Below are 46,736 nucleotides of genomic sequence, written 5' to 3' on the forward strand. Positions count from 1 at the left end.
AGACACTTGATATAGGGCGCAATGGGCGATGCTGGGTTGGCGAATTGGGGGCGGTTAGTGACGCTTAACATATTGTTTTTATTACCCAAGTTTCCGCAGAAAATTGGATATTTTTTGTGGTTAAAATGTGGGGCAGGAAATCGCGGTGATTTTCCTGCCCCAAAGCATTATCCAGCGCGTTTAATCATACCGAACAAATCGCGGGGGTCATCAGGGTCGGCGATCAGGTCGATATCGACATAAAATGGCGTGTCTTTGATCTGCTTGTGGACATAGCGAAGGGCGCTAAAGTCCTCGATTGCAAAGCCGACACCGTCGAACAGGGTAACCTCTGATGCGGATGTGCGGCCCGGCGTTGCGCCTGTGATAACCTGCCAAAGCTCTGTGACCGGGTGGTCTTCGGGCATTTGCTGAATTTCGCCTTCGATACGGGTCTGCGGTGGGTACTCAACGAACACGGTTGATCGGGCAACAATATCACGGTGAAGTTCTGTCTTGCCGGGGCAGTCGCCGCCGATTGCGTTGATGTGGACGCCCGCGCCAACCATGTTGTCGGTCAGGATCGTTTGCATATCCTTATCGGCAGTGGCCACTGTGATGACGTCAGCGCCTTCAATGGCTTCTTCTGGCGTCGTGCAGGTCGTAATCGTGAACCCAAGATCAGCTAAGTTGGCAGCGCATTTTTTTGTCGCTTCTGGGTCAATATCGTACAAGCGGATATCATTGATGCCACAGACCGCCTTGATCGCGAGGCATTGGAATTCTGACTGCGCGCCATTGCCAATCATGGCCATGGTTTTCGCGTCAGGCGATGCAAGGTGCTTGGTCGCTACAGCAGACATGGCGCCTGTGCGCAGGGCCGTAAGTACTGTCATCTCTGAAAACAGGATCGGATAGCCTGTGTAAACATCAGCCAAGACGCCGAACGCTGTTACAGTCTGTAGGCCTTCCTTCATGTTTTTCGGATGACCGTTCACATACTTGAAACCGTAAAGCTCACCATCAGATGTCGGCATCAGTTCGATCACACCAACGTCTGAATGGCTACCTAGGCGTGGCGTTTTGTCGAACAATTCCCAACGGGCAAAATCGTGTTCAATTTCACGCGCCAGATCAGCCATAAAGGTTTCGATACCGATGCTGTGGATCAGTCGCATCATGTTGTCGACGCTTACGAATGGAACCATCGCGAGAGGTGAGGCTTTGAGTGTCATTGGTGGCTCCGGGTTGGTCGATCAAATACGCGGCGACCCAGCAGGGATGCTGTCAGGTCGACCATGAGGTTTGCGGTCTGGCCGCGGTCATCAAGAAACGGGTTAAGTTCAACAAGATCGAGAGAGGTCACGAGACCCGAATCCGACAGCATTTCCATGACTAGGTGGCCTTCGCGCACCGTGGCGCCACCCGGAACGGTTGTTCCAACTGCAGGTGCAACAGATGGGTCTAAGAAATCCACATCTAGGGAAACATGCAACATACCGTTGACGGCATGGACCTTGTCCAAGAACGCCTGCAGCGGGGCGCTGATCCCTTGTTCGTCGATTGTCCGCATATCCACGAGCATCACATCGCCATCGTCAAGGACGGCATGTTCAGCGGCATCAACCGACCGCAAGCCAATCATGCAGATGTTCGCGGGTTCGACGCGCACGGGCAGGGGTGGATAGGCGTCAAAGCCGTCGCGCCCAGTGACATAGCCCACTGGCGTGCCGTGCAGGTTTCCGCTGTCGGTCGTATCAGGCGTATGGATGTCGCTGTGCGCATCCAGCCAAAGCGCAAAAAACGGTCGGTTCTGTTTGGCCGCGTGGGCGGCCATACCTGCAACAGTCCCAGCCGCAAGCGCATGGTCACCACCCATAAAGATGGGCATGCCGCGAGGCGCTGCTTCTTCAGCGGCGGCCATGAGGGTTTGTGTCCAGCCGACATTTTCGGCCAGCTTATAGACTTGCGGGTTTCGGGCAGGCGCCACCTCAACGGATGCGGGGCGCAGGTTGCCGATGTCTTCGACTGTGTGTCCAAGTTCAGTGATCGCCTCTGAGATGCCAGCGGTTCGGTATGCGTCGGGGCCCATGAGGCAACCACGAACGCGTTTTCCGCAGTCCACCGGTGCCCCAATTAAGATGCAGTGTTTTTGTGTCATTCCAAAATTATTGTTCAAAACAACGGGTGGTGGTAGCGCACAAAACGTGCAAAATGCATCTAAATTGTACAAAGTGGATGGTTGAATTGGACAAACTGGATACACGGCTTGTCGGGGCGTTGCGTCGAAATGGGCGCGCATCGCTGTCAGAGCTGGCAGCAGAACTGAACGTGACTCGCAGCACCATTCGGACGCGACTTGATCGGCTGGTAGAAGGTGGTGAAATCGTTGGGTTTTCGGTGGTCACCCGTTCAGACGTGCGGCCAGATCCAGTACGCGGCTTCATGAGCTTGGAAATCGCGGGGCGCGGTGCCGAGAAGATATCAAAAAGCCTAACGCGTATGCCCCAAGTGCAGATGGTTCATTCAACCAATGGCACTTGGGATTTGATCGCAGAAATCGGAACGGCGACGCTCGAAGAATTCGATCAGGTGCTATCCGCTATTCGCCGCCTAGAGGGTGTCACGCGGAGCGAGACGAGCCTTCTTTTGTCGACGCGCCGCTAAGGACAACAGCCGCGACCCAGAAGCCAACCAAAACGAAAGAAAAGATACCGTTCCATGTTGGCATCGAAAGCGTCAGGAACTCCCATGACACTTGATCGCACATGATGACTTTTGGGCCCTCAATAGCGAGTAGGCCTGCGCCATCTAGGCCATTCAGCAGGCCGTTGCCTGTGCAGCTACTTGGGCCTTCCCACCAGTCACGTTCAACGCCCATATGGAAAAAGCCGATTGAACCAGTCGTTGCCGCGGCCAATGCGCCAAGGATCGGCAAAAGCCGCCCTCGGATTTTACATGCCAATAGCCCGATCACAATCGCGGCCACATGTGGCCAGCGTTGCCAAAGACACATTGCGCAAGGCGGATATCCCAAAAACTGAAATGTAAATGCGCCAGCCATCAATGCAGCCGATCCACCTGCCGCGATAAGAACCATTAAATTACGTGTCATAGTAGCCCCACAACGGCGAACCCGCCAAGCAGCAGAACGCAAAACGCGATGAAAACAAGCCCAAGTCGGCGTTCGATAAAGTCACGGATAGGTTCCCCAAATTTCCACAAAAGTACTGCGACCAAGAAGAACCGCAGCGCACGCGCGATAATGGCGGAAATAACAAATACAGGGAATGATAGTTGCGTCACGCCTGACGCGATCGTGATGACTTTGAACGGGAAGGGCGTGACGCCAGCAGTCAAGACAGCCCACGCGCCCCATTCATTGTACTTTGCTGCGAATTCTTCAAACGCATGACCTTTACCATAAAAGTCTAGGATGGGTTGGCCGACAGTCTCCATCAATGCAAAGCCGATGTAGTAGCCAAACATCCCACCTAACACTGACGCAACTGTTGCAACGGCCGCAATGAGGAACGCGCGTGATGGGCGCGCAATGATCATCGGGATCATCAAAACGTCCGGCGGGATTGGAAAAAACGAAGATTCGACGAAGGCAACCACTGCAAGTGCCCAAAGCGCATAGCGTGATTGGGCCAATGACAATGTCCAATTGTAGAGACTACGCAACATTCTAGAACCTTCCAGTATTTTATGCGTTAGGCCACGCTGGCACAGCGGGGTCAAGCTTGTGCCGTTACTCGATGCAGTTAAAATGGTTCATAGGCAACGGGAGAGACTAGGCGATGAAATGGCAGGGACGACGCGGTAGCGGCAAAATCGAGGATCGACGACGCGCTGGTGGCGCACGGAGCGCGGGCGGAATTGGTGGTATTGGTGCTGTCGTTGTTTTGCTGATCGGCTGGTATTTTGGCGTTGATGTTAGCCAATTTGTAAACCTTGATGGGGCCGGGCAGGGCAGTGCGCAATCGGCTGAACTGACGCCTGCTGATGAACGTGCCGCTGAATTTGTATCTGTAACATTGGCCGATACAGAGGATGTCTGGACAGATATTTTCCGTCACCAACTAGGGCAGGTCTATAACGCACCAACCTTAGTGCTGTTTAAGGGGCAGACCCAATCAGCATGTGGCGGCGCGTCCGCTGCAACTGGACCGTTCTATTGCCCACCCGAGAAGAAAGCATTTCTTGATACGGCGTTCTTTACCACACTCGAAGATCGTTTGGGCGCGGGTGGCGATTTTGCGGCAGCCTATGTCGTTGCACATGAGATTGCGCACCACGTGCAAAATGAATTGGGTATCCTAGGGCAAGCAAATCAAATTCGAGCGCGGTCTTCTGAGGCGGAATCAAATGCGATTTCCGTGCGGATTGAATTACAGGCTGACTGTTTTTCTGGTATTTGGGCACGTGCAGCACAGCAAAAGTTCAATAGCCTCGAGCAAGGCGACATTGCAGAAGCAATGAACGCGGCCGCGCAAATCGGCGACGATACACTGCAACGCAATGCTGGGCAGCGCGTGCAACCACACACATTTACGCATGGAACAAGCGCGCAACGTCAGCGCTGGTTTGCGCGTGGTTTCGAGACTGGTAACTTAAGCGATTGCGATACTTTCGGTGCTACGCGACTTTAATACAAGAAATTGCATTCGACTGATTGACGTTGCGCGCGCACCGCATTAGGAGGTCCGCACTGGCCGATGTGGCGGAATGGTAGACGCAGGGGATTCAAAATCCCCCGATAGTAATATCGTGAGAGTTCGAGTCTCTCCATCGGCACCAGTATTACCTTGTTAAGGTGTAAGGCTTGCAAAATTAAGTCAGGACCGTGGTTGCAATATGTCGCCATCGCGCCCAAAGCATGTCTTAACTAGGGTAATTACTTGCAAACATGAACTTTTTGCGAGGCTACTCCGAGAATAGGTTGCTTGTCTGCGCTAGTGGCGGGTAATTTAACGGTGTTTCCGTTCAGAACAGAGCGGCTTTGTGAGTAATGTGTTTGAACAGGGGATTTTCGCAATGACAGTCGTGAACACATGTCCTGATAGCACTGCTCTTTGGTGCGTAAATAAGCCTGCCAATTCGGCTGCTGGAACTGATCCATCATTACCTCAAAAGATCGTACCTTGCTTTACTCCGGGCACTGCAATCGCCACCCCGCGTGGTGAAATTCTTGTCGAAGATTTGAAGGTTGGTGCGCGGGTGCTCACGCGTGATAACGGAATCAGACACATCAATTGGGTCGGACATAAGTCAGTCACGACAGATGACCTAAAGACGACACCGGGCATTCGCCCAATTTTCATCAAAGCTGGGGCATTGGGTGATGGTCTGCCTGAACGTGATATGCTGGTATCTCCGTACCACCGGGTATTGATCGTTTCTGAAATGGCGCAGATGTATTTTGAACAAAACGAAGTACTGGTTTACGCAAAAGACCTTACGAAGATTGATGGTGTGAAAATCGGTGCGCCGCAGGATCTTACCTATGTGCATTTCATGTGTGAACATCACGAGGTGGTCTTGTCCAACGGAACATGGACCGAGACATTCCAACCCGGTGATTATTCACTTCGCGGCGTGGACGAAGATCAACGCGAAGAGTTGTTTCAACTATTCCCTCAGCTTGCCACAATGGAAGGCTTAAAGCAGTATCGTGCGGCTCGTAAGACATTGCAGAGAAAAGAAACTAAAGTCCTTTTTAAGTCTTAGTGCCGGCGCGCCAGTCTGCCCAATCTTTGGGAGTGTCTAAGTCCAGAAGTGCTTGTTTGCCAAGTGGCACAAGCCGCATTTGATCACGGTGTTTTTTGATAATCGGGGCAGCCCCATTATCGCCTGACAAATGTAAGAATTCCGAACGTAGCGCGTTATCAAAAACAACGGGATGGCCGGGGTTTCCCTCGTGTGTCGCACCACGCCAAATAAGGTGGTTTGGGTGCTCTTCAACTGCGCAAAGCATGTGAACCAGATCAGATGTTTGCAAAGATACAAGGTCAGCGAGAATTATCATAAACTTAGAACATGGTGCTAGCCTTGCGACCGATTCCCGTAATGTCGCTCCGATCCCTTCAGTTGCCTGTGGTATCGCCAAAAGAGTAACATCTAACCCTGAAAGTAGTGCTGCTCTTGGGTGATCGGCCGAGGGCAGCGCCACATAGACATGTTGTTGTGTTGCGATTGCTTTTTTGCATTGGGTCCGAAGAAGAGGTTCCCCATCGACCACTTCGTTTAATTTGTCACGACCATTCATACGGCTTGAGCTGCCCGCAGCCAAAATGAGGGTCGGGCAGTCAATGTTGTTTATGATCATAAATGCCCCATTGGCATTACAAGCCCCTTAAGGGATGATACGAGTGTATTTAGTACCTTCGAGCGTCGCGCCGAGGCGTAATCCTGTTTGTGCGAATACGACAGCAATCACGGGCGACAGTGACGTAGTTGTCTCTGCGCGCAGCATTTCGCTCTGTGCGCTGATTGCATATTCGATATCGGCACCAGCCGCCCAGCCCGGAGATTGACGGAAATCCATTAGTGCATCTTGGGTCATGAAAAACAAAACATGGCTGTATTGCTGTGCACCAATTTGCAGACCAGCGCTGCCCGACGCGGATGAATAATAGTCGACTGTTGAATCGCCGATGCGTAGGGCGCCACGCCCAAAGGAACCGCCAAGACCAAGACCAACTTCGGTGATCAACGGCATCACGAGCATACCGCTGGCGCGGCCGGCAAGTTGCTGAGTGCCAGGAAACTGTGAATACATTGCGTTCAGTGTGCTATCGACCCGAGCATCAATTGTTGCTGGTCCGCTTCCGCCGATACCATTACTACATGCGCCCAATGTGGTTGTCGCCAAAGCGCCAAGCGCAAAGCTACGCCTTGTGTAAGTGCTCATTTTTATCGCCTTATCTGCCATATCTGAAACGTTTATCGTCTCTTATTTCGGGAAGTATAAGTAAATTCTAAGAAGCTGTCACCTGTTGGTTTGTTTGCCGTACGCCAAGAGTGGCCCAACAGCTGATCGACACTATTGATAAATTGTAAAATGTGCTACCTTGTCGTCCTATGGTTGAATTTTGAAGTAGTGAGGGTGGTTTGTAGATACCGTTAGAGCCAGGAGGTATTCTTTTCGTCGGTTGGGATAGCGATAACGATGATATCGCGTTTATCGCAACCACCGATCTTTCCGCCGGAGAAGTTATCTATTTCACCGACGATGAGCGCGACGAGACCGGTTTCTTTGGTAGTGAACAGATGATCGAATGGACTGTCCCAGCCGGTGGCGTGCCTGCTGGAACGGTTGTGACAATCGATATGGATCCTGCCGCTGATACATCAATTTCGATTCTGGAGGCGACGTCGATTATATTAAGGGCGGCTATGATATCGCTGGCCGCAATGAAATGTTTTGGGCGTTCCAAGGAACACGTGACGGAAACGCAATTACCCCAACAAACTATGTTGCGGTTATCGGGAACGAGGCTGACGGCAGTAATACGCAAACGCCAAACCTTACTGGGACCGGGCTTACGACAAGCAACGGGGCGGTCATTATTGATGGTGACGAAGATTATATGGAGTGGACCGCAGACGGTACGCTACCAATTCAACAAGAGGATTTGATTGCATCCATACTTGATCTGGATAATTGGACCACGGCCGATGGAACGGGGGTCCAAAACACCGGTGGTGGGTTTAATGTGGAAACCCAAAACATTGTTTGTTTCGCCCGTGGGACAAAAATCTCTAGTTGTGAGGGCGCTATCGAGATCGAAAAACTTCGGGTTGGCCAGAAAATCGTGACGCTTGCAGCGGGAGCAGCAAAAATTCGCTGGATTGGTGTGATTAAGCTCTCTCGCGCGGACCTAGCAGCGAATCCAAAGCTGCGACCGGTACGCATTCGTGCCGGCGCATTAGGCAAAGAATTACCCAAGCAAGACCTATTGGTGTCGCGCCAGCACCGGATACTTTTTTCGTCAAAAGTAGCAGAGCGCATGTTTGGCCTAAGGGATGTGCTTATCCCGGCGGTGCGGCTTACAAACCTCCCAGATATATTTATTGACGAAACGATCGATAGCATAAGCTATTACCATATTTTATGTGATGATCATCAGGTTGTATTCGCTGAAGGTGCACCTGCTGAGACCCTATTCTTGGGAAAAGAAGCAGCGCATTCACTTTCTATTGACGCACAGGAAGAGATCGAGACCCTGTTCCCCGGCCTCGTTGGTCAACAATGCCCGACAAGCGCCGCGCAAATGATCGTCGATTTACCTCGGCAAAATCGCTTGATTGCACGACATATAAAGAACAACAAACCTTTGCTGGAAACCTATCGTAACTAACTGTCTATAGTGTGTTAGCGATTCAGAATTTTTGCGGCTGCTGGCGCGAAATAGGTTAGCACCCCATCGCAGCCAGCGCGTTTGAACGCCAAAAGGCTTTCCATCATGACTTGTTCGTCGTTCAACCAACCATTTTGCACGGCGGCTTGAAGCATCGCATATTCTCCACTGACTTGATAAGCAAAGGTAGGAACACCAAACGCATCTTTCACGCGACGACAAACATCGAGATATGGCATCCCGGGTTTCACCATGATCATATCGGCACCTTCGGAAAGGTCGCGTTCGACAAGGCGCAGTGCTTCGTCTGAATTTCCCGGGTCCATTTGATATGTGTTCTTGTCACCAGTCAGCGCGGATGACGCCCCAACCGCATCGCGAAACGGTCCGTAGAACGCAGATGCGTATTTTGCGGTGTAGCTAAGGATCGTAACGTTTTGATGCTTTTCTGTCTCAAGGGCGTGCCGGATCGCGGCGATGCGACCATCCATCATGTCAGAGGGGCCCAAAATGTCAGCCCCGGCATCCGCCTGCGCCAGCGCCATTTTAACAAGCGCTTCGACGGTACGATCATTCACGATTTCGCCATTTTCGACAAATCCATCGTGCCCGTTAATATTGTACGGATCTAGCGCGATATCTGTCATAATCGCGATGTCGGGTGCTGCATCTTTAATCGCACGGATCGCTTGGTTCGTGAGGTTGTTAGGATCCCACGCCATGGCACAATCTTCGGTACGGGCCTCCATACCGGTGTAAGGGAAAAGACAAATAGCAGGGATGCCCAATGTTTGGGCTTCGATCGCTGCTTTGGCAACGCGATCCACCGTCTTGCGGGTTACGCCCGGCATTGATGCAACGGGCGTTTCGTCGTCCGTCCCATCCATTACAAAAACAGGCCAAATCAGATCATCCACGCTGAATGAATGCTGACGCGTAAGCGCCCGCAGGCTTGCAGATTGGCGGTTCCGACGCAGGCGCGTGGCTGGAAAAGGAGCAACAGTGGGTTTCATGACATTATCTTTCGCAATTGACGCCTTGGTCGCACGGATTTTTACCTATCACAAGTATGGGCATCTTTCGTTTGTAACGCTAACGTCGCGCAAAACCATTTAGTTCAACGGGATACGACTTTGGATTGGAACAGCCTCTTTTCGCGTGTGCTTGATGTGCACACATTTTCCAACCTTTGGTACTGGATTATGGTTTGCATGTGTTGGATGATTGCAAGTCATTGGATCATAGGTGTGCCGTTTGATATGATTTTGCGCGCGCGACGCTTTGGCGCGCAGGCCGGAAGTGATTTAGAAACATTGGTCGATATCAACGTGCGACGCATTCAGGCGCTGACGCAAGAAAGTGGCGGTTTAGTGATTGGTTTACTTGCGTTTATTCTGACTTCTGTCGTCGTTTCCGCACTGTATTACCGAATGGAAGTCGCCCAAGGTGTCATGCTTTTGATACTTCCAATCACCTGTGTTGGAGGCATAAATGTTGTTGCTTCTCAGAGATTATTACGAAATCCGCTGCACGGGGCCGATCTTTCTAAATACCTGATACGGCTCCGACTGTTGATTCAGGTCATCGCGATGGTATCTGTATTTATTTCGGCGGCCTACGGGATGCTTTTTCGTCTTATGCAGCCGTTTGGGTACTGAACGGTTGACACCAAAGCCCGGCGGAGTAGTTCATCCTGCATGTCCGATCTAAAACACATCACCGTAAGCGGTGCACCCGAAGGCTATGATGCGCAGCTTATTCTGGCTGAACTATCTAAAGGCCAGCCAGTTCTTCACGTTGCATCTGATGATAAGCGCCTTGCAGCGATGCAGGCAGCGCTTTCGTTTTTTGCACCAGATGTTCCTGTGTTCGTTTTCCCCGCTTGGGACTGCCTACCGTATGACAGGATTTCCCCGAACGCGGATGTTTCTGCCGCACGCATGGCAACTCTTGCTGGGCTTGTGCATGGAATGCCAGAAAAGTTTATACTGCTGACTTCGCTTGCGGCTGCAACCCAACGCGTACCTGCCCGCAGTATCCTGCGTGAGGCGGCTTTTAAGGCCACAGTTGGTAATCGGATTGATGAATCTGCGCTACGTAACTTCTTGGTTCGTATGGGGTTTACTCAAAGTCCCACAGTGATGGAGCCGGGGGATTATGCCGTGCGGGGTGGCATAATCGATATCTTCCCACCGGGGCAATCCGGACCTGTCCGGCTGGATCTTTTTGGTGATGTTTTAGATGGCGCGCGGCGTTTCGATCCAGCCACTCAAAGGACCACTGAAAAACTAACCGAAGTCGAACTCGCGCCCGTATCCGAGGTCATTTTAGACGATCCAGCAATTACACGGTTCCGGCAAAACTACCGCATTGAATTTGGCGCGGCGGGCACCGATGATCCGCTTTACGAAGCCGTCAGTGCCGGGCGCAAACATGCTGGGATCGAACACTGGCTCGGCTTTTTTCAAGAAGAGCTTGAAACGTTGTTCGACTATCTGCCGCGCGCGACAGTTACCTTGGATGATCAAATGGGGCCAATGCGGTTGGCGCGTTGGGAAAGCATCGAAGACCAATATGGCACGCGTATGCACGCGCTGACTCAAAAAGGTCGGATGGATAGCGTCTATAAACCGGCTCCGCCTGCATTGTTGTATATGGATGACAACGCGTGGGATGCGGCGATTTCCGACAGACGGGTGATGCAGTTTTCGCCTTTGAAGCAGGCAACAGGTATGGGCGTTATTGATGCTGGCGGGCGTATCGGGCGCAATTTTTCACCTGAACGCCAACAAGAACAAATAAGCCTTTTCAGATCATTAGTAGACCATGTGAAAGTTAAACTTAATGACGGACCTGTTGTCATTGCGTCCTATTCCGAGGGCGCACGAGAGCGACTTGAAGGGCTGATCGAAGACGAAGGCATTTCTGAAACTATCCCGATTAAAGATTTCAGTCGGGTTGGGAAGTCTGGGGTGCATCTTGCTGTTTGGCCACTTGATCATGGTTTTGAAGCGCCTGGACTAACTGTCATTTCAGAGCAAGACGTTCTGGGTGATAGGCTAATTCGTCAAAGCAAACGTAAACGTCGCGCCGAGAATTTCTTAAGCGAGGCGAACAGCCTGAACCCCGGCGATCTTGTGGTTCATGTCGATCACGGCGTCGGTCGGTTTAAAGGAATGGAGGTCGTGACCGCATTGGGTGCGGCACATGAATGCCTGCTGCTGGAATATGCTGAGGATTCCAAGCTCTATCTGCCGGTGGAAAACATCGAACTCTTGTCTAAATACGGCCATGATACTGGGCTTTTGGATAAACTTGGGGGCGGTGCATGGCAGGCAAAGAAAGCCAAGCTCAAAGAGCGCATCCGGCAAATCGCTGAACGGCTTATTCGAGTCGCAGCCGAGCGCGAATTGCGCACGGCACCCGCGATGGACCCGCCTGACGGCCTGTGGGATCAATTCCTAGCGCGGTTTCCGTACGTTGAAACCGATGACCAGTTGGCTGCGATAGCTGATGTGTTGGATGACTTGGCCGCTGGCAAACCTATGGATCGCCTCATTTGTGGTGATGTCGGTTTCGGCAAGACCGAAGTTGCCATTCGCGCAGCATTTGTCGCCGCGCTTTCCGGTATTCAAGTGGCAATTATTGCACCAACAACACTGTTGGCACGTCAGCATTATCAGAACTTTGCAGAACGGTTCCGGGGATTTCCCGTGAATGTCCGACCGCTGTCGCGTTTCGTGTCAGCCAAGGATGCAGCATTGACGCGTGACGGGATTACGAAAGGAACCGTTGATATTGTTGTTGGCACGCATGCATTGCTGGCAAAGGGTGTGCGATTTAAGAACCTTGGATTGTTAGTCATTGATGAAGAACAGAAATTTGGTGTTCAGCACAAAGAGCGCCTAAAACAACTGCGGACCGATGTGCATGTATTAACGCTGACCGCTACACCTATTCCACGGACCTTGCAGCTCTCGTTGTCTGGTGTGCGCGACCTGTCAATTATTGGCACACCGCCCATTGATCGGCTTGCTATACGAACCTACGTGAGCGAATTCGATACGGTCACGGTGCGCGAGGCATTGTTGCGCGAGCACTACCGCGGCGGACAGTCGTTTATTGTTGTTCCACGTATCGCCGATATGCCCGAAATGGAGGAATTCCTGAAAACGGAGATGCCTGAAGTGTCCTATATCACAGCGACAGGCCAGATGGCCGCCGGTGAATTGGACGATAGGATGAACGCGTTTTATGATGGGAAATACGATGTCTTGTTGGCGACAACAATTGTTGAATCCGGCCTTGATATTCCGACTGCAAATACGATGATTGTTTGGCGTTCTGACATGTTTGGCCTGTCACAGCTCTATCAAATTCGTGGACGTGTTGGCAGGTCTAAGACCCGTGCTTATGCTTATTTAACAACCAAACCGCGTCAAAAGCTGACCGATACTGCACAAAAGCGTTTGCGTGTATTGGGATCCATCGACAGCCTTGGGGCTGGCTTTACGCTCGCGAGCCAAGATTTAGATATTCGCGGGGCAGGGAACCTGCTTGGTGAAGAGCAATCAGGGCAGATGCGCGAAGTTGGTTATGAGCTGTACCAGCAGATGCTCGAAGATCAGATTGCCGCGATTAAATCTGGTGACGCCGAGGGCATCATCGATGACGGTCAATGGGCGCCGCAGATCAACCTTGGTGTGCCTGTGCTGATCCCAGAGGACTATGTGCCTGATCTTGATGTTCGGCTTGGCCTGTATCGCCGCCTGTCGGAGTTAACGACCAAGGTCGAGTTGGAAGGCTTTGCGGCAGAGTTGATTGATCGGTTTGGTAAGCTTCCGCGTGAGGTGAACACATTGATGTTGGTCGTACGTATCAAAGCCATGTGTAAACGTGCGGGTATTTCAAAACTGGATGCAGGGCCAAAAGGCGCGACGATTCAGTTTCACAATGATAAATTCGCGTCTCCGCAGGGATTGGTTGAGTTTGTGCATGCACAAGAAGGTCAAGCCAAGGTCAAGGATAACAAGATCGTCGTGCTACGTGACTGGGCTAAGGAGCGCGATAAAATCCAAGGTGCGTTTAATATCGCACGTGAATTGGCGCAAAAGCTTGCCGACGAGAAAAAGAAAAAGGCCGGGTAAACCCCAGCCCTTTGCAGTAAATGATGCAAATTAAAATTTCGGTTGGCCAGTTTCTGGCCAATCTACTCCCACAATAATAAGAAAAAACCGGAACAATCGGGAGAAAATCAGTGGGAAGCCTCTCGAAAAATTCTTCGGGTGAGCCTCGCCGAAGATTGCCTTTGCCATCCTTCGGCATCGACATCAACTTCTGCAGGAATCCTCAGTGCAGTCTCTTCAGAGAGCCGCCGGATCCTTATGATAACCGAGGGAAAAACGGCACCAAAGTCAAACCAAACTTTCCACGCGGCAAGGTCAGCGGCTCAGGCGACGAAAAGACATACATCTGCGGGGCATGCGGAAAATCCTCAATCCTGAAAAGCAATAGGGCCATAGTCGAAGAATATCGCCGCCTGCGGGCGAAGTTTCGCCCCGAGCCCCCGCGGGATGCATGCACAAATGGCGAATGCACGAACCGTGGCAAGTCAACAGCAGAACATCCAAAGCTCTATCGCAAGTCTGGCGGATATCATCGTGGTGCGTTTCGACAAGAATAAGTCAAACGACCAGCGAAACAGCCTCGTCGCGGAAGGTAAGACGGCCCTGGAGTTGGCATCAGGCATCAAGTCCAGCACCTGGGCGGCAATGACGGCCTCAGAAGCGGAAGAACAAACCGATCTGGTGATTTAGGGGCTGTTGGGGGCCTATCCGGTGGGAATGCCTTTTGAGTGGCCATTCCCACCAAATCCGAACCAGGAAGAGAGATCCGGATCCTCACAGACCGTCCGAGCATGCCAAATGACCGCCGCGCTCGCCTGATGCGCCTGGCGACGCTCCGAAGTGTCGACTCATATTTCCATAAAGTGAGATCCAACCTTCGCTTTGCCGCACGACCCGGACACACGCCAAGTGGCAACGGCCAGACTTGGGATCGCCATTACCTGTATAATCCCGAGACAATGGCAAAGATCGTTGAGATCTACCGCTTCAAGTACAACTGGATCGGAAGCAGCTCAACGAAAACAACCCCAGCAATGAAGCTGGGGTTGGCGAAGGGTAAGATCTACCCGAAGGGTTTGCTTGGGTAGATCTTACCAACACTATGCCTAAACCACCAAGGTTTCTTGGGTGGAGCTTGCCCAAGGCCACTTTTTGAAGTCAGATATCCATTTCTTTTGCTTCAGGCATTCCGGCAGCCACTCCACGAGTGTCGGAACTGACACAACCCGGTATTCCCGCAAAATTTCAAGGCCGCGATTGCGAGCTACATCAGCGGGTTGGCGAAATGTCATTTCATCAAAAAACCACTGCTGATCCGTGAAATGCACTGCGCGATTAGGATCGTCCTGGGTAGGCGCGCAGTCCTCTTTGATCTTCCAAAGCGGGCAGTAGTCTCTCGAAAACAAGACCTTCGATCCATCCTTCTCCGTCCAAACACCATACGGCATCCAGAAACGCATGGGGATGAAGAAATTCCCTTTGCGATGCTGAGCAAGCTCAAAACCTACACAGGTAGCAATCCCATGATCAGTCATTGCCTCGCTGAGGCTGTTCCGATCTCCTCCCCGTGAGATGAGCAATGCTCGCCTGGCTGGGCGTCCCTCTTCCTTGATTCTGCAGGGCGACCCAAGAGCTTGTCGGTTTGTCGCGGGAAACTCCTTTGAAAATAGATCAGCCCGGACATTGAGCGCTTCTTCGGGATCCGCTTTTGGGCCAAAAAAGCGCGCCCTCTGCAATGCATTGAGTATCGGGCCGACCTTGCCTTCCGTGGCTTTCTCCAGGGAAGTAATGATTTCGACCTGTGTCGCGGTTGGAGCTGCAATTGGGGCATTCGCACGCCGCGCCTGAAGGGCTTGCGCATGATGCAGATCACGATGTCCTGTAGCCTTCGCAAGGATGGTTTGGCAGGCGTTAAGCGAGCCAGTCCCGGGCAATTTGGACAAGTTTTGTGCGGCGCGTTTGAACGCCTGCTGGTCAGAAACGAATGAGTTCATGTGTTGATCCTTCAACATATGCCGTATGGGGTGCCCACTAAGCCGACGGCAGTGCGTCGAAGAAAATTAGGTTCAGCAAGGTTGCTTACTTAAAGAGTGCGCGCGGACGCTTTTCCACTGTGGGCGGAACGGATCACTTGAGCCGTGATCATCATATGGGAACGCACACCAAAAATGCCAAGGGAAAATTATGCATTTGTGGTTTTTCTTGCTCCACCCTCCACGAAGGGAGGATGGAGCGATAGCAATAGTGAAAAGCCCATCTGCAACAGATTTCAAATTGCATCATTTATTGCAAATGGCTGGGGTAAACCCGGCCTTTGTTTTGAGTATTTGGTACAAAGCGAGGACGGTGGTTATTCTTCGCCGGGACGTTTGATCATGGTCGTGAGCCATAGCGCCAAGCTTGCGCATACCAATGTGCCGTAGGCCATTGGCATCGGCGTTCCATCAAACATAAGCGCGACTGGCGCAGCGATGATCACAGCACCCACGGTCGCCACTGCGGCAATGACGGATGCGGCTAGCCCTGCAATATGCCCCATTTCTTCCATCGCGAGCGCATTTAGGTTCCCGATTGTTAGGCCCGCTTGGAAAAAATTACCTGTGACCCAAATAAGATAGGCGCCAAAGCTAAGCCAATAGGGCCCATTGAATAGTGTCACGGCGACAAGCATTACAGTGATAGCAATTTGTACTGTGTACATAGATTTAATAATCGCGCGCATCCCCAGTCGAACGACCAGTCGTGCGTTCAGCACGCTTGCCGATGAGGCGAAAATTGCGATTGCGCCAAACCAGAGGTGGAAAACATCGCCTTGCGCAAAAGTTTGGTCAAAGACCTGCTGTGTTGACGAAATCAACATAAACAGCATGCCGAAGGTCAAGGTTTGCACAAGAATCGATAATCGTGCTGTCCGGTGAACGAACATTTCGCGCGTTGCACTGACAAGAGCCCTTACGCTGAGTGGGCGTCGTTTTTCGGGTGTCAGTGTTTCAGGCTGTCTTATGACCAACCATGTCATCACAATGGATGCAAAGACGACAAAGGCTGCGAAAATTCCGCGCCAACCAAAACCAATAATGATGTAGTGACCAATGGTGGGTGCCAAGGCCGGTACAATTGAAAACACGATCATAACAAAAGACATAATCCGCGCCATTTCGCGGCCGCTGTATAGATCACGTACCAAGGCCATCGCGACAACGCGCGGGCCTGCAGCACCTAATCCTTGCAGCACACGAGCGGCCAGCATGACTTCAAGGCTTTGCGCCTGCCACGCGATGACACATGCAACAATATAAAGCAGCGCACCACCGACCATGACCGGTTTACGCCCGAAAGCATCCGAAAGCGGGCCGGTAAATAACGTGCCAATGCCCATGCCCAGTACAAAGCTGGTCACGATCAGCTGGGCACGGTTCAGATCAAGTGGCGTTAGTTCCGCGCCGATCTGCGGTAAAGCGGGGAGCATTGCGTCGATTGAAAATGCGACTGTTGCCGCTACCATTGCCATAAGGGCAATGAATTCTGTTTGTGGAAGGCGTTTCATGAAGGGGGTCCAGCGAAAGGGCAGCAATACAGTGCGACAGATTACGATTAGTTTGTTCGCATCCTGACTTAGGGGGCCAAAGCAACCTGATGCCTGTCGTTATTGTGCCAAGCTGGACGAGGAGCGTTCATGCGTCTTCTTCTAGCTTATCCATGATTTCGGTAATCACGCTGACCCAGGTTTCAGGCGGCTGCGCACCGGGGACCGCATGTTGCTGCGCCACGATAAATGTCGGTACAGAGTTCACACCCATCTTGCGGCTATGAGCATCGCGCGCGCGGATATCTTCGATGTCAGCATCAGAGCCAAGTAGCTTTGTGATTGTGGCAGCGTCCATTTCGGCTGTGTCCGCGATGTCCGCGAGGACTTCGTGGTTGCTGATATCGCGCCCATCAACGAAGTAGGCTTTGAACAACAAATCAACGACAAAGGTTTGTCGCTGCTCGATCCCCGCCCAGTGGATGAGGCGATGTGCGTCAATCGTGTTTGGGGTTGTTTTGATGGCGTCAAAATTGATCACAGCGCCGGTCTTTTCGGCATGTTCAACTACAGGTGCATATGCCTGTACGGCAGCATCTTTGCCGCCGAACTTTGCCTCAAGGTAAGCACGTCTGTCCATACCTTCGGCGGGCATGTCAGGGTTCAGCTGAAACGGGTGCCATTCCATGACAAATGGGTGATCCGGAAACTGAAGCAACGCCTTATCCAAGTTGGTCTTACCAATATAGCACCACGGGCAAATTGGATCGGAAATAATATCAAGTTTGACCATCTGGTTCTCCTGTCGCGTCGCAACGGTTAGCGGGGTGTCGACGGCTGAGCATTCCGTACGCTTCACACGTACCATTGTGTTTGTGATAGCACGTCAGTGAACAGGGGCCAGAGCCAATGCACATAAAGCACTGTGCAAAATAGCACATATTCACGTCGGACCTGTGCGTATGGTGCATCGAGGTAATCCTCGCAGTTGCAACAATTGCGCCCTCTGATTAAGACAGGCGTCATGACAGAACACGATCCACAAAGCCTTATCCGCGTTGCTCATGAAAACGGCGACAGCACAATTGCCCAGCCTCTTGATTTAGGGGCGCGTGTACGTGAATTGCGCAAGGCACGTGATTGGACATTGGAGCAGGCTGCCCAGCAAGCTGGCCTTGCGCGTTCGACGCTTTCCAAAATTGAAAATGGTCAGATGTCGCCAACCTATGATGCGCTGAAAAAGTTAGCTGTCGGGTTGGAAATATCGGTACCTCAATTGTTTACACCACCGTCAAAAGGACAAGTAAACGGCCGTATGGCTGTCACAAGGAACGGTGACGAAGGTACAAAGATCACAACCACCTACGAGCATGCGTTGCTGGCCGAAACTTTGACGACCAAAAAAATGTTGCCTTATCGCGCCCGTGTGCGGGCCCGTTCGATGGATGATTTCGACGGCTGGGTGCGCCATGACGGCGAGGAGTTTCTATACGTGCTAACGGGGCAAATTCGGCTTTACACTGAATTTTATGAGCCAATTGAACTTAGCCGTGGCGACAACGCGTACTACGATGCGTCGATGGGGCATAACGTCGTGTCGCTAAGCCAAGAAGACGCGACCATTTTATGGGTCACGTCCTTAAGTTAACCCCCCCCAGCCGCTTGGGCTGAGGGGAACGCTCTAGTCTTCAGAGTACCACCAAACGTCTGGCTGCCAGCCTGGCCAATCGCCAAAAATTGGCATTGCGTCGGGGAAATGAAGGTTTTTTGAATGCGCGATGCGGCTGATGTTCCACTGGTAGATAGGGATAACATAGCGCCCCGCGGTCAGTGACCGATCCAAGGCTTTCACAGCAGCGACAAAATCATCTTGGCTATCCGAGGTAAGAAGCCGACCAATCATCGCGTCCACTGCGGGTGATTTGACCCCCATCAGGTTACGGCCTCCGGTTTGATCGGCGTCTTCGGAACCGAAATAGTTAAACTGCTCGTTGCCGGGTGAGAGCGATACACCCCGACGATAGTAAACCATGTCGAATTGATAGGCGTCGGTGCGTTCTTTGAATTGCGCACTGTCGGCAACAGTTACTGTCGGGGTGACCCCAATACGTGACAGCGATTCAACATACATATCAATGATCGTCTGATTTTCAGTTGCTCCTTGATCAAGAAGGATATCGAATGTGAAGTCTTCACCGGCTTCGTTTTTCATGACGCCGTCTTGCACAGTCCAGCCGGCCGCTTCCATTTGATCCAACGCTGCTCGCGTCCCAGCGCGGTTCCGTTCGCTGCCATCTGCGACGGGTAGGCTGTAGCCTTCTAATGTGCCGGGGATCAGTTCATCGGCGAACGGTTCCAGAAATTCGCGCACACGCCCCTCGGCAGGACCATGCGACATGCTAAGCGGTGAGTTAGACCAGTATGAGGTGATCCGCGGCTGGACTGAGCCTGTTAGGGCTTGGTTGATGAATTCAAAATTAAACGCATGCAGCATTGCATCGCGCACGCGCCAATCAGCAAATATGGCTTTGCGGGTGTTCATCGCAAATCCTGTCATGCCAGAGGGGCGTTCATGGCCGAGAACCGATTTAATCACATCGCCATTTTGCACCGCCGGGAAATTGTACCACGTATCCCAACGCGCAACGTTGAATTCACGGTTTGAATTCACCTCACCAACCTTAAACGCCTCAAACGCGGCTGTTTCGTCACCAAAAAACTCAAGGCGTACTTCGTCGATATTGTTCGTGCCTACGCGGAAAGGCACATCAGCGCCCCAATAGTCTGGGTTGCGTTTTAGTGAAACAAAACGCCCCGGTTCAAAATCGTCGATGATGTAGGGGGCCGATGTGATTGGGACGATGTCTGTTGTGCTCTCGGCGAAATCAACGCCTTCCCATTGTGCCTTTTTCAAAATCGGACGCATCCCAGCAAGCAACGCCAGTTCGCGATCTTCGACGTTGAAGGTAAAGCGGACGGACCGGTCACCAGTTTGTTCCATGCTTTCGACCTTGGACCAGAACCCCAAATAGCGTGGGTGCCCAATCGTGCCCAGCGTTTCATAAGACCACATCACATCTTCGATTGTGAGAGGGCTACCATCGGAAAACGCCGTTCCTTCGCGCAGCGTGAATTCAACCCACTCGCGATTCGGTCCGGTTTCAACCGATTCGGCCAAAACACCATATAGAGAGAACGGTTCATCCAAGCTTCTACCCATAAAGCTTTCACCCATAAAGAAGCGTAATTGCCAAGGAACTGACCCTTTCCGGATGAATGGATTTAGGCTGTCAAAACTGCCGACTTCGGCGGTGACAATATGGCCGCCCGTCGGGGCATTTGCATTTGCATAGGGCAGGGACACAAAATCCGGTGGAAGGGCAGGATCGCCATACATAGCTATGCCATGTTGGGGTTCGGCGACCGCTGATGTGCCAGAGGCGATCAGCATTAAGGATGCTGTCAAACCTCGCCAGCTGCGATGAAAATGCGATGTCATAATTGTGATGCCCCGTTGGTTTGATTTGCTTATTAAAAATGATCGTAAAGCGGCTTTTGTGCGTTTTCAAACTTTTAGCTTGGAGCCGCGCAAGTGATTGCTTATAAAGGTGTCACTGCTCGATAGGTTTCTTGCCTGTATGAAACCTGCCTCAATAACTTTACGCCCGCCTTGTGCGGGCGTTTTTTTATTGGCTATTCTAACAATCGGTGGCCTTTGCAGTTGCAGCATGTAGACTGAGTCGTAACGCAACATGACGGAGCAGATTCCATGTCACTTTCAGGCAAAACCGCGATTATTACAGGGTCAAATTCGGGTATCGGACTGGGTGTTGCCCGCGAATTGGCTAAGGCAGGCATCAATGTGGTGCTAAATTCCTACACTGATACGGCCGAAGATCATGCTCTTGCTGCTGAAATCGCCCAAGAAACCGGGGTGAGTGCGCGTTACATTCAGGCCGACATGTCGAAGGGCGACGAATGTCGTCGGTTGATAGCGGATGCAGGCGGCTGTGATATTTTGGTGAATAATGCTGGTATTCAGCATGTCGCACCGGTCGAAGAATTTCCAGCGGGTAAGTGGGACGCGATCATCGCGATTAACCTTAGCTCTGCGTTTCATACAACTGCAGCGGCAATCACTGGTATGCGTGAAAAGGGCTGGGGGCGGATTATCAACATTGCATCCGCTCATGGACTGACGGCCTCACCGTATAAATCGGCCTATGTTGCAGCTAAACACGGGATTGTCGGTTTCACGAAAACAATAGGCCTTGAAACCGCGCAAGAACCCATCACATGCAACGCGATTTGTCCGGGTTATGTTCTGACCCCTTTGGTCGAGGCGCAGATCCCTGACACGATGAAGGAATACGACATGTCGCGTGAAGACGTGATCAAAAATGTCATGCTTGAACGGCAACCATCAAAAGAGTTTGCAACGACCGAACAGTTGGGCGGTACGGCTTTGTATCTTTGTTCGGATGCCGCGGCGCAAGTCACAGGCACCACTATTAGCGTTGATGGCGGTTGGACCGCACTGTGAAACGTATCAACCTTGCGCTTCAGGGCGGTGGTGCGCATGGCGCGTTCACTTGGGGGGTTTTATCGCGTCTTCTTGCGGAAGAAGATATTGAAATTGCGGCTATTTCGGGTACGTCGGCTGGTGCTTTGAATGCTGTTGCGTTGAAATCTGGTTGGGTCGATGGCGGCCGGCAGGGCGCGATTGATAACCTCGAATGGCTTTGGGGGCAGGTGGGTGCCGTTACGGACCCAAGCCTTTCTGACTGGATCGCGTCGCTTGCTCCTACCGCACATGTTTGGGCTAAGACACTAAAATACTCGCCGGCTTATGCGGCCTTTGATTTTACGACGCGTATGATGTCGCCCTACATTTACGGCCCGGCGCTTCGTAACCCATTAGAGGCGATCGTAAACAAATTCCATTACGATAAAATTTGCGGCGATGAAGGACCCGAGCTTTATATTTGCGCGACGAATGTTAGGTCTGGAAAAATACGTGTTTTCAATGACGTGGAAATCTGTCCTAATGTGATCATGGCATCTGCCTGCTTACCCACGATGTTTCAGGCAGTCGAATTTACAGATCCGAAAACAGGTAAAACAGAAGCATTCTGGGATGGTGGATACACTGGTAACCCAGCGTTATTCCCATTGTTTGAAAAACATCTGCCTAGCGACGTTTTAGTTGTGAACATCAACCCGCTTTACCGTGAAGATGTTCCAGAAGACGTACAGGGCATTCATAATCGGATAAACGAGATCAGTTTTAACAGTTCTTTACTACGTGAACTTCGCGCGATTGCGTTTGTGCAACGTCTGATCCGTGAAGGGTCCGTCCCCAAAGGTGCGATGAAAAGCGTCTTGGTGCATATGATCGCGGATGATGGTTTGATGAACGAACTCAACGTTGCAACCAAAACCATACCAACACCTGTCGTGCTGAGCCGCCTGCGGGAAGCGGGCGAAGCGGCGGCACATGCGTTTTTAGCGCAGCACAAGGGCGATTTGAACAATCACAGCACCGTGGATTTGGCCGACATGTTTAGCTAAGCAGCTTAAACGCCAAAAGCCACATTACGACACCGATGAGCACATCCAAGATTTGCCATGCTTTCGCGGATTGCATTACCGGCGCCAACAGTCGTGCACCGTAACCTAAGCTAAAGAAAAAGACAAAAGACGCCGTGATTGCGCCAATCCCAAAAACGGTTTTCTGGGCAACATCACCGTATTGGACCGATATCGCACCAATTAAACCGAGTGTGTCCAAATACACATGTGGGTTAAGCCACGTCAGCGCAGCAGCTGTGCCTAACGTTGCCCATAACCCCGCGGATTGCCCGGCGATTTGCATGGCGTATTCACCTTTGTAGGCCGCCCAAAGACGTATCGCACCATAAACGATCAGGAATGCGGCACCGCCCCATGTCATGATTTGCGGCAGAAGGGGGTACAGTTCAACGATCACGCCAAATCCTAGAACCCCAGCCGCTATTAAAAGCGCATCAGAACCCGCACATAAAAGGCAAAGTAGGAATACATGATTACGCGCTAAGCCTTGCCGCAATACAAATGCGTTCTGTGCGCCGATCGCTAAAATCAGGCTAAAGCCCGTGATAAATCCAGTAATTGAAGCGCTGAACACTTAGGCGTCACTTTCCACAACTTCGGGCGTTTGTTTTTTGTTGGGGTAGACAAGACCCGCCGAAATCACAAGCTTCGCGGCATCCTCGACAGTCATATCCAAAAACTTAACCTCGCTTTGAGGTAAGAACAGCAAAAATCCTGATGTCGGGTTAGGTGTCGTGGGGAGAAAAACGGTCACAACAGGTTCACCGTTTGATAGCTTGGCGTCGATCTCGCCTTTGGCATTAGTTGATACAAACGCAATTGCCCAAATACCCTTGCGTGGGTATTCGACCATACAAGCCTTATCAAACGACGTATCGCGTTGTGAAAACACGGTTTCGGCCAGCTGTTTTGCAGCGTTATAGATAGAGCGCACGACGGGCATGCGGTCAACAAACCGTTCACCGATGCGTATAAACGAACGCCCGATCAGCCCCTTGCCCGTCCAACCAACCATCACCGTGAAGATCAAAAAGATGAACACGCCAATGCCGCGTACGTTTACGGTAATTTCGTCACCCGGACCCCGATTTAGCAGTCGGTTAACAAGCTCTTCGGGGTGGTAAGCATCAGGAACAAAGGGCCAAACCCAGCTATCGATCCACCCGACAACAGTCCAAATCAGCCATAGGGTCAGCCCGATAGGCGCGACGATGATCAGCCCCGCTAAAAAATTACTGCGTAGGCCAGAAAATATCCGCAACTTGCCACGGCGCTTAGGGTCGTCAGGAGTCGCGTTGGTCATTTTACTATCTCAAATGTCTTTGATGCCACATCTATGTATTACCGGACCCAGCCACAACCTTATGGTGTGTGATGTTAGCCCAGTTTTACCATTTCGATGGCTATTTGTGCAGCTAGCCGCGCATTGTTTCGAACGAGCGCAATATTTGCAGTGAGTGACCGTCCTTCGGTCAGTTCGAAAATGCGTCCTAACAGGAATGGTGTGACAGCTTTTGCGCTGACACCCTGTTCATCCGCTTCTGCCAAGGCTTGCGCGATGATCGGGGCAAGCGTTTCTGCGGTAATCTGATCCGCTTGCGAAATAGGGTTGGCAACTAACTGTCCCCCCTTAAGCCCCATTGCCGTGCGCGTAGTTTGCGCGCGCGCGATGTCTTCGGCAGTGTCCATCCGCAATGGCGACGCAAGATCAGACGTGGCAGACCAAAAGGCGGGCAGCACATCTTGCCCATATGCGATGACAGGAACACCCAGCGTTTCGAGGACTTCAAATGTTTTTGGTAGATCAAGAATTGCCTTCGCCCCAGCGCCGACGACTGTGACAGGTGTTTGGGCCAGTTCTTGTAGGTCTGCCGAAATATCAAAGCTGAGTTCAGCGCCCCGATGAACGCCGCCAATTCCGCCTGTAGCAAATACATGAATATCCGCCAAATGCGCAGCGATCATGGTCGCCGCAACCGTTGTGGCACCCGTACCACCTGTTGCGATACAGGCAGCCATATCGGCACGCGATAGCTTTGCGACGTTTTCGGCTTGCCCAAGACTGTCCAATTGTTCAGGCTCAAGCCCAACATGAAGTAATCCGTCAATCACAGCAATCGTGGCGGGAACGGCGCCAGCCTTTCGTACATCGTCTTCTACAATACGGGCGGTTTCGACATTCTGTGGAAATGGCATTCCGTGAGTAATGATCGTGCTTTCGAGTGCAACAATCGGACGACCGTCCGCGCGCGCATGTGCAACTTCGGCGCTGTAATGAATTGGAATGGTCATAGTGGTGTTTCTCCGGATACGTATGTCGCTGCCGCGTTTAGTGCACGTGTCAAGGCCGCAGAGCGGTTCATGCCCTCGGACTCTGACGCTATATGTGCCGCCATAAATGTGTCGCCTGCGCCGGTCACACGCGTGACCATGACTGCAGGTGGGGTTTGTGTGATGATGTCGCCTTGTGTACCTTCTGATGCGGATTTGCCGCCATCTGTGACAAGCACGCGGTGCGCACCACGTTGAATCAACGCAGCGGCGGCGCTCGCGCTGTCGTCAAATTGCGTGTGGCACAGCAGCCCTGCCTCTTCGAGATTGACGTATAATGTTGCAGATGGATGGCCAAGAAGCGCCAATAACCGTTCCGCTTTGCCGGGTGATGCTGGCGCAACGCGTAGGTCTGCATGTTGGAACAAATTTGATCCTGCGATATCTTGCAAGAGCTCTTCGGTCAGATTGCCATCCAGTGCTACGGTGCCGCTATACGGCGCGTCAGCCGTACCAAGTGCACCGTTTGCCATAGCGCGCAAAATCTTATCGCCAGCGGCTTCTAGCGAATGCGCGTCAGCGATTGCGGCAATCAAACCATTTGCGCCTTCAACCGCCATATACACATCCGTGGGTAGATCTTCGGAGCGATAAATATGATCACAAACCATCCCCATGCGGGTGGCTTCTGCAACCAGTTCATCGCCCTCAGAATCGCGCCCAATTGCGGTAAGTAAGGCAGGGGTCATACCAAAACGCCGTAGAGTCATCGCAATGTTCATCGCAACGCCGCCCGGAAGCCGCGTAATGCGCCCCGGAACATCAGAACCTACACGCATTGAACTTGCCGTGCGTCCAATCACGTCCCAAAGGACCGAACCAATACAAAGAATGTCAGCTTGTTGTGTCATGCGCCCGTTCTGACCGAGCCGGGAGCGATGCGCAAGCGTCCGTCACAACCCATCCTGTACCATTTGACGGATTTTGACCGCCTTTTCAAAATGGTCTAATTTGTGGGTTTCGATCCACCAAGTTGCGGCCTCCATTAGCAATGCAGGATCATCGTTACGGTTCGCAAAGAATGCATAAAACGAAAGCCCAACACCTTCGCCCTTTTGTGCGATTTTTTGGTTGCAAACTGTGGTGACTTTTTGACGAAGGCGAGTTCTCATTCGGGGGTACCAAATGTCAGGTTTGCCCACAGCGTTTCCCAAACGGCACCAGTTTGTTCTTGCAATTCATCTGACGGTTCGCGCAACATAACTGCATCGACCATGTAGCTATTACCGCCCGTTATTGGAAAGGTTGCAATACCCTCATCATTCGTCTGAAAATACGAAACCTCAACAGTCCCATCGGGCGCTTTGTCAAAGACTTCGATCTGCACGTTTGCCCGCACGTCCTGATGATAAAACAACTGAACTGTGAAACCATTGTCCAAATCATCTGTATAGGGGTTCGTCAGAGCAACCAGTTCAGTTTCCAACCCTACACGGTGGTCTGTACCCGCAGCGCTTCCGACACCAATTAATGTCTTTGAATAACGTGAATATACCTCTTTGAAATTAGATTCGGGTAACTCACGTTCTCTTTGGCGGGTCAACACATCGCCAAAGTCTTTATGATCAACAAAGTTTTGAAATTTTTCCCAAGTCGCATAGTCGACGGTTGCATTACGCGCTTGGTAGGCAATGACGTTTAGCCCTTGCGCAACAGGTGCTTGGTTGAGTGCTGGTCGATCTCCGGCACGTCCACGAACACTCGCGCCAGTCCCGCCAGCGATGATTGCAAAATGTTCAAAACGTTGTGGAAAAAACACCTGATTGGTTCCCGCGAAATTCTGCCCATTGACAATATGTGCCTCAAGCGTACCGTCCGCAGCTATCTGATAAGCCGTTGGTTCAAGCCAGAACTCATGAGCGGTTGCAGGAACGGCCAACAATGAAAAGAGAAGAGCTAATATGCGCATAGGTGTTTCCTTATCCAACTTTGCAAGGGTTGTCTTTCATTCGCTGATGTCAAGCATGATCACAGTGATTGTGATGACTGGCACAGCCGCTCATGCGCATGAAGTCTTTCCAAGTATCTTAAATTTGCGCGCCGATGATGGCGTTGTCATGATTGAACTAGATGTTAATGCAGAGGCTATGCTGGCCGGTGTCGATTTAAATTCTGTCGAGGACACAGATACAGCAACCAATGCCGCAGACTACGACGCGTTGCGCGCGTTGTCACCGCAAGACATCGCAGATCGGTTTGATGCTTACTGGCCGCAATTTATCGAAAACTTTACGTTTTTGGTGGATGGAGCCCCGACAGTGCTAAATGATAATGGCACTATTGTTTATGGCGCCGAAGACGAAACGTCTGTGCGCTTGACCCGTCTTACGCTTGTCGGAACCTACCCAGAGGATGCTGAAACGTTTCAAATCGGTTGGGTGTCTGAATATGGCACATTGATTGTACGTCAGAATGACATTGAGAATGCCCCATATACAGGCACCTTGTCGGGCGGCGTGCTATCAGAACCGTTCTTGATTAATGGTGGATCAGCACAGTCTGGTTGGCATGTATTTGGGTCCTATATCCCGATTGGCTTTGATCATATCGTCCCCAAAGGTTTGGACCATATCCTATTTGTGCTTGGGCTGTTTTTCTTATCGGCGCGTATCCGACCTTTGTTGACGCAGGTATCGTTGTTCACATTGGCGCATACGCTGACGCTGGCATTAGCCGCCCTTGGATATGTGCGATTGCCCGGTAGCGTGGTTGAACCGCTTATTGCGGCGTCCATCGTGTTTGTCGCGCTCGAAAATATTTATGCAAAAGGGCTAAGCCGTTGGCGACCTGTTGTGGTGTTTGGGTTTGGGCTGCTTCACGGGCTTGGATTTGCCTCTGTTTTGGCCGAATTCGGACTGCCCGAAAATGCGTTTATCCCAGCGCTCATCGGGTTCAATGTCGGGGTCGAAGTTGGGCAGCTTGCGGTTATTGCCGTCATGTTCGTGTGTGTTTGGCAGGCGCTGCGCGTTGATCGCGGCGCAAATGAGGTAGGGCAGGGCTTTGCGCTCTATGCTGTCTTGCTCATTGCGGCGCTGGCACTTGCTGTTTTGAACCCTGCGCCGTTGCAAACTTTGATCGAAGGTCCCGTTTGGGTCTTCGCAGCGCCATTGGCTATGGTTTTTGCGTTATGCGCAGCATCCATCCATTTTCGTGATCGAGTTGATGCATATCGCCGTCTTGTTGCCATTCCTGCATCTGTCGCAATCGCGGCAGTCGGGGCGTATTGGTTCGTTGAACGGGTCTTTTTATAAGATATAATCTCGCTTTGTATAAAATACTCCCGCCGGAGGCAGCCAAAGGGTTGCGTCCGGCATAATCCCAAGTTAAAGCGCACGCACTTAATCCCGCAGGCGGGGGCGGGTCCAATGGGGAGAAATCCCAAAGGATCCACCGGTTGGGCATTTGCCTAATCCCCCGCTGAGGTTGAAACCGGAAAAGGAAAAAAGACATGGCTCTTCCTGAGTTCTCCATGCGCCAACTGCTTGAAGCAGGCGTACACTTTGGTCACCAGACCGCACGCTGGAACCCGAAAATGGGTCAGTACATCTACGGCTCTCGTAACGGCATCCACATCATGGACCTGACACAGACTGTTCCAATGTTGGACCAGGCTTTGCAAGTTATCCGTGACACAGTCGCGAAAGGCGGCCGCGTTCTTTTCGTAGGCACAAAGCGTCAAGCTGCAAAGCCAATCATGGAAGCTGCTGAGAAATCTGCGCAGTTCTACATGAACCACCGTTGGTTGGGCGGGACACTCACAAACTGGCAGACTGTTTCAAAGTCTATCAACCGCTTGAAAGCGATCGACGAAGCGTCTGCAGCAGGCTTTGCTGGCCTGACCAAGAAAGAACGTCTTGGTATGGAGCGTGAGCAAGGCAAACTAGAAGCATCACTTGGCGGTATCCGCGAAATGGGCGGCGTTCCTGACCTGATTTTCGTCATCGACGTCAACAAAGAAGATCTGGCCATCGCAGAAGCTAAGAAACTGGGCATCCCAGTTGTAGCTATTGTTGATACCAACTGTTCACCTGACGGCGTAGACTACGTCATTCCAGGTAACGATGACGCGGCACGTGCCATCGCGCTTTACACCGATCTGGCTGCACGTGCAGCGCTTGACGGTATGTCCGCTCAGCTGGGTGCAGCTGGCGTTGACATGGGCGCAATGGAAGAGTTCGCAGAAGAAGTTGTTGCTGAAGAAGCAGCTGCTGAGTAAGCGTCACAAAACGGTCGGGTAGGGGGCTTATTCCCCCCTCCCGCAGATCAATGAATTCCGTTTAAGGAGAAGTAACATGGCAATCACCGCTGCAATGGTGAAAGAACTGCGCGACAGTACTGGCGCAGGCATGATGGACGCGAAAAAAGCGCTGACTGAAACTGCTGGCGACATGGAAGCTGCGGTTGATTGGCTGCGCACCAAAGGTCTTGCAAAAGCGGCTAAGAAATCCGGCCGTACGGCTGCTGAAGGTCTTGTGGCTGTTGCTGTCAAAGACGGCAAAGGGATCGCTGTTGAAGTGAACTCTGAAACCGACTTTGTTGGTAAAAATGCTGACTTCCAGAAAATGGTTTCCGGCATCGCAAACGTTGCTTTGGGTGTGTCTGACGTTGACGCGCTGAAGGCTGCTGACATGGACGGTAAGTCTGTTGAGCAGACTGTAACTGACGCAGTTGCTGTTATCGGCGAAAACATGTCTGTGCGTCGCATGGCTGCTCTCGAAGGTGCATCTGTTGTTAACTATGTGCACAACGCAGCGGCGCCTGGTATGGGCAACATCGGTGTTCTAGTTGCCTTGAATGGCGACAATGCAGAATTCGGCCGTCAGGTTGCTATGCACATCGCTGCTGCAAACCCTGCAGCACTTTCAGAAGCTGATCTTGACCCCGCTGTTGTTGAAAAAGAAAAGCAGGTTCAAATCGATATCGCACGTGAATCTGGCAAGCCAGAAGCTGTGATCGAAAAGATGATCGTTGGCCGTATGAAGAAATACATGGCTGAAATCACTTTGCTGAACCAACAGTTCGTTGTGAACCCAGACCTGACAGTTGCAGATGCAGCCAAAGAAGCTGGCGTTGAAATCACTGGCTACGCCCGTCTAGAAGTTGGCGAAGGTGTCGAAAAAGTCGAAGAAGATTTCGCTGCAGAAGTTGCAAAATTGAACGGCTAACCACGCGCTTACTATCGTTTTAAGATGGGGCTCGCTGATACATCAGCGAGCCCCATTTGTCTGTTTGCCATGAAGTTATAGGGGGTTCATCAGAGTTTAGATGTACAATTATAAGCTGCAATCAGACGCAACTATAATGATATTATGACGACAACTTCGGCTACCGTCATTGACGACAATAACCAATATTCTTGGGATAGCATCGAAACTTACTATGATACGTCTGGCCAAATCGCAGATCGTGTAACCGTTTATGATAACGGTGTGGAAAAGACTGATTCCTACAGCGACGATGTTCGTACGCAAACGGTAAAAGAGGATGTGCTCGATAATGTCAGTTGGGATAACATCGTCTTTAATTACGACGATAACGGAAATGTCGCGAACGCGACCACGCTCTATGATAACGGCACTTCGCGTCAAGCCCTCTATGAAGATGGAGCATTGTCTTTGGTTGTTAGACTGGACGCCGATGATGGAACGGATGGCGTGTTTAACTGGGCCGCAAAAATGGATGCATATGCACCCGACGGTTCATTGTTGATTTCGGCAACCGAACTTGATGGTGGTGATGAAATATACCTTCTGTATCAAGATGGTGAGCAGCAAACACGAATTGAGAACGATGTCGATGGTAGCGATCCATGGTTGATGGAAGTAACTGAGTATGGCGGCGCTGAGCCGGTGATCACACAATATGATGATTACGACGATATCCCTGACGCGTATCTTGAATTTTTCCCAATGTGTTAGCCGTTTAAAAAAGGACGCGGCACCGTGCTCGGGAAAAGACACGGTGCCGCTATGATTTATGCACGTCCAATTTCGGGACGAGACGCGCAATCATCAGGGGGTGCTGATGCCCAAAGGCAAACCCAAGACATCAGCGTCCGGATAACCGGCACGAACTGCAGGGCCTTGAAATCGCAAGGGTCCAATTCGCTGTTCCCAGGCCTAAGGCCACCACTCACGGAACCTCTGCAGTGTGTCAAATGACGTAGCGTTACGAAAGTCAGGTAATCCTGACCTCGCGTAGCATTGTATTTTTTGCCGTTAGGTCAAAAGCAACAAAATGTCTTGGTTTTTCGCAGGTGAGACAGATGGAATTGCTAAGGTTCGACGTCCATTACAAACATTTGATTGTAGAACGCTGCCTTGAGTACAGCTTGTGCCGTTGTTTCGACATCCAAAGCTTCTCTTGCGAGTCTGAGGTGTTTTTCGACAGTCGCTGGCGTGAGCTCAAGCAGAACTGCGATGTCTTGCGTTGTTTTACCGTCACCAACCCACTGCAGTACCTCGCGCTGCCGTTTAGTCAGGTGGCGTTCGCCAGTGTAGGGCAGGGTAAGCAATTTTAGATGCATGACATTGTTCATGACAATGATTTCGTCACCATGCTTTGCCCAAGTCTGCTCAACGGTATCTTGCGTAATCCCTGGCTTTGCAGTGAGTGCGATAGCGGCCTTTGTACGTTCGGAAATAGATCGAAAGCTGACGGTATAACCCGCCGTTACTTTCATTTTTCGATTGAATTCCATCACACGTAATTCACTAGGCGTGAGGTTATCAATCCGGCCCATATCCATCATCCAGCGCCAACTGCAAGCACCGTCGTTGGCAAGAGCCCACTTGAGCATAGGCGCATGGTAGTAATAGCCTTCGTCAAAGAAGACCTTCATGTATTCTGGTGTTTGGGATGATAGCAGTACCCAATCCTGCGGATCACCTAACGAACTTGATGTGCGGTAACGGGTGTAACCATACATCAGCCGGTCAAACCCATAATTTTCCATGTGCTCGGTGTGAAGTTTCCACAACTCCTCCACAGAGCTTGCGTTGGTCAACCGTGATAGCTGATCAACGAGGCTTCTCATGCAGAATCACCTAAATATTCGTTCAATGCTTGCATCGCGAGCGGATAACCTGCAGCACCAAATCCACATATTTGGCCAATACAAACCTTGGATATATACGATGTTTGTCTGAACGCTTCTCGCGCATGAATGTTTGATAAGTGTAATTCAATCACTGGCAGCATAATGCTTGAGATTGCATCCATGAGCGCGACAGAAGAGTGTGTGTATGCGCCCGCATTTAAAATGATGCCAGCGTGCTTTCCGCGCGCGTCATGCATCAAATCAATCATGACACCTTCATGGTTGCTTTGTTCGAACACCATGTCAACGCCAAGCGCGTTCGCCTTTGCTGTGCATAGGTCTTCGACATCTTTTAATGTCGTCGTGCCGTACACTTCAGGTTGACGTGTGCCAAGCAGGTTCAAATTCGGGCCGTTCAGGATAAGAAAAGATCGTTTCATAAGCATCCTTTACCACCTTTAACCCACTGGTCAAAAGGGAAATATATCAAATAGTTCCCACTATTCCTATAGCTAGGAAAATAGGGGGTCGGACTTAACAATCGTTACAGCCGGGTCATTCCCAAGGCGCGCAATGTCGTTCTCGTACAGATTAGAAAGATGTTTGCGCTCCCAGTCGCTCCAAGGGTCAAACCCGGCGTTCTCGGCGTTGCGTGGGAACTGTTCTTGAATGTTGCGAATTTGCCCCGCGGCCTCTGCAATACCAACGGATAAAATGAGGTTTTGGATTTCACTCATTGCCCGTGCTGACGCGGATGGCCGTCGTCGGTCATCCTTTGGTGTTTTGAATTTAGTTATGTCGATATTTGGTCCTGCAAGATTTCGAATAATTTGATTAGCCATGTTGGGGTCATCACGAAAGTCCTCGAATTTCCAAATATAGATCTTGGCCTCGGGGAAGTATTTTTGAACCTGCGTGATCACACCGTTCCAGCCCAAAAGGTTATTCATAACACGATCAACCATGACATTTGGAAAAATCACAGTTGGGCTGATGGCTCGTAAAGATCTGATGTATTCGACATAGGCTGCGGCGTAAAAATCGGGATAGTTTCTTACCGCGAGATGAACCTCGCGCACGGTAAACGGAATTTCGCGGGCCGTAACGCTCATGAATGCGTCACGGAAACGATATAGTGCGCCGCGTTTTGCGCAGTGTCCGCAATGCCCAGCAAGGTTCTCGTCGCTTAGGATCAGTCTTTCTGGATTTCGTTCTTTGAGAGGTTCGAAGAACGCCGATGTCAGATCGCGAAGCTCCGCGGCTTCGATGATGTCATTACGTTTGATGCCAAGATTTAGATAACTGTTTTCTTGGCAGGGGACGGTAAACTGCTTTCGCATAACGCGGTGATGTACATAGTGAACACCGCGTTTGTCCATAAAACCTTGGTTTCGGTGGAGAATCCGCTGCAGATACGTCGATGCTGTTTTGTGAAACCCACCATGAAGGACTGTGTAAGGCTCGGTCATGCTCACCTACCGTTACTGCAATGATCGTTTGTACCGGCGGAAACTCGATCGGACCAGATTTGCCATTTGCTCTCGGCCGTTATCAGCGTAGTATTTCTGGAGTGATCCTGCGTACCAAGGCAGGTTGCGCCGCCCACGGTACAGTTGATAGAACATCTGCGGTGTGATTTCGCCAAACAAGCCTTCATGCATTAACGGTTTTAATGCGTCGATTTTACGAAGAAATACAGCGGATTTATGATTTGAAAACCAGCACTTATAAGGTGTAACATTGTGACCTGCGATACGTTCAAAATGTTTGTGATCGGGGGCGAAATAAGGATCGTAGAACACGCTGATCGGGCCACATTCGTTCAGGATTCCTTTTGCATCACTGAGTGGCAGGGTCCAATCTTGGCGACGTCCAATCCAATATCTTTCTTCCCACGGGACTAAATTTGCATCGAGCGTAGTTTGCGGATTGAACGCCAATACATGTGACCCTGGAACCAATGACGCAAACACGAGCGCCGCGAATGCACCCATTGAAGCGCCGGCAAACACGACGCGATCGTATCCGTCAAAAAAACCGGAGGCCGCGAGTTCTTGCATACGTGCGATCAAAGCCGGATCGCGATACCATAGCTTGCCATGAGCAAAGACCCCAAGATGAGAGATGCTTTGGTCTTTGGCATATTTGAACCCCCAAGGTACACGTTCGGGGCTGTCGTCGGAAACATTGGAAAGATTATCAAAGCTGACCAACAACACTGGTCGTAGGCGCTTTACAAACATGATTGAGTGACGCGTTCCTTTTTCAAAGAACCCTTCGCCTGTTCCACCGGGAGCAAGCTCTGCAAACCATAAAGGTTGTGCTATTTTATCACCCTTGGTTTTTTTGCCATCAACGCGGGCTTCATCCGTATTTTCATTGTTTTTGTCGTCGGTCATGGTGCCTCGGCCGATTTTGTACTTGTTTGTCCTACCGTTTTCAGAAGAACAATAAAACTCATTGTTTTGCAGCGGTCGGGTTAGATCAACATGAATACTGACTTGACAGCCAACGGTAGACTGCAAAAAAAACATAGTGAACTTGACCCGATCCAAAATGACTAAGAGGAAATCAATAATGAAAATCGCAGTCGCAGGGTTGGGGTACGTTGGCTTATCGAATGCCGTACTTTTGGCGCAAAATCATACGGTTGTTGCCATTGATATCGATGAGCAGCGCGTTTCACATGTGAATTCACGTATTTCGTCTATTGAAGACGCCGATATCACGACATTTTTAGCGACTAAAAAACTCGACTTATCGGCGACATCGGATCCGCAGACTGCTTACAGTGGCGCTGATTTCATCATTATTGCCACCCCGACAAACTATGATCCACACACGAACCATTTTGACACTTCAAGCGTTGAGGCCGTTGCGGGGCAAGCGCATGCAATCGCGCCACAAGCTGTCATCGTGATCAAATCTACGGTTCCTGTTGATTTTACCATGGGGCTGCGTTCAGAGCTTGGCTATGAAAATGTCATTTTCTCGCCTGAATTTCTGCGCGAGGGCAGGGCACTTTATGATAACTTACATCCATCTCGTATTGTGGTTGGCGCACATAGCGATGACGCGCGGCGCTTCGCGGACTTGCTTGTTGAGGGAGCCGTGAAAAAGGACATGCCCGTTCTTTTTACTGATGCAACAGAAGCTGAAGCTATTAAACTGTTTTCAAACACATTTTTAGCGATGCGTGTTGCGTATTTTAACGAGCTCGACAGCTACGCCATCGCACATGGCCTAAACCCCCGAGAGGTCATTGAGGGGGTCAGCCTCGATCCACGTGTCGGAACCCACTACAACAATCCATCTTTCGGCTACGGAGGATACTGTCTACCTAAAGATACCAAACAATTACTGGCCAATTATGATCAAGTGCCGCAAAATCTGATTAGCGCAATTGTGCAGTCAAACAGAACCCGCAAGGATTTCATCGCAGATCAGATAATTGCGAAAAAGCCCAAAGTTGTTGGCGTCTACCGCTTGGTGATGAAGGCAGGCTCTAGTAACTTCAGGGACAGCTCTATTCAGGGTATCATGAAGCGTATAAAAGCGAAGGGCATAGAGTGTATCGTGTACGAACCCGTACTTGATGATGATCAGTTCTTTAACAGCCACGTGATTAGGGATTTAGGGGCATTTAAAGCCGATGCCGACTTGATCCTTGCGAACCGCCAGTCCGATGAACTGTCTGATGTGTCGGACAAAGTCTTTACCCGTGATTTATTTGAGGTTGATTGATGAAAATGCAAACGGTTCTTGTTACTGGTGCCGCTGGGTTTATCGGTTTTCACCTTTCACAGCTTCTACTGAGCGAAGGTTTTAAAGTTGTTGGTTTTGATAGTCACAATGACTATTACGACCCACAACTTAAAGCCGCTCGCGAGGCGCAACTGTTAGAGCACGCGAACTACGAAAGTGTTAAGGGTAGGGTAGAAGAATCTGGGCTGCTGATGGGTTTGTTTGAAACTCATAAATTTGACGCTGCTGTGCATCTCGCAGCCCAAGCCGGCGTACGGTACTCGATCGAAAATCCGCGTGCTTATACCGAGGCTAACCTGATGGGGAGCTTTGAATTGCTCGAGGCAGCGCGCGCGCATCCGCCAAAACATTTACTTATGGCTTCAACCAGTTCGGTTTATGGCGCAAACACGCAAATGCCGTATCGAGAGACAGATCAGGTCGATCATCAAATGTCGTACTACGCCGCGACCAAAAAAGCATCCGAGTCCATGTCACACAGCTATGCGCATCTGTTTGATCTACCGGTGACGATGTTTCGGTTCTTTACTGTCTATGGCCCGTGGGGTCGTCCAGATATGGCACCATATCTGTTCACAAGTGCGATCATGGGCGCAAATCCAATCAAGGTATTCAACCATGGCGACATGCAACGCGACTTTACGTTTGTGCTTGATCTCGTGCGCGGCATCCGTCTTTTGATCGACGCTATTCCAGAGCGACCTCAAGACGGAAAAGTTCCTGACGGCGACAGCCTTTCTCCTGTGGCGCCGTGGCGCGTGGTTAATGTTGGCAATGGTGAAAGCGTGCAACTAATGGATTTCATCAGTGCAATTGAACGTGCGTCAAACCACACCGCACAAAAGCAAATGCTCCCGATGCAGGCAGGCGACGTCCCGGCAACTTGGGCCGACAACAGCTTGTTGCAAAAATTAACCGGCTACGCACCACAAACGAGTGTAGAAGACGGAATTGCGCAATACGTATCGTGGCATAGGTCATACTACGACGTTTAATACACGGTATGCTGTCTAGCTTAGCTGTCAGCAATGCAACATAATACTGATTATGCGATTTTTCTGTGTAGCCTGGTGCGCGTGTCGGAATCCTTAAATAATGGGACTGAATTAATGGGACTCCTTCCCCTTTAGTATCAACCACATAAGAATTCCTGTAATTTAAACGATTTAAACGCCTCATACGGTGAAAACCTCATTGTACAGGATCTGCTGGCAAGTCTAGCGCCTCAGAGACAGCGCAGAATGGACACGCCGTAATTTCCTGAGCGTTTGCATGTGTAGCGAACTTCCGCTTTCCACCCTTATTGCGAACGCAAAGCGGCGTGATCGGAAGAGACAGCTTTTACAGGCATCTAGTACCAATTGGCTGGAAACCGTAAGAGGAGTTGATCAAGCTCGGCATTTTGCTCAGTCTCAAGTTCAGCTCGCAGTTCTTGGAATGTCGGGTCCCTACCCCACTGCCCTTGCCGCAATCCTTTGATCGAAAATAGGTTAACCCGGTTCTTCAGTAGCGATGCCATTAGGCCATGCGTTTTCCGGAGCTTGGGGTCTCGCGAGAGCGAGCTGCCGTCTCGCACCGGACACCACCTTTCAAAGCCTTCAAGAAACTCGATGAAGTCGTCGTCGTTGGAGGTCCATTCATGGTACTGAAGCTGCACCGCCCGTCCTAACGTCTGTTCATCTTCCATGGCCCAACGCCAAATGTTAGGCGGGCCGGTCAGGACAACACGCACGTCATATTTCGAAATGAGGTGGTGAACATAATTCTGGTAGGCAATCTTTTGATGCTTCATAAAGCTATGAGTTCGATGGAAATCTTCTAGGATGACCAATTTGGTTTGAAGGTGGCCAATGAGTTCTAATGTCTTTGGGTAGGAACTCTTACGTGTCATTGCACCGTAACCGGGAACCGCAAGTACCGATCGCATACTGTCGCAATAGTCGATGATTTCACCATTAGGATGGATGTGCTCATTGATAACGGGGATCACTGACTTGCCCGTCTTATCTTGGGTGAAAGGAGGGTTTTGGGCAATGAATTCCTCAATCAGCCACGTCAAACCCATTCCCGACGGCGCAGTCATGAAGACCAATCGTTCTGCACTAGGACTCGGATTCTGCATGAGCTCATGCAGGTAGCGTTTGAAACCAAGACGGGCCTCAGTTTGGAAAACCACCTTAGACCGGATGTAGGCGATCCTTTCGGTGTTGGAGCCTTGCGACATGTCGGGAAAAGTTTGGTAAGGCGAGCTTCTCATGACTGATTTCTCCACCTTTGTTGTGTCTCGTAATCCCTTAAGTTTCTTATGTCTTTGCCGCCTGAGAGTCGTGATCCAAACTTTCCATTTTTAGCCCGGTTACGCTGCTTTGCCTCATGGAGGATTTGCTTCTGAAAATCATGGGCAAGAGCTGGGTCTGGCGCGCTTAGGTTTCGATTTAGGCGCTCATCACGATCCCGATTAATTCGCTTCCAATCGTCGAGGGAGAGCGGATAACGCGGGTACTTTTCACTCTTCGCGTCATAATAAGTCTCATCATCTGCGCTGATATGGATGTTCCGAATGTCGGTAGGGTCGTATTTGACATTAACGTTCTGAACACCGCAGTTTTTCATCTTTTGAAGAGCATCGCAGCGATAGAACATGCCAAATATTTCCAAGCCTTCCCGCTGAATCTTGCGTTGTTCAAATGGCAGAAAGTCGAGCCGGAAACGATGTGGATCCAGTGGGAGTCGTGGTATTGCACCGCTCTCCTGCCAGCTGACATTCCACATGTTGAGTGGCGTCGTCAGTAAACGGCGTTTCTTGTCGCAGACATATTCCCTGAGCATGAAGTTGAGGATAAGTCTTTCGATATCAAGTAGCGTAAGCCGCGCCTGTTTCTCCGGCTGATATGTCCCCTTCGCTCCGACGTTTGAAAATGTTGTCCCTGGCAAGGTTTGGACAAACCCTTGGATCGTACCGATGAACCTTTCGACATGCCCGCCCAAGTGTGGTTGCGCAATTGGCCTAAAGATGTGTTCGATGCCATATTGGTCGAGACCGCGATTGAACGCTTTCGACTTCAGGTCCGCTCCATTGTCGCTGCTGATGGTCTGAGGTATGCCATACACTGGCCATTCGTGAGGAATGCCAAGAACGGCCAAGTATTCAGTCTTTGGAAATACAGAGCGGTGAAATGCCATCATGAGGTTCACTGCAGATGGAGCGTCCATCGACAAGAATATTCCTGTCGGCATGCGAGTCGCCAGATCAATTAGGGTCGTCAGGTATGGTCGACCGATGCATTCACCGGTTTCGAGATCGACTACCATGACATCCAACTTGGTGTGGTCTACCTGAACCACCGAAAGAGGGTCCTTCACCTCATACCGGCCCTTCACAATCTGAAAATCCTGACGTGCAGCTTGGCTGCCCTCTCGTTTTTGCGTAACAAGTCGATCTGGTAGGGTGACAATCCGACACTTGAGCGCAGACATCGAAACAGTATGGAGGCCCTGCCCTGCAAGCTTACTGTTTATGAATTTCAGAACTCGGCTCAGTTTGATCCTATTTCGCGTTAGGAATTCATGGCGAATGGATCTCTCGATGATTGCTTCATGTGCATCGCTGAGCCGTGTACTCATCAATTTAGGACCAGGTCGACGTCTTAGCAGCGCAGCAGCGCGATCATGTTTGCGCGCGCGTGCCAGCCACCTGTACGTGATGGACGTGCCGAACTAGAGACTATCTTGGAGTTCTTGCGCGAGGGCGATGAATTGGTCGTCCAACGACTCGACCGGCTTGGTAGATCTACGCGGGATGTACTGAATTTAATTCACGAATTAGATACTAAGGGTGCCTCACTTCGCATCTTGGAACCTGAGGTCACGACTGCGGGAGATTTGGGCCGAATGGTTGTAACTGTGCTCGGTATGGTAGCCGACATGGAATTGAAGTTCATCCGCGATAGACAGCGTGCGGGAATCGACGCCGCGAAAGACAGAGGCGTTTATCGAGGTAGACAAAAGCGTGTGGACGACAAAAAAATCCGAGAACTTGCTAAGGACGGTCATTCGAAAGCTCAGATCGCGCGCGACCTCGGCGTTTCCCGTATGACTGTATATCGTGCCCTCGACCCGCGTGTTATTCGCGAAGATACCTAAGATATCAAACGTGGTATCACAGTGCGCTCCAACTACGGCTATTCGGTGCGTTCAGGCGTTTACTCTTTGGGGCGGTTTCGAACCGATCGAACGTGATGGTTAGGTGGTTTGACCGCGTTTTCAGCGTCACGTTGGAATTCTGTTTCTTCCGCCAGTTTGAACATGGCAGCGGGCTCGAGTTCACCTTTAGCAATCGCTAATGCTTCTTTCGCACCTCTAATAAGGCTATCGCCGAATTCGGTCATATCCACCTACCTGCTTTTTCGCACCTAGTGGATACCATGCATTTTCGATCTTGTCTGCCCTACATGACAAGCGCTTCGGACTGCGTTCCCAATCCCAAAGGTGAAGTTTTGCATGGGGATTTTGCCACAATCTTAAATCAACAAAGTCAACGACTCGGCCGAAACACGAAAGCTGCCGTAAGAACGGTCCTTTTCGCGCCACTCAACCATAACCCGCCGTTCGGGCAGCGCGCAGCGAATGTCTCAAAAGAGCCCATTGTGTGAATTCGGTTTTCCTGCTGCGCGCGCTCGCAGCGTGGAAAATGCTGCATCTGCTCGAATTTGAATGTCCCGTGGCGGAGAAGAAACCGGACATTTAAAAAAATATCGCAAGGACCACTTCACCAAGCCGAATTTAGTGAAATTCGCAGCATCCGATAAAATGGGCTGGTTGCGGCCCAATACACCTGTAGAGATACTACGCAATAGAGCCTTCGGATAACGGCCATTCAATCCGATGCTAAGCTCTCGGCGTCAGCGCGGTGCTGATGTCTGGGTATGGAGGGCGGATTGGAGGGCAAATCATGCCTAGAGTCCAACTTCCTACCGTCACCCCAAAACGCCGAGCTTGGAGCAAGGGTTGGATCATCGGACAGAAACGACCGCTATTGCCAAAGCAGGTTTGGGCCATCCGTGCACGGCTCGAAATTGCAGGCTATCTTCGCGACCTTGCGCTGTTCAACGTTGCGATCGATAGCAAGCTGCGCGGCTGTGATCTGGTCAAACTCGCCGTGACCGACTTGGTCAAGGATGATCGCGTGCGCGAACGAATTTCGGTCATCCAGAGCAAAACCAAGAGACCGGTTCAGTTTGAACTGACGGAAAACACCCGCGAAATCGTCATTGCGTGGGTTACATCACCCGAAATGATTGGCTGCCGCTTTATGTTCCCGAGCCGTTTCCACGATCGGCCCCATATCTCGACGCGACAATACGGTCGACTTGTCCGTGATTGGGTGACAGCGATCGGATTGGAGCCCAGTGGCTATGGTACTCATTCACTTCGTCGGACCAAAGCTGCAGAAATCTACCGCAAAACAGGCAACCGCCGCGCGGTGCAACTCCTACTTGGCCATACAAAGATTGATAGCACGGTGCGCTACCTCGGCGTTGAGCTAGAAGATGCTCTAAGTATTGCAGAGCGTATCGACATCTAACCCATGTTGGCGGACGGCACGTGCCGTTCGCCAATTTGGAAGAGGCCTACGACAATGTAGCGGCGAAAACGAAGTGAGCGCCCTCTCTACCAACCTTCTGTGACGCAGCAGATGTCAGCTTCTGAACAGGCGAATCGAGAAAATGACATAACTGGAGAAGGTTCTTCCGATGCACACGCTGGAGGCTTGCTAACCTTGACTTCTTTAAGGGCACGGGTGGTCTGAGAAATGGAGCCGGAATCACCAACGTTGTATTTCCGACGCTAAGAGACTATGTGAGAAATACGAAAGTTGCGGTTCTCTGCGGCACAGGCGCATCGCCAGCCAGAGCGGACCACAATCATCCATCATAAAAATTCAGCTGTCGTGTCCTTTAGCAGGGATCTGATGTTTGGGAAGGTTGCCGATGTCGTCGCGCACGACCACATCATTTGTGACATTTCTTCATCCGTTTGTGGTCGCGGGGTACACCGATGAACTGCCGGCGGGTGAATACGAAGTGTTGGCAGACGACGACGTCATGCTGAGCAACAGCTTTGCCGCATACCGACGGACCGCGACGTTTCTATTGATCGATTGGCACGCAGGAAAGTCAGAGCTGCGCGCAGTGGATCACCGAGACCTGGAGTTGGCTCTGGCACAGGATCAGGCCAACGCGAACAAACACGAAATCAAAAATAGTGCGGCGGCGCTTTCTCCGTCAGAGGATCAAAAATGACATTTCCCGAATGGACGAAACCCGGTGTCTACGGTGCCTTGGTTGGCGCGGTAGCAGTTTCTATTCTTGGCTTCACCTGGGGCGGTTGGACAACTGCAGGCAGTGCAGACGAGATGGCTCAGAGCTTTGCTGCCGACGAAGTTACATTGGCGATGGTGCCAGTTTGCCTAAATCTGTCAGAGGCTGATACGGAACGCACTACAAAACTGGCAACACTTCAAGAAGCTTCAAGCTTTCAGCGGCGCAAAGCCATGATGGAAACTGGCTGGGCCACATTGCCGGGCACTGATACCCCAAGCCGGGATCTGGCAGACGCGTGCCTTGCGGGGCTTGAGTTAGATGGATCGTAAATCACAGTTAACGGAGCCGCGACCTCCGCAATCTGTCACTGCCCATATTCCAGCGGATACACCAACATTCATGGCCCTGTTTATGGGTTCGATTATTGCAGTCCTGCTGCTTGCGATACCAGCTTTTGCTCAAACCGCCGATCAGCCAATGCCTGAGAACGCCAGTGCCAAAAGTTACGGCGATGGCTGGGAATGTACCATAGGATTCCGGCTGAACGAAAATGCCTGCGTCGCTATAATTGTGCCGCAAAACGCATATGACACGAACCGGTCCTACGGTTCCGGGTGGGAATGTCTACATGGGTTTCGCAGGGCCGACGAAACTGCCTGTGTAGCAGTAGAGGTGCCTGAGGGTGGGTTTTTGGACACGTCAGGCGAACGATGGCGTTGTTTGCGCGGCTTCATCAAGGTCGATGACACATGTCAGGAGATCGTATTGCCCGCAAATGCATACTTGGCAGATGCCTCGTATGGCTCCACGTGGACGTGCGAACGTGGGTTCGAAGAAACTGGCGACCTGTGTACTGCAATTGCGGTTCCGGCCAACGCCTATCTGAATGGATCAGGATACGGGCCGCCGTGGACATGTGAGCGCGGCTTCTTTGAACGGGACGGTCTGTGCGAAGCCGTCGTGATCCCTGCAAATGCCTATTTTGACGACGCAACTTACGGAACAGGGTGGAAGTGTGAACGTGGATACGAAGCCTCTGGCGACACTTGCGAATTGATCGACGTTCCCGAAAACGCCCATTTGGACAGATCGGGCAATCGCTGGGAATGCGACAAGAACTTCCAAAAATCAAAGGGGCTTTGCGTGCTTAACAACTAAGCGCAAAGCACGGCAACACGGACTTTAAAATGCGCAGGTGAGGACAGTTCTGTCCTTCGTGCCGACCCCAAAAAGGAACTACAATGGAAATCAAATCTGAAACTGTCGACACCATCCGTCGTCCCGTCAGAGGCGCGCAAGCGCCACCAATGACCCACAGCGAACCCAAACATGCGGCCTCAATCACGCGGGTCACAGCGCCACCATCGGCAGTCGTCTATTGCGAGGGGAACTTCGCGCAAATCGATGGCAAGACTGCAAATGGGCTTGTGCGCCATTCAGAGGCGTATCGCATCCTTTCTGTCATCGACAGCACCTTTGGCGGACAAGACAGCGGATCCGTCCTCGACGATACAATGAACCACATCCCTATCTTTGATGATTTGGATGTTGCAGTTGCACATCAAGCCGTCATTCCCGATACGTTGATCTATGGGATGGCCCCCTCAACGGGGCGGCTTTCGCCTGCGGATCGGGGCGTTGTTCTGAAAGCGATTGAGCTTGGCATGAACATCGTGAGCGGGCTGCATGAGTATCTGAGCGATGATCGAGAAATCGCCAAAGCTGCCTCCGAACGGAATGTCACGATCCGGGACATCCGCAAGCCGAAACCCAGCAAGGACATGCGCCTATTCGATGGCAGTGTCGCTGGTGTCAAGGCGCTTCGCATTGCAGTTCTCGGCACCGATTGCGCCATTGGAAAGCGGACAACGGCGACCGTTTTGGCGCGCGCCCTGAATGCGAAGGGCATCAAGACAGTGCTTGTCGGCACAGGCCAGACCGGCTTGATGCAGGGGGCCAAATATGGCATCGCAATGGATGCAGTGCCGCCCCAGTTCTGCTGTGGCGAGCTTGAAGGCGCGATTGTTGCGGCGTCCGAAGCGGAGCAACCCGATGTCATTTTGATCGAAGGTCAGGGCGCGCTGAGCCATCCTGCGTTCTGCACATCGGCATTTATTCTGCGGGGCAGCCAGCCAGATGCTGTCATCCTTCAGCACGCGCCAAAACGCGCACATCGCTGCGATTTTCCCAGTATGCCAATGCCTTCCGCTGCAAGTGAGATTTCCCTGATTGAGGCCTTTGCCAATACAAAGGTCATCGGTATCACGCTCAATCATGAAGGGATGACCGAAGCCGAAATCACCGACACGATCGCGGCACAAACATACAAACTCGGGTTGCCTGTCACCGATGCGTTGGCCCGACCGGCTGCCAATTTGCTTGCGATGGTGGTGGCCGCATATCCCGGTTTGAGGCAAAGGCCTTCGATGGCCGCGATATGAGCTGCCCACGCATAGAAGTGGACTTAGACAAGATACGTCGCAACACAGAAACGGTCGTTCGACGGTTGGACGCGCGTGGTATCGGCGTCACAGGCGTTACCAAGGCCGTCTGCGGCCATCCTGCGATCGCTCAGTCTATGCTGGACGGTGGAGCCTTGGGTCTAGCGGACGCACGAATAAGCAATGTGCAGAGGCTACGCCAAGCAGGCATCACATGCCCGGTCACGCTGATCCGGACGCCGATGTTAAGTCAGGCCGACGCGGTCGTTGGGTTTTGTGAAGCAAGCTATAACACAGATATTGTTGTCATTGCGGCCTTGGCGTCTGCCGCCATCCGCAAAGACAAGGTTCACGGTATCATACTGATGGTCGAGATGGGCGATCAGCGCGAAGGTATTTTACCCGAGAATGTAGCCAAAATTGCGCAGCAGGTCATGACAATGCAAGGGGTGGCGTTGAAAGGCATAGGCGCAAACTTTGCCTGTCTGAGCGGGATCGCCCCCACTGCGTCTCAAATGGCCTCTCTTTGCGACCTCGCGAACGAAGTTGAGGGTGTGTGTGGCCCATTCCTGAAAACCGTGTCCGGTGGCAACTCGGCAAACTTGCCATGGGCGCTTGGAGAACGAACCACTGGCCGCATCAACGACCTAAGACTGGGGGAGGCAATTCTTCTAGGCGTTGACCCAATTTCCGGCGACCAAATCGGCGGGATGCACACGGATGCCTTCACGCTTGTCGCGGAAGTTATCGAAACGGGGGTAAAACCTGCGCCTTTCCCCATAGCTATGATTGATCCAGCCTTGGCAAGACTTCGCATTGTACCAACCAGTGGTGTGTCCATGCGCGTTATCCTCGCGATGGGGCATCAGGACACGGACATTTCTGGGCTTTCAATGCCTGTGGGAAGCGCATTGATCGGTGCAACGAGCGATCATCTGGTCATTGGGGTGAACCGATGCACGCTGAAAACGGGTTCCGAACTGAGGTTTCAGATGAACTATACGGCACTGATGCATGCAATGGCCGCGCCGGACATAGACGTGAAACTACTCTTTGATCTGCCCGCAAAACAACCGCGTCACATCCAGGGCAAGTCCGAACACCTTATGCTGGTTTGAAAAAACCTCGCCTAAACGAACCAACCTCAAATCACAAAAAAGGAAACCGACAAATGGCGAAGCTCACAAAAAAGAATGTGTTTAAAGCGTATGACGCTAAACCAGAGACCCCGATGGACAAGACGACGCGTGTTGTCAGGAAGATGGTTGATGAAGATGCGGAAGAACGACAAGCTAAAATTACCCGACTTCGCAACGCACGCCTCGAACGAGAAGCGAAAACACCACCAGAAACCACGGTCAAAGCTACGCGCAAAACTCGGCGGTCTTAGGCCGCTCCCAAACTTCCCAATCGCCCCTCGCTCCCTCTAAGGATAAATCCATGACAAGCTCAGAGCAGACCGCAGAGAAAATTCACTATATCTGTCAGACATATGTAGAAACGAAGGCTGAGCGCGATGGACAGGCTGGCCTAAAAATCGCCAAGCAATACGAATATTCCACGGCGTCGGAGGCACAAAACAGAGCCGAACGAGAAGCTCTATCCGAAGATTGCGCGGGAGCCGACGCCTACATGGTTCTTGAGGATCCAAACAGCGGAGAAGTCGGAACGCCAAGTTTCCTTATTAGGCTGGGCAATGTTCCGGAATTTGACGATTTCTAGAATTCTAAGAATAGCTATGCCTTGCCCGAAGGCCGTCTTCCACGATCCAGATAGCTTGAATCAGACAAGCGGTGATTGTTGTAAATACAGTGAATTCACACTTCCTCCCGCGCGTCGATATTTCTAATACCGCGCAGCGAATGCGCGGCCTGAATTTGACATCATAGAGCCAGGTTAAATGACCGCATCGGCGACGTGGTCTGCAACGCAGCGATAAACATGCCGCAAGCGCGAAGCGATGCTGCGTCAGCGAAGATCAAAAAACGAATGGCGGCAAAGTCCCGCACAGCAGTCATCGATCGCCCCATTCTGAAGGACGGCTTTTGAACACGGCACGGAAAAAAATTGCCGAACACAGAGTCCCATTAATTGAGAATGCTAAGTCGTTGATTTCGCTATAACCACAGTCTCAACATTAAAGAACTCCGACAGCGCGCTACCTTCAACTGCGACTCTTGTTAGAAAACAGTATGTTATCTGACGAGAGGAATCGACATGGGAACGACTTATACGCAGTTGAGTATCA

The 46,736-nt window shown here is 51.3% G+C and carries 49 protein-coding genes and 1 tRNA gene; 26 read left to right on the top strand and 24 right to left on the bottom strand.

The window, feature by feature from the left end; genetic code table 11:
- Positions 1 to 167: 167 nt before the first annotated feature.
- Positions 168 to 1,214, bottom strand: a complete 1,047-nt coding sequence (gene ocd, locus CLV80_RS16560) for an ornithine cyclodeaminase (protein ID WP_106359055.1) — start codon at positions 1,212 to 1,214, stop codon at positions 168 to 170.
- Positions 1,211 to 2,140 carry an arginase gene (gene rocF, locus CLV80_RS16565; protein ID WP_106359056.1) on the bottom strand — a complete coding sequence of 310 codons (930 nt, stop codon included), beginning with the start codon at positions 2,138 to 2,140 and terminating at the stop codon, positions 1,211 to 1,213. The genes ocd and rocF overlap by 4 nt, the downstream gene beginning before the upstream one ends.
- 86 nt (positions 2,141 to 2,226) lie before the next feature.
- On the opposite strand from rocF, the gene CLV80_RS16570 reads away from it, so the two are divergent.
- A complete protein-coding gene (locus CLV80_RS16570; protein WP_106359101.1) occupies positions 2,227 to 2,646 on the top strand; it encodes an Lrp/AsnC family transcriptional regulator in 420 nt (139 codons plus the stop codon).
- Here CLV80_RS16570 and CLV80_RS16575 read toward each other — a convergent pair.
- Entirely contained in the window at positions 2,603 to 3,094 is a 492-nt protein-coding gene (locus CLV80_RS16575; protein ID WP_106359057.1) for a disulfide bond formation protein B, read from the bottom strand. The two genes, CLV80_RS16570 and CLV80_RS16575, sit on opposite strands and share 44 nt — an antisense overlap.
- On the bottom strand, positions 3,091 to 3,669 hold the full coding sequence (locus tag CLV80_RS16580; protein ID WP_106359058.1) for a YqaA family protein: 579 nt from the start codon (positions 3,667 to 3,669) through the stop codon (positions 3,091 to 3,093). Before CLV80_RS16580 ends, CLV80_RS16575 begins: the two co-directional genes overlap by 4 nt.
- A gap of 113 nt (positions 3,670 to 3,782) precedes the next feature.
- Between CLV80_RS16580 and ypfJ the strand changes: the two genes are divergently transcribed.
- The 3 genes from ypfJ to CLV80_RS16595 all read left to right on the top strand — a co-directional run bounded on the left by ypfJ (position 3,783) and on the right by CLV80_RS16595 (position 5,712).
- Positions 3,783 to 4,634, top strand: a complete 852-nt coding sequence (gene ypfJ / locus CLV80_RS16585; protein ID WP_106359059.1) for a KPN_02809 family neutral zinc metallopeptidase — start codon at positions 3,783 to 3,785, stop codon at positions 4,632 to 4,634.
- 62 nt (positions 4,635 to 4,696) lie between these two features.
- A tRNA-Leu gene (locus CLV80_RS16590) sits at positions 4,697 to 4,782 on the top strand.
- Positions 4,783 to 5,019: 237 nt separating this feature from the next.
- Positions 5,020 to 5,712 (top strand): Hint domain-containing protein, encoded by a 693-nt coding sequence (locus tag CLV80_RS16595; RefSeq protein WP_106359060.1) that lies wholly within the window; start codon positions 5,020 to 5,022, stop codon positions 5,710 to 5,712.
- Here CLV80_RS16595 and CLV80_RS16600 read toward each other — a convergent pair.
- Complete coding sequence (locus tag CLV80_RS16600) at positions 5,702 to 6,310, bottom strand: nucleotidyltransferase family protein (protein ID WP_106359061.1); 609 nt, start codon at positions 6,308 to 6,310, stop codon at positions 5,702 to 5,704. The two genes, CLV80_RS16595 and CLV80_RS16600, sit on opposite strands and share 11 nt — an antisense overlap.
- A gap of 27 nt (positions 6,311 to 6,337) precedes the next feature.
- Positions 6,338 to 6,895 carry a lipid-binding SYLF domain-containing protein gene (locus CLV80_RS16605; protein ID WP_106359062.1) on the bottom strand — a complete coding sequence of 186 codons (558 nt, stop codon included), beginning with the start codon at positions 6,893 to 6,895 and terminating at the stop codon, positions 6,338 to 6,340.
- 508 nt (positions 6,896 to 7,403) lie between these two features.
- Between CLV80_RS16605 and CLV80_RS16610 the strand changes: the two genes are divergently transcribed.
- Entirely contained in the window at positions 7,404 to 8,345 is a 942-nt protein-coding gene (locus CLV80_RS16610) for a Hint domain-containing protein (protein WP_106359063.1), read from the top strand.
- A 14-nt stretch (positions 8,346 to 8,359) separates the two neighbouring features.
- Here CLV80_RS16610 and hemB read toward each other — a convergent pair whose 3' ends face one another.
- On the bottom strand, positions 8,360 to 9,358 hold the full coding sequence (gene hemB / locus CLV80_RS16615; RefSeq protein WP_106359064.1) for a porphobilinogen synthase: 999 nt from the start codon (positions 9,356 to 9,358) through the stop codon (positions 8,360 to 8,362).
- Positions 9,359 to 9,478: 120 nt separating this feature from the next.
- Between hemB and CLV80_RS16620 the strand changes: the two genes are divergently transcribed.
- The 3 genes from CLV80_RS16620 to CLV80_RS16630 all read left to right on the top strand — a co-directional run bounded on the left by CLV80_RS16620 (position 9,479) and on the right by CLV80_RS16630 (position 14,161).
- A complete protein-coding gene (locus CLV80_RS16620; RefSeq protein WP_106359065.1) occupies positions 9,479 to 10,003 on the top strand; it encodes a component of SufBCD complex in 525 nt (174 codons plus the stop codon).
- Between the two features lie 39 nt (positions 10,004 to 10,042).
- Positions 10,043 to 13,492 carry a transcription-repair coupling factor gene (gene mfd / locus CLV80_RS16625; RefSeq protein WP_106359066.1) on the top strand — a complete coding sequence of 1,150 codons (3,450 nt, stop codon included), beginning with the start codon at positions 10,043 to 10,045 and terminating at the stop codon, positions 13,490 to 13,492.
- Positions 13,493 to 13,930: 438 nt separating this feature from the next.
- Positions 13,931 to 14,161, top strand: a complete 231-nt coding sequence (locus tag CLV80_RS16630) for a hypothetical protein (RefSeq protein WP_106359067.1) — start codon at positions 13,931 to 13,933, stop codon at positions 14,159 to 14,161.
- Positions 14,162 to 14,577: 416 nt separating this feature from the next.
- Here CLV80_RS16630 and CLV80_RS16635 read toward each other — a convergent pair whose 3' ends face one another.
- The 3 genes from CLV80_RS16635 to CLV80_RS16645 form a co-directional block, all read right to left on the bottom strand.
- Positions 14,578 to 15,465 carry a hypothetical protein gene (locus tag CLV80_RS16635; RefSeq protein WP_106359068.1) on the bottom strand — a complete coding sequence of 296 codons (888 nt, stop codon included), beginning with the start codon at positions 15,463 to 15,465 and terminating at the stop codon, positions 14,578 to 14,580.
- A 356-nt stretch (positions 15,466 to 15,821) separates the two neighbouring features.
- Entirely contained in the window at positions 15,822 to 17,018 is a 1,197-nt protein-coding gene (locus CLV80_RS16640) for a multidrug effflux MFS transporter (protein WP_106359069.1), read from the bottom strand.
- Between the two features lie 127 nt (positions 17,019 to 17,145).
- Positions 17,146 to 17,790 carry a DsbA family oxidoreductase gene (locus tag CLV80_RS16645; protein ID WP_106359070.1) on the bottom strand — a complete coding sequence of 215 codons (645 nt, stop codon included), beginning with the start codon at positions 17,788 to 17,790 and terminating at the stop codon, positions 17,146 to 17,148.
- A 231-nt stretch (positions 17,791 to 18,021) separates the two neighbouring features.
- Between CLV80_RS16645 and CLV80_RS16650 the strand changes: the two genes are divergently transcribed.
- On the top strand, positions 18,022 to 18,645 hold the full coding sequence (locus CLV80_RS16650; RefSeq protein WP_106359071.1) for a helix-turn-helix domain-containing protein: 624 nt from the start codon (positions 18,022 to 18,024) through the stop codon (positions 18,643 to 18,645).
- A gap of 33 nt (positions 18,646 to 18,678) precedes the next feature.
- Here the strand turns inward: CLV80_RS16650 and CLV80_RS16655 are convergent, their stop codons facing one another.
- Positions 18,679 to 20,496: an extracellular solute-binding protein gene (locus CLV80_RS16655; protein WP_106359072.1), complete on the bottom strand. Its 1,818-nt coding sequence runs from the start codon at positions 20,494 to 20,496 to the stop codon at positions 18,679 to 18,681.
- A 270-nt stretch (positions 20,497 to 20,766) separates the two neighbouring features.
- Between CLV80_RS16655 and CLV80_RS16660 the strand changes: the two genes are divergently transcribed.
- Positions 20,767 to 21,540 (top strand): 3-hydroxybutyrate dehydrogenase, encoded by a 774-nt coding sequence (locus CLV80_RS16660; RefSeq protein ID WP_106359073.1) that lies wholly within the window; start codon positions 20,767 to 20,769, stop codon positions 21,538 to 21,540.
- On the top strand, positions 21,537 to 22,568 hold the full coding sequence (locus tag CLV80_RS16665) for a patatin-like phospholipase family protein (RefSeq protein WP_106359074.1): 1,032 nt from the start codon (positions 21,537 to 21,539) through the stop codon (positions 22,566 to 22,568). The genes CLV80_RS16660 and CLV80_RS16665 overlap by 4 nt, the downstream gene beginning before the upstream one ends.
- Here the strand turns inward: CLV80_RS16665 and CLV80_RS16670 are convergent.
- The 6 genes from CLV80_RS16670 to CLV80_RS16695 form a co-directional block, all read right to left on the bottom strand.
- Positions 22,561 to 23,163, bottom strand: coding sequence for a LysE/ArgO family amino acid transporter (locus CLV80_RS16670; protein ID WP_106359075.1), 603 nt, complete (start codon positions 23,161 to 23,163; stop codon positions 22,561 to 22,563). The genes CLV80_RS16665 and CLV80_RS16670 overlap by 8 nt on opposite strands.
- The gene (locus CLV80_RS16675) at positions 23,164 to 23,892 is read right to left on the bottom strand and encodes a DUF502 domain-containing protein (RefSeq protein WP_106359076.1); all 729 of its coding nucleotides are present in this window, start codon (positions 23,890 to 23,892) and stop codon (positions 23,164 to 23,166) included.
- A 74-nt stretch (positions 23,893 to 23,966) separates the two neighbouring features.
- Positions 23,967 to 24,881: a pseudouridine-5'-phosphate glycosidase gene (locus CLV80_RS16680; RefSeq protein ID WP_106359077.1), complete on the bottom strand. Its 915-nt coding sequence runs from the start codon at positions 24,879 to 24,881 to the stop codon at positions 23,967 to 23,969.
- A complete protein-coding gene (locus CLV80_RS16685) occupies positions 24,878 to 25,771 on the bottom strand; it encodes a PfkB family carbohydrate kinase (protein ID WP_106359078.1) in 894 nt (297 codons plus the stop codon). The genes CLV80_RS16680 and CLV80_RS16685 overlap by 4 nt, the downstream gene beginning before the upstream one ends.
- A 42-nt stretch (positions 25,772 to 25,813) precedes the next feature.
- Entirely contained in the window at positions 25,814 to 26,032 is a 219-nt protein-coding gene (locus CLV80_RS16690; protein WP_106359079.1) for a DUF6500 family protein, read from the bottom strand.
- Positions 26,029 to 26,829, bottom strand: coding sequence for a DUF4198 domain-containing protein (locus CLV80_RS16695; protein WP_106359080.1), 801 nt, complete (start codon positions 26,827 to 26,829; stop codon positions 26,029 to 26,031). The genes CLV80_RS16690 and CLV80_RS16695 overlap by 4 nt, the downstream gene beginning before the upstream one ends.
- A 55-nt stretch (positions 26,830 to 26,884) precedes the next feature.
- Between CLV80_RS16695 and CLV80_RS16700 the strand changes: the two genes are divergently transcribed.
- From CLV80_RS16700 to CLV80_RS16715, 4 genes are all read left to right on the top strand, one after another.
- Positions 26,885 to 28,171, top strand: a complete 1,287-nt coding sequence (locus CLV80_RS16700) for a HupE/UreJ family protein (RefSeq protein WP_106359102.1) — start codon at positions 26,885 to 26,887, stop codon at positions 28,169 to 28,171.
- A gap of 197 nt (positions 28,172 to 28,368) precedes the next feature.
- Positions 28,369 to 29,136 carry a 30S ribosomal protein S2 gene (gene rpsB, locus CLV80_RS16705; RefSeq protein WP_106359081.1) on the top strand — a complete coding sequence of 256 codons (768 nt, stop codon included), beginning with the start codon at positions 28,369 to 28,371 and terminating at the stop codon, positions 29,134 to 29,136.
- Between the two features lie 76 nt (positions 29,137 to 29,212).
- On the top strand, positions 29,213 to 30,085 hold the full coding sequence (tsf, locus tag CLV80_RS16710) for a translation elongation factor Ts (RefSeq protein WP_106359082.1): 873 nt from the start codon (positions 29,213 to 29,215) through the stop codon (positions 30,083 to 30,085).
- Between the two features lie 144 nt (positions 30,086 to 30,229).
- Positions 30,230 to 30,838: a hypothetical protein gene (locus CLV80_RS16715; RefSeq protein ID WP_106359083.1), complete on the top strand. Its 609-nt coding sequence runs from the start codon at positions 30,230 to 30,232 to the stop codon at positions 30,836 to 30,838.
- Positions 30,839 to 31,194: 356 nt separating this feature from the next.
- On the opposite strand, the gene CLV80_RS16720 is transcribed toward CLV80_RS16715, so the two are convergent.
- The 4 genes from CLV80_RS16720 to CLV80_RS16735 all read right to left on the bottom strand — a co-directional run bounded on the left by CLV80_RS16720 (position 31,195) and on the right by CLV80_RS16735 (position 34,358).
- Entirely contained in the window at positions 31,195 to 31,956 is a 762-nt protein-coding gene (locus tag CLV80_RS16720; protein ID WP_106359084.1) for a LuxR family transcriptional regulator, read from the bottom strand.
- Positions 31,953 to 32,399 carry a type II 3-dehydroquinate dehydratase gene (gene aroQ / locus CLV80_RS16725; protein WP_106359103.1) on the bottom strand — a complete coding sequence of 149 codons (447 nt, stop codon included), beginning with the start codon at positions 32,397 to 32,399 and terminating at the stop codon, positions 31,953 to 31,955. Before aroQ ends, CLV80_RS16720 begins: the two co-directional genes overlap by 4 nt.
- 72 nt (positions 32,400 to 32,471) lie before the next feature.
- Entirely contained in the window at positions 32,472 to 33,428 is a 957-nt protein-coding gene (locus tag CLV80_RS16730; protein WP_106359085.1) for a hypothetical protein, read from the bottom strand.
- Between the two features lie 12 nt (positions 33,429 to 33,440).
- Positions 33,441 to 34,358, bottom strand: a complete 918-nt coding sequence (locus CLV80_RS16735; protein ID WP_133169789.1) for a hypothetical protein — start codon at positions 34,356 to 34,358, stop codon at positions 33,441 to 33,443.
- A 178-nt stretch (positions 34,359 to 34,536) separates the two neighbouring features.
- On the opposite strand from CLV80_RS16735, the gene CLV80_RS16740 reads away from it, so the two are divergent.
- Positions 34,537 to 35,703, top strand: coding sequence for a nucleotide sugar dehydrogenase (locus CLV80_RS16740; RefSeq protein WP_106359087.1), 1,167 nt, complete (start codon positions 34,537 to 34,539; stop codon positions 35,701 to 35,703).
- A gap of 5 nt (positions 35,704 to 35,708) precedes the next feature.
- The gene (locus tag CLV80_RS16745) at positions 35,709 to 36,719 is read left to right on the top strand and encodes a GDP-mannose 4,6-dehydratase (protein ID WP_106359104.1); all 1,011 of its coding nucleotides are present in this window, start codon (positions 35,709 to 35,711) and stop codon (positions 36,717 to 36,719) included.
- Between the two features lie 356 nt (positions 36,720 to 37,075).
- Here the strand turns inward: CLV80_RS16745 and CLV80_RS16750 are convergent, their stop codons facing one another.
- Both CLV80_RS16750 and CLV80_RS16755 read right to left on the bottom strand, forming a co-directional pair.
- Complete coding sequence (locus CLV80_RS16750) at positions 37,076 to 37,981, bottom strand: TniB family NTP-binding protein (protein ID WP_106359088.1); 906 nt, start codon at positions 37,979 to 37,981, stop codon at positions 37,076 to 37,078.
- Positions 37,978 to 39,348: a TnsB C-terminal domain-containing protein gene (locus tag CLV80_RS16755; RefSeq protein WP_106359089.1), complete on the bottom strand. Its 1,371-nt coding sequence runs from the start codon at positions 39,346 to 39,348 to the stop codon at positions 37,978 to 37,980. The genes CLV80_RS16750 and CLV80_RS16755 overlap by 4 nt, the downstream gene beginning before the upstream one ends.
- Before the next feature lie 45 nt (positions 39,349 to 39,393).
- Between CLV80_RS16755 and CLV80_RS16760 the strand changes: the two genes are divergently transcribed.
- Positions 39,394 to 39,867, top strand: coding sequence for a recombinase family protein (locus CLV80_RS16760; RefSeq protein ID WP_106359090.1), 474 nt, complete (start codon positions 39,394 to 39,396; stop codon positions 39,865 to 39,867).
- Between the two features lie 59 nt (positions 39,868 to 39,926).
- Here the strand turns inward: CLV80_RS16760 and CLV80_RS16765 are convergent, their stop codons facing one another.
- Positions 39,927 to 40,112 (bottom strand): hypothetical protein, encoded by a 186-nt coding sequence (locus tag CLV80_RS16765; protein WP_106359091.1) that lies wholly within the window; start codon positions 40,110 to 40,112, stop codon positions 39,927 to 39,929.
- A 563-nt stretch (positions 40,113 to 40,675) separates the two neighbouring features.
- On the opposite strand from CLV80_RS16765, the gene CLV80_RS16770 reads away from it, so the two are divergent.
- From CLV80_RS16770 to CLV80_RS16805, 8 genes are all read left to right on the top strand, one after another.
- Positions 40,676 to 41,308: a tyrosine-type recombinase/integrase gene (locus tag CLV80_RS16770; RefSeq protein WP_106359092.1), complete on the top strand. Its 633-nt coding sequence runs from the start codon at positions 40,676 to 40,678 to the stop codon at positions 41,306 to 41,308.
- A gap of 406 nt (positions 41,309 to 41,714) precedes the next feature.
- Complete coding sequence (locus CLV80_RS16775) at positions 41,715 to 42,026, top strand: hypothetical protein (protein WP_106359093.1); 312 nt, start codon at positions 41,715 to 41,717, stop codon at positions 42,024 to 42,026.
- A complete protein-coding gene (locus CLV80_RS16780) occupies positions 42,023 to 42,376 on the top strand; it encodes a hypothetical protein (protein ID WP_106359094.1) in 354 nt (117 codons plus the stop codon). The genes CLV80_RS16775 and CLV80_RS16780 overlap by 4 nt, the downstream gene beginning before the upstream one ends.
- A complete protein-coding gene (locus CLV80_RS16785; RefSeq protein WP_243394605.1) occupies positions 42,366 to 43,205 on the top strand; it encodes a hypothetical protein in 840 nt (279 codons plus the stop codon). Before CLV80_RS16780 ends, CLV80_RS16785 begins: the two co-directional genes overlap by 11 nt.
- Positions 43,206 to 43,288: 83 nt before the next feature.
- Positions 43,289 to 44,488 carry an N-acetyltransferase DgcN family protein gene (locus tag CLV80_RS16790; protein WP_207766608.1) on the top strand — a complete coding sequence of 400 codons (1,200 nt, stop codon included), beginning with the start codon at positions 43,289 to 43,291 and terminating at the stop codon, positions 44,486 to 44,488.
- Positions 44,485 to 45,606 (top strand): alanine/ornithine racemase family PLP-dependent enzyme, encoded by a 1,122-nt coding sequence (locus tag CLV80_RS16795; protein WP_106359095.1) that lies wholly within the window; start codon positions 44,485 to 44,487, stop codon positions 45,604 to 45,606. The genes CLV80_RS16790 and CLV80_RS16795 overlap by 4 nt, the downstream gene beginning before the upstream one ends.
- A gap of 53 nt (positions 45,607 to 45,659) precedes the next feature.
- Positions 45,660 to 45,878, top strand: a complete 219-nt coding sequence (locus tag CLV80_RS16800) for a hypothetical protein (protein WP_106359096.1) — start codon at positions 45,660 to 45,662, stop codon at positions 45,876 to 45,878.
- 50 nt (positions 45,879 to 45,928) lie between these two features.
- Positions 45,929 to 46,210 carry a hypothetical protein gene (locus CLV80_RS16805; protein ID WP_106359097.1) on the top strand — a complete coding sequence of 94 codons (282 nt, stop codon included), beginning with the start codon at positions 45,929 to 45,931 and terminating at the stop codon, positions 46,208 to 46,210.
- Positions 46,211 to 46,736 lie beyond the last annotated feature (526 nt).

Source organism: Yoonia maritima (genome assembly GCF_003003285.1).
GTDB lineage: Bacteria > Pseudomonadota > Alphaproteobacteria > Rhodobacterales > Rhodobacteraceae > Yoonia > Yoonia maritima.

Excerpts from the sequence above, each read along its gene's own strand:
- mfd (WP_106359066.1), top strand. The coding sequence starts at position 10,043 with ATGTCCGATCTAAAACACATCACCGTAAGCGGTGCACCCGAAGGCTAT.
- CLV80_RS16600 (WP_106359061.1), bottom strand. The coding sequence starts at position 6,310 with ATGATCATAAACAACATTGACTGCCCGACCCTCATTTTGGCTGCGGGC.
- CLV80_RS16765 (WP_106359091.1), bottom strand. The coding sequence starts at position 40,112 with ATGACCGAATTCGGCGATAGCCTTATTAGAGGTGCGAAAGAAGCATTA.
- CLV80_RS16655 (WP_106359072.1), bottom strand. The coding sequence starts at position 20,496 with ATGACATCGCATTTTCATCGCAGCTGGCGAGGTTTGACAGCATCCTTA.
- CLV80_RS16795 (WP_106359095.1), top strand. The coding sequence starts at position 44,485 with ATGAGCTGCCCACGCATAGAAGTGGACTTAGACAAGATACGTCGCAAC.
- CLV80_RS16675 (WP_106359076.1), bottom strand. The coding sequence starts at position 23,892 with ATGACCAACGCGACTCCTGACGACCCTAAGCGCCGTGGCAAGTTGCGG.
- ocd (WP_106359055.1), bottom strand. The coding sequence starts at position 1,214 with ATGACACTCAAAGCCTCACCTCTCGCGATGGTTCCATTCGTAAGCGTC.
- CLV80_RS16775 (WP_106359093.1), top strand. The coding sequence starts at position 41,715 with ATGTCGTCGCGCACGACCACATCATTTGTGACATTTCTTCATCCGTTT.
- CLV80_RS16685 (WP_106359078.1), bottom strand. The coding sequence starts at position 25,771 with ATGACACAACAAGCTGACATTCTTTGTATTGGTTCGGTCCTTTGGGAC.
- CLV80_RS16605 (WP_106359062.1), bottom strand. The coding sequence starts at position 6,895 with ATGAGCACTTACACAAGGCGTAGCTTTGCGCTTGGCGCTTTGGCGACA.
- hemB (WP_106359064.1), bottom strand. The coding sequence starts at position 9,358 with ATGAAACCCACTGTTGCTCCTTTTCCAGCCACGCGCCTGCGTCGGAAC.
- CLV80_RS16750 (WP_106359088.1), bottom strand. The coding sequence starts at position 37,981 with ATGAGAAGCTCGCCTTACCAAACTTTTCCCGACATGTCGCAAGGCTCC.
- CLV80_RS16700 (WP_106359102.1), top strand. The coding sequence starts at position 26,885 with ATGATCACAGTGATTGTGATGACTGGCACAGCCGCTCATGCGCATGAA.
- CLV80_RS16580 (WP_106359058.1), bottom strand. The coding sequence starts at position 3,669 with ATGTTGCGTAGTCTCTACAATTGGACATTGTCATTGGCCCAATCACGC.
- CLV80_RS16715 (WP_106359083.1), top strand. The coding sequence starts at position 30,230 with ATGACGACAACTTCGGCTACCGTCATTGACGACAATAACCAATATTCT.
- ypfJ (WP_106359059.1), top strand. The coding sequence starts at position 3,783 with ATGAAATGGCAGGGACGACGCGGTAGCGGCAAAATCGAGGATCGACGA.
- aroQ (WP_106359103.1), bottom strand. The coding sequence starts at position 32,399 with ATGAAACGATCTTTTCTTATCCTGAACGGCCCGAATTTGAACCTGCTT.
- CLV80_RS16635 (WP_106359068.1), bottom strand. The coding sequence starts at position 15,465 with ATGAACTCATTCGTTTCTGACCAGCAGGCGTTCAAACGCGCCGCACAA.
- CLV80_RS16730 (WP_106359085.1), bottom strand. The coding sequence starts at position 33,428 with ATGACCGAGCCTTACACAGTCCTTCATGGTGGGTTTCACAAAACAGCA.
- rpsB (WP_106359081.1), top strand. The coding sequence starts at position 28,369 with ATGGCTCTTCCTGAGTTCTCCATGCGCCAACTGCTTGAAGCAGGCGTA.
- CLV80_RS16760 (WP_106359090.1), top strand. The coding sequence starts at position 39,394 with ATGTTTGCGCGCGCGTGCCAGCCACCTGTACGTGATGGACGTGCCGAA.
- CLV80_RS16650 (WP_106359071.1), top strand. The coding sequence starts at position 18,022 with ATGACAGAACACGATCCACAAAGCCTTATCCGCGTTGCTCATGAAAAC.
- CLV80_RS16610 (WP_106359063.1), top strand. The coding sequence starts at position 7,404 with ATGTTTTGGGCGTTCCAAGGAACACGTGACGGAAACGCAATTACCCCA.
- CLV80_RS16690 (WP_106359079.1), bottom strand. The coding sequence starts at position 26,032 with ATGAGAACTCGCCTTCGTCAAAAAGTCACCACAGTTTGCAACCAAAAA.
- CLV80_RS16780 (WP_106359094.1), top strand. The coding sequence starts at position 42,023 with ATGACATTTCCCGAATGGACGAAACCCGGTGTCTACGGTGCCTTGGTT.
- CLV80_RS16695 (WP_106359080.1), bottom strand. The coding sequence starts at position 26,829 with ATGCGCATATTAGCTCTTCTCTTTTCATTGTTGGCCGTTCCTGCAACC.
- CLV80_RS16680 (WP_106359077.1), bottom strand. The coding sequence starts at position 24,881 with ATGACCATTCCAATTCATTACAGCGCCGAAGTTGCACATGCGCGCGCG.
- CLV80_RS16755 (WP_106359089.1), bottom strand. The coding sequence starts at position 39,348 with ATGAGTACACGGCTCAGCGATGCACATGAAGCAATCATCGAGAGATCC.
- CLV80_RS16790 (WP_207766608.1), top strand. The coding sequence starts at position 43,289 with ATGGAAATCAAATCTGAAACTGTCGACACCATCCGTCGTCCCGTCAGA.
- CLV80_RS16595 (WP_106359060.1), top strand. The coding sequence starts at position 5,020 with ATGACAGTCGTGAACACATGTCCTGATAGCACTGCTCTTTGGTGCGTA.
- CLV80_RS16720 (WP_106359084.1), bottom strand. The coding sequence starts at position 31,956 with ATGAGAAGCCTCGTTGATCAGCTATCACGGTTGACCAACGCAAGCTCT.
- rocF (WP_106359056.1), bottom strand. The coding sequence starts at position 2,140 with ATGACACAAAAACACTGCATCTTAATTGGGGCACCGGTGGACTGCGGA.
- CLV80_RS16645 (WP_106359070.1), bottom strand. The coding sequence starts at position 17,790 with ATGGTCAAACTTGATATTATTTCCGATCCAATTTGCCCGTGGTGCTAT.
- CLV80_RS16630 (WP_106359067.1), top strand. The coding sequence starts at position 13,931 with ATGGCGAATGCACGAACCGTGGCAAGTCAACAGCAGAACATCCAAAGC.
- CLV80_RS16660 (WP_106359073.1), top strand. The coding sequence starts at position 20,767 with ATGTCACTTTCAGGCAAAACCGCGATTATTACAGGGTCAAATTCGGGT.
- CLV80_RS16800 (WP_106359096.1), top strand. The coding sequence starts at position 45,660 with ATGGCGAAGCTCACAAAAAAGAATGTGTTTAAAGCGTATGACGCTAAA.
- CLV80_RS16785 (WP_243394605.1), top strand. The coding sequence starts at position 42,366 with ATGGATCGTAAATCACAGTTAACGGAGCCGCGACCTCCGCAATCTGTC.
- CLV80_RS16640 (WP_106359069.1), bottom strand. The coding sequence starts at position 17,018 with ATGAAACGCCTTCCACAAACAGAATTCATTGCCCTTATGGCAATGGTA.
- CLV80_RS16575 (WP_106359057.1), bottom strand. The coding sequence starts at position 3,094 with ATGACACGTAATTTAATGGTTCTTATCGCGGCAGGTGGATCGGCTGCA.
- CLV80_RS16745 (WP_106359104.1), top strand. The coding sequence starts at position 35,709 with ATGCAAACGGTTCTTGTTACTGGTGCCGCTGGGTTTATCGGTTTTCAC.
- CLV80_RS16740 (WP_106359087.1), top strand. The coding sequence starts at position 34,537 with ATGAAAATCGCAGTCGCAGGGTTGGGGTACGTTGGCTTATCGAATGCC.
- CLV80_RS16770 (WP_106359092.1), top strand. The coding sequence starts at position 40,676 with ATGCCTAGAGTCCAACTTCCTACCGTCACCCCAAAACGCCGAGCTTGG.
- tsf (WP_106359082.1), top strand. The coding sequence starts at position 29,213 with ATGGCAATCACCGCTGCAATGGTGAAAGAACTGCGCGACAGTACTGGC.
- CLV80_RS16735 (WP_133169789.1), bottom strand. The coding sequence starts at position 34,358 with ATGACCGACGACAAAAACAATGAAAATACGGATGAAGCCCGCGTTGAT.
- CLV80_RS16805 (WP_106359097.1), top strand. The coding sequence starts at position 45,929 with ATGACAAGCTCAGAGCAGACCGCAGAGAAAATTCACTATATCTGTCAG.